Below are 57,671 nucleotides of genomic sequence, written 5' to 3' on the forward strand. Positions count from 1 at the left end.
TGCATTTGGCGGCATGTCAATAACTGCTGGATTGTGCAGCAAAATTATCATGACGCGAGAAGGACGATTGGGACTGAATGGACCAGAAGTAATCGAGCAGGAAGCAGGAATTCAGGAATTTGATTCGATGGACCGCCAGTTAATCTGGAATACAATCGGAGGCAAGCAGCGGGAAGCATCCCAATTCGCTGATTACCTCGTTGAGGACGATATCGAATTCATTCAGCAAACGATTCTGGAAGTCATCTCAAGTGGCAAAGACGAAATACCAAGAAGCGCACAGGTTGATAGATATCTTGCTTTTTTAGAAGCCGTTAACACAGCTGAAACACTGACACCGGAAAAAGCGCGAAATCTTTGGAATCTGTCAGATAGGGAGGATCAGGTGACAAACGTTCCACAACTCGTTGAAAAAAATGAGTTGAAAGGACAATTATCGAGAGGGCATAAGTGGTTTAGACAGTTGACAGCTGGAGCGGAGAACATCGGGGAAATACCTTCGTTGCTTTGTGCCGATTCGTTTATCGGAAATCGGGCTGCAAGGTTCCTGGCAATTGTACCTGATACAGCCAGCCGCTTTCCAAGAGCAAGAGCAGGGGAATTCGGGCTTGAACAAGGATGGATTTTGGCGAAGCATATCCGTGAAGCAATCGAAGAGGATCGGTTTAAAGAGAAAAGGGCAATTATCGCCATTGTCGATGTACCTAGCCAGGCGTATGGATATAAAGAAGAGCTTTTAGGAATCCATCAGGCATGTGCAGCAGCTGTTGATGCTTATGCAACAGCACGGTTGGCAGGACATCCCGTCATTGCATTCATTCCAGGAAAGGCAATCTCAGGTGCTTTCCTTTCTCATGGAATGCAGGCAAACAGGCTGATTGCCCTGGATGATGAAGGTGTGAATGTTCATGTAATGTCGAAGCAATCAGCAGCCCGGATAACGATGCGAACAATTGAAGAGCTTGAAGAAGCCACAAAAAAGGTGCCTGCAATGGCATATGACATCCGTTCCTTCGAAAAACTAGGTGCACTTTATCGTCTGTTGGAGGATGTAAATGCCGACCAGCCTGAAGAAAAAGATGTTACGAGAGTTTTCCGTGAAATAACTAATGCTATTGAGGATATAGAAAACAATCCGAGAGATCTAAGCTGCAGACTTTCTTCTGTTTTAGCCAGACACGGCGGAAGGGAAGCTTCCATATCGGTGAGAAAGAAGTTGTCTGAGCAATGGAACTAGAAACACATGACCTGCTGGAGATTCACCAGGCAGATGTAATTAGCCATACAGAGATTCCAGAATGGGCAGTCCATTCACTTGAAAATGCCCCGTATGTCGTGGTTCGCCGTATCCATGCGCCAGAAGGACAGGTGGCCATTGGGATAAGGGGCAGAAAAAGGAATGAAAGATTTGGCGCATTCTTACAGAAAAACCAAGTGATCCGGCATATAAAACCAGAACAGCTTACCGCAAAAAAACTATGGGTAAATAAACAGGCCTCGGTTTTTTCAGCTCTAGGCATGGCAGCAGATCTATTTCAAAGCTACGGGATTTCCTGGGGACCGGGGGGCAGCGTTGGATTCGAGCTTGCCAGCGGGATGGAAACTGTCACATCAAATAGTGACCTGGATATAATAATCCGAGCACCCCAGCATCTGCCGAAAGCAAATGCTGTCGCCATAGTTAAAGAGTTAGAAAGAATAACAGTAAGAGCCGATGTCCAGGTAGAAACACCAGCCGGCGGATTCTCTTTAACGGAATACGCAAGAGAATCCGGAACAATCCTATTAAAAACAAAAATAGGTCCAGTATTAACCAGAGACCCATGGAAATAGTGAAGCACGGGGACGTACCCTGTGCTTCCTTTTCCAGAGCTGGATTTATCATTTTAAATTTAAGAAAGTCGGCTTTCGCTTTACCTTTAATGAATGTATAGTGCAAATTCTTAATCAAGAAATCCTTTTATTTGATACCTAATTTTTAATATATAAAAAGGTGATGACGTGGCAGGGGAGTATTAATTCTATCTAAGGCACAAAAAAGAGCCTGCGCAATAACAGGCTCTTTTCATCATCTCTCACAAGCATAATTATCCTTATCCCTGTCCATCTTAGACTGATAAGCAGGATGTGTGGATGGGACGCCGTCTGGATAGACTTCTCTTAATTCTGTGCAGTTTGCAAAGTTTTCTGTCTGCCCGCTGCTTGCCGGGGCGGTTGTGCTAGATGCTGGTTTTGATGTGCTTGCAGCTGGTTTGCTGGTTGTGTTGTTTGCTGAACTGCTGGTTGATGTTGAATTTTGGGCTGTCGATTTTGGATCGAGATCGCCTTTTGTTGTTCCGTTTATGCCGTATGCCCATAGGCCGGTGCCTGCTTCGCGTGCTTCTCTGGCGAACTTGGCGAAGTAATCGCTGTATTTTACGTCAGGCGGGAAGGTGGATGGTTCGGCATACCCGTTCAGGACGAGATCCGCATTGAACATTTTTGCGCGGATTTCGCTTTCGTTCATATCATCAGTCGGGATGGCCAGCCAGATGATGCGCAGCTGTCGGCCGTATCTATCCGTATCGCTGACGTCTTTTTGCATCCAGATTTTCTTGCCGTCAAGCTTTGACGTTGTGTAATTGCTTGCTTCTTTTCCATACGTTTCTTTTCTTGTTGTGGATTCAGGTGTATTTACCCCGATGAAGCGGATTTTGCGGCCATCGGTTGTTTCAATTGTATCGCCATCGACGACACGGCCGACTGTGGCTGCTTCAAGGCCGAGGTTGGCTGCAAGTTTTTCCTGGGATGCTTTCGCTTCCGCTTCAGCTTTGGCTTTTGCTTCTTGTTCGGCTTTAGCCTTCGCTTCTGCATCTGCCTTAGCTTTTTCCTCAGCCTCTAATTTAGCCTTTTCTTCTTCTTGCGCTTTTTGCTCAGCTAATTCTTTCTCTTTCTTCTCTTTTTCGATCTGCTCATTCTTTATTTTTTCAGCATCTTTCTTTGCCTGCTGTTCGGTTTTTGCATCTTGGGCTGTATCTTCTGCTACATCCTCTGCAAAAATGCCGACTAGAACAAAGGTTGTGATGACTCCGGCGGTCAGGAACATCCATGGCTTCTCGGCATAGCGCTTGCCTTTATTTTTTTGATTGGAGAGCCACATGCCGGCACCAAAGATGGCGACGCCGATCAAAGCGATTGGAGCGACTATAGAAAGGAGCAGGAGCAATAACAGCACTGCGACCATAAGTATAATTTTGATGATTCTCAATTTCTTTCCCCCTTTAAGTATCCAGTAAATATTATACCAGTTTAATGGAAATGAGAGGGGAGAAAATTGAGATTTAGCCTATACACAGAATATTTATAACTTTTTCAAATCGTGAATGAAGCTGTTTTTGATTAACAAAAAAGCTGAAAATAGGTTATGAATTAACATATTTTCAGCTTTCCTTATTTACTTCACCTTCTGTTTCCGATCGGGCATTTGCGGAGGCTCTTCCATCCATCCGTTTTTAATCATGATTTTCCCGCCCTTATGAGCATACTCAAAAACATCCTTTGTAAAGATGGACATTTTCAGAGGAAGATCATTCCGTAAACTGAAAGCAGTTCCGAGTGAGTTGCTCCCAAGGGAAAAGCTGCAAAATAAACTTGTGCAGTACATCATCAGTTTGTCCGAAAAAGGAGCTACTGTGGATGCCGTTGCGTTTCCTCCTGCTGTTTGTGGGACAGGGAGGCCTTCCTGGATCATTATTTCACTTAATTCTTTTACAATGCCTTTCGCAAGCTCTGCACCTTCGTGAAAGAATTTCTTGACCTCTGCATCGCTGGCGCTTTGGGCAAAGCCCAGTATCATTTGCAATCCTGTAAGATTGGATTCAATTCCTTTATGAAGATGGGCCACTTCGACAGTATTTAATGTCCTCTTCTGGTTGAAGGGATTGATCGCCATTCCGCCTAAATAATCATTGCTTTTTACGAACTCCACTGATTTTGGCATTGGTGCAAAAGGTGTTCTGGCGAGGAGGCCCTTTTCAAGTAAATACTGTGTACACATCCTGAAATATTTCTGGGTAAGCGCAGTGAGGTCCGTAATGAGGATATTGATATCCTCTCGAAACGTCATCGTTAAATTCAGCGCATGCAACCCCATGCTGATTTCTTTTACTAAACGTACAAACATAATGTCAAAGCCGTTATCATACAGCTTTGGTACATCTTTATTTACATCCGCTGCTGTATATCCGACTGGAGTGACAGCGCCTTCCTGTTTAAAAATCTCCACAATTTTGCCTACGAACACTTCAAGTTCCTCATGCAAACTTGTCATGATTTCCTTAGCTGCTGCATCATCCGCTTTCTCGATGAAATATTCCAGCATTCGTAAGATCATGGTTTTTTCCTGATAGGTAAGCCACAGCGTTGCTAATTCGGAAGATGTGATGGAAACTTTTTCAGGCATTGTTAATCCTCCCTAATCTAATTACTGTTAGAGTGCGAAGAACATACAATTTTATTCCATTTTTTGAAGCACAGGGACGTACCTAGTGCTTCTTTATTTATTAGTTAGAATAGGCTGATTTTTTAAGTGAACGTCCAAGTCAGTAGGCAAAAATAAATAGAAACCAGGTCAAAAGACACAAATATGACATCGTCTCATTTTGTCTAAATATTCATACTTTTTACTCTATTAAAATGTTGCTAAGTTCATTTATCATTTATTTAGCGTCCCGAAGTGAATTGAAAAGGGGGGAACAAATCAAGGGGGCGACGACTTTGGCGAAAGGGGATACATATAAATGGTAAAAAGCTTAATGAAAATCTTGACTGCTGCTTTAATACTCACCCTTGCAATTGGCTCAACAACTTTTGCTGCACTTCAGCCTGGAGGGCCATCCACGAACGGCAATACAAACATTAACAGTACTCTCTCTTACACAGAAGTTGTCAAAATCCTTAAAGACATTGAAAGAACAAGCGATGGAAGGGTTGAGCTCTCTACTCTTGATCAGTATGGGAAGTCAGAACAGGGCAGAAGCATTTATGTCGCAAAAGTGGGGACAGGCCCTCAAAAAATCTGGATTCAGGCACAAATCCATGGAAACGAGAAACTGGTTACCGAAGCGGCGCTACAGCTTTTAAAGACTTATGCCAAAAGCGGAGAAAAGGATGTCCAACGGGTTCTCAAAGAGGCGACTCTTTATTTCATCCCGATGTACAATCCTGATGGAGCGGAAATGAACATCCGTCATACGAAGCTGGCTGGAAGCGGAAAATTGATTGACTTAAACCGGGATTGGACGCTTGAAGGTTTCCAGGCAAAAGAATCAAAAGTGGTCTATGCTTATTGGGCGGATCTTAAGCCTGATTTCGCAATCGACCTTCACCATCAGGGGCTGAAGCAAGTCTATGGAACGAACGAAGCCACTTCATTTTCTCTTGGAGTCTCCCTTTCTCCAGATGGGCCTACACTGCCTGGTACAGGATATAATACAATTACCAAGCAGATGATGGCTTATGTTTATGATGAGATGAAAGATTACGGCTATACACATATTGACCGTTACCAGGTAGGTGTTGATCGAGAAAAAGGTACAGGATACGATATCGATATCAAGGGCGGGGTTGTTTCAGCCATGATGATGGGGTTGAACTACAACAATCTGAACCCAGAGGGGCATAGCCATCCAGCTGTATTTTTTGAAACAAAAGGAAATACTTCTGATGGAAGCCTTGGGCAAAAATCAAATGGCTACCTGACAAAGCAGAATTACCTTGCTTTGAAATCGCTGGTCTACGGGTATGTCACCGGGGAAGTAGAAAAGGTGAATGAAGATGACTGGTATAATATCCCTTATTATCCTCTAGCGGGATACATGACTGATTATGCTGGAAATATTCCGGTTGGGTCAGGCTCCGGCTACTAATTTAAATTCAGAAGAGAGTATTCCCAATTTACTTGGGGACACTCTCTTTTTTTTGAGTTATCAAGAAAAGTAGTTGTTTTACTTATTTGCTAATGCATTGAAGCAATCCCGGACACCATAAAAAGTGAATTAAATCTTATTTAAAAGGAGGGGAAGATCAGGATGAAAAAGATGATCTTTATTTTCACTCTGATATTTTCTTTTATCCTATCGGGGAGCGCAATCGCCGCAAAAAAAGCCGACTATAGCATCAAGCTGCTTGAGTACGGAGGTATTGAAGGCTACCCTAAATCCGAATTGGTTTATGGAGCGCATAACCAAGGAACCACGTATCTGCCATTCTTTTTTATTTTAATTCAAAATAAGGAACACAATATTCTTTTTGACATCGGTTATCGAAATGATACAAAAGATGGCCAAAGGGATTGGTCCAAATTATTTGGAGGAACGAATATCGAAGCACCAGCCGAGGTATTGAAAAAGGTGAATTTAACTCCCAAAGACATTGATATCGTTATATTAAGCCATTTACATTTTGATCATGCCGGGAATATTGATCAGTTTCCAAATGCCCAATTTTATGTTCAGAAAGAGGAGCTAGATGGCTGGGTGTCGTCCTTATCGCTGCCTGAAAAGGTCCGTAATTGGGTTTGGGCTGCAACCGATATGAATCATATTAATGATTTGTTGGAAGTAGCTGCTCAAAACAGGCTGAAGCTGATCGAAGAGGACAATTTTGAAGTAGCAGAAGGTGTAAAGCTTCATAAAGCCAAAGGCCACACATTTGGGACGCAGGCCGTTACAGTTGAGACAAAGAAAGGAACGTTCGTACTTACCCAGGATGTTGTATACACATACGAAAATGCCCCCGACTATAAACCTCTGGGACTTGGAATCGATTATATTGAACAGCTCATGTCCATACATAAAGTAAATGAATTGGCCGGAGGAAATATAGACTGCATCATCCCGGGACATGACCTTGCCGTTTTTGATAAATACCCAACAGAGAAAGTTGGCAAGAACCGGATTGTGACGGTTGTTCAATAATAGATAAACGAAGATGCCGGTTACAACCGTATTCGGGATTTTCTTGCTGGTAGGGAGCGAAGCCGTTCAAATAGATTTCAGTAGAAATTTAAATACATTCTGTTATTAATTGATTAACAGCAGGCAGATCTGCAGGAGCCCAATTAAGTGAAAGCAGATTATCACGCTTCAGCCATATAAGCTTTGAATGCTCCCTTGCCACGGGATTTCCAGAAATAATTCGGCACTTAACTGACAGTAAATTAATTGTAATTGTTTCATACTCATGGGCATGATCATTGAAAATTTCATTATCTGGCTCGATGATGCATTGCAATTCCTCTTCAATTTCTCTTTGCAGTGCAGTAAAGAGATCTTCTCCTCTTTCAACCTTTCCTCCGGGTAACTCCCACAGGTTTGGCATAGTCATGTCAGGTGACCTCAGCGCACACAAAATTTCATTGTTTTCGTTTTCAATAATTGCGGCCACTACTGTGATCGGCTTTTTCATGTCGCTCCTCCAAAACAATATTCTAATGAGCCAATAATAACATCCAGATTTTATATTATCTATTTACTGCTGTTTTTGTCGTGGCCATAGCAGCGAAGAGTCAAAGAAGGTATGGTTCTTGAATGAGAGTATTGCAAAAATCAATTTGATAGAAACAGATCTTAAATTTGCTTTTCGTAATAAATCTGTTACGATTAAATCGTACACGATATAAATATACTGTGAATCAAATGAGGAGGCTGATTTAAATGAAAACAGTTTACGATTTTACCGTAAAGAAAACGAATGGCCAGGAACAATCTTTAAGGGATTTTGAAGGAAAACCATTGCTGATTGTCAATACTGCCAGTAAGTGCGGGTTGACACCTCAATTCAAAGGGCTTCAGGAGCTTTATGATCAATACCAGGAACAAGGCTTGGAGATTCTCGGCTTTCCATGCAGCCAGTTCAATAATCAGGAATTTGAAAATATTGATGAGACGACTGAATTTTGCCAGTTGAATTATGGTGTGTCTTTTCCCATGTATGCAAAAATTGATGTGAATGGTGCAAATGCTGATCCTCTGTTTGCTTTTTTAAAGGAGCAAAAGGGCGGAATTCTGACGAAGGATATTAAATGGAATTTCACGAAGTTTCTCGTGAATCAAAATGGTCAGGTCGTTAAACGCTATGCTCCAACGACCGAGCCTGAGAAAATTAAGGACGATCTCGCTGAACTTCTATAAGCATGGTAAAGGATGAGTCATTTGAACGATTTATTAACGCTCGAAAACCAGCTTTGTTTTGCCGTCTATGAAGCAGGAAGCCAGTTCAATAAGCTTTACACTAAGGCACTCGATTCCTTTGGGCTTACCTACCCGCAGTACCTGGTGCTGCTGGCACTATGGGAGAAGGATGGACTGTCTGCCAAGGAATTGGGTGAAAAATTAAACCTGGGGACAGGCACGTTAACTCCAATGATTAAAAGAATGGAAGCGAATAGCTGGGTAAGAAGGGAACGCTCCAGCTCTGACGAAAGAAAGGTCTGCATCTCCCTTCAATCAAAAGCCCTGGCTGAAAAAGAGGCCATCGTCCAAAAAATCGCCCATGAACTCAAGCTTTGCAACATCGAGTATGATGAGTACGAACAATTGATGAAACAGCTGCAAGTCCTGCGAGGGAAATTAAAAGCCTATAATCAATCGATATAGGAGCATGGGGACGTACCCTGTGCTTCTTTTTAGTTTAGGTTTTTGCAAAGTTTTAGAGTGAAGTGTGTTTCGAGCTTGAGCATATCGCAAGTTCTCTAAGTGTGACAGTAATTGAAACAATAATTATAATGCACACTATCGGAGGCTATAAGCTCTAAACCTTTTATCCTTTAAAAATTTTAGCCATTTTCCCGTTCTTATTAGATATAAATAAGAAGCACTAGAAACGTCCCTGTGCTTCAAGTAAGAAGGTAAATTCCAAAACTTTGGAGAATTAAATAATAAATCCTTGAATCACTATTGAAAGAGAGGAGGGATATAACTTGATCCAGAGACTTGGGAACGCACCTTATTTCCTCCTGGTTGCAGCAGCATTATTTTGGGGCGGGAATGCTGTGGCTGGTAAGTTTCTCGCTGACTCCCTTCCGCCGGTAACGATTTCCTTTACTCGATTGGGAATTGGGTTCCTAATCATGTCTCCGGTGATTATCAGGATTTTCAAGCGGGAGATGGCTGCGTTTCGGGAGCATTTCAAGCTGCTGCTGTTTCTGGCGGTGACCGGGGTAATTGGGTTTAATTTGTTGATCTACTGGGCGGTCCATTACACAACCGCAATCAATGCGTCATTGTTGAACAGCACCAGCCCTATATTCATTGTCCTTTTATCTGCATTCATTTTAAGAGAGAAAATGGAGCTGAGCTACCTGGTTTCGATGGCTATTTCCTTTATGGGTGTGCTCATCGTCATCACTCATGGTTCATTTGAAAGACTGATAGCTTTGCAGTTTAATATGGGCGACTTGATTATGGTTGTGGCTGTAATTTCTTGGGCTTTGTATTCGATTTTTATCAGAAAGATTTCCGGAAAGTTGTCTTCTATGACGATTTTTGGTTTTACTTTGGCGATTGGGTTTGCGGTGATGATACCTGCTGCTGCCATTGAGCTGGCGATTGTGCCGGTTGGGTTGCCATCGCTTTCTGACTGGACAGCTCTCGTTTACATCGGTATTTTTCCGTCGATATGCTCGTTTATTTTATGGAATCGTGCGGTTGCCTTGATTGGGCCATCCCGAGCTTCGATTTCTTTAAATCTTATTCCGGTGTTTGGAGCTGTGGCGGCTTATTTTGTGCTTGATGAAGTGATAACCATTGCCCAGATTATCGGGGGGTGTCTGGTGTTTATCGGGGTTTTTGTTACTTCCTTTTCAAAAAAGAAAGCGGTTCATTTAGCAAAAGAAGTATAATCATAGAGAAGATACATATTAGGGGGATATTATGATGTACCAAGAAGGATTTGTTAATGTAACAGGCGGAAAAGTCTATTACGAAATTTATAATAAGGATGCTGCCGGTACGCCGGTAATAATTTTACATGGCGGGCCTGGTTCTTCTACATATTCTCTGAAAGGCTTAAAAGTGCTAGGTGCAGATCGTCCAGTGGTTATGTACGATCAGCTTGGCTGCGGCAAGTCTGACCGGCCGACTGATCTTTCGCTCTGGAATATCGATCGCTTTGTTGAGGAGCTCGGCCAGGTGAGAGAAGCATTGAAGCTTGATGAGGCTCATATTCTTGGGCATTCATGGGGCACAACGCTTGCGGCTGCTTATATGCTGACAAAGCCAGCCGGGGTGAAGAGTGTGATTTTTTCAAGTCCATGCCTGAGTGCTCCTATGTGGGAGGAAGATCAGAAGCGTAATATCGCAAAGCTGCCGGTTGAAGTTCAGGAGGCGATTACCCGCTGTGAAGCAGAGGGCACTACGGATTCCCAGGAGTTCAAGGATGCGATTGCTGTATTCAATAAGGAGTTTGTGTTCCGCGGGGAGCCTGACATTGAATGGATGAAGGCCGGTGCCGGCATGAGGAATCCTGAAGTATACCAGACAATGTGGGGGCCGTCAGAGTTTACGGTGCTTGGGAATTTGAAGACGTTTGACTGCACTTCGCAGCTGAATGAGATCGAGTGTCCTACTCTGTATACATGCGGCCGTTATGATGAAGCGACTCCGGAATCGACTGAGTATTATAGCAGACAGACCCCAAATTCTGAGGTTCATGTGTTTGAGCATAGTGCTCATATGCCTTATATAGAGGAGCCGGAGGAGTATTTGCGGGTGACTGGGGATTTTTTGAAGAAGGTGGATATGAAGGGTTAATTTGTACAAATCTGCAATAGCTTTGCTGCGTTGTGCCTGAAGTGTGACTTTTGCTATACTAACTGCTCATGTCTTTATGATATTTTAGTTTTAACAAAGAGCATAAAGGAGTTTTTGAATATGAGCTGTGGCTGTTCACGTCTGGAAGATGGCAAAGCAATTGTTGATCATGTGAAAAGCAAGGGGAAAATGAATCAGCCTCCGAAGGTCGCGCATGAAATTGTATGTGAGTGCGGGGAAATGTTCATTCTGGAAAAGGTTGTAATGGACTGCCCGGAATGCGGTATGACCTACGGAGTGACACCTTGCAGTTCGGCAAATATAGATAAGGTTAAGGCTGCTGGGATTAAGTATGCTTAACATTTAGGATCTCTCTATTTGAGGGGTCCTTTTTTGCTGCCAGTTTCTTCATCTATCCGATTTTCAGCTTTTAATATGATACTATTTAAAGAGACTATTTCGGAGGAATTAAAAGATGAAAAACCATACATATTTTTATCAGTTTTTAGAGCCGATTTCCAGGGAACTGGCTTTGCTTGCGAAAGAATTGGAGAATAGTATTTTTTCAAGTCCGAGGACGATGCTGACCCACTCACGGGTGTTTGTTGAAAATATTCTCCAGCAGGTGATGCAGGCGGAGAAGATGGCTGAGGATCCACGCACCAATTTAAAAGAACGGCTGGATTTGCTGAATGACAATGGCTATCTCATTCCGGAAATTCGGGATGCGCTGCATTTGGTCAGGAGGCTGGGGAACCAGGCGGCACATGATTCGAGGATGTTCCGTTATTCTGAGGCGTTATTGTCATGGGAAGCTCTTTACAATATTGTCAGATGGTATGTAGAGGTGTATGGTCCGGTAGATGTCACGGTACCTGACTATCAGGATCCGTCTCCGCAGGTGGAAAAGGTTTTTGATATGTCGGAGCTGGAGGTCAGGCTGAGGGGTCTGGAGGAGCTGCTGCGCAATACGGGTCAAAAGCCTGCTGAGATGCCTGCAGCACAGGAGGCTGCCACAGCTGTTGCGCCGGTAGCCGAGGTCAAGGTTGAGGAGACTCCAGGGTTTACGCCAATAAGGACGATTACGTATAAGGGCAGGAAGCTTGATGTTCCTTATTTTTTGCGTGATGCTTTTCTTTTGCCTCAGCGCTTTGACAAGTCGGAAACCTTCTTGATCCGCCTGGGTGCTGAACAGGAGGGGCGGATCATGAGCGAGCTGCCAAATAATCTCGAAGGGCTGCATAAGCATGTGAAGCGGTACAGCGAAAAGAATGATGAGCAGCTTTTTAATGAGCTTCATACTTTTATCGAAGAGGAAAAAGCACGCCGGAACCTCACCCTTAAACGTCCCGGTGAACTGTTTTTCTTTTACAAGGCAAATCATCTGGTTGTGACGGAAGAGCTGTCACGAGTTCCATTGACGGCCGATGAGTTTACGGGCATTCCCGGTCTGCTGAGGCAATTGAATGAGGACCAGGTCGAAACAGTTGGCCAGCTGCCAAAGGAGCTTGTCATTCTTGCGAAATATGAGAAGGTTGGCGTCGGTACAGTCGAGAAGCTGTTCGAACAGCTCAAAGCGAAGGTTAAGGATCGAAAGGCTGAGGAAGACAATTCAAATGCCGACAGTGGACGTAAAAGCTACAAGAAGTGGGAATCCTTATATGTAAATGTGAAGCATGGCGGTCAGGTTGATGTGATTCAGGGAGAAAGCGTTCCGGCTATCTGGAAGGAAGCACTGAAGTGGATTGAGGGGCGACAGCTTCCACTGCATTCCCTCGTCAAAGAAGGAATCATTCTCGGTTCAACCGACAATGGAAAGCGTTTTGCGATTGCCTTGCAGTCAATTCATCCGGACCAGCGTCCATTTGCCCAGCTGCATACTTATCAATCCACAATTACGGGAGTTGTCTATTATTTAGAAACGAAAATTAACCCGAAATCCGGGCTGGAGACTCTGGAAAAAATCTTGACTCGGCTTGAGGTAGAGGTGGAGATCCCGCTTTTGATGGGTGAATAATTGAAGCACGGGGACGTTTCTCTTGCTCCCTTTTTGAATCGAGATGGAAGCACTGGGTACGTCCCTGTGCTTCCTTTTTTATATTTTCGGTGGGAATTGTGAATAATGTTTAAGGTGGTATTTAAAGGTAAATGGATGAGAAGGTGTAATTTTAGAATTCTTGTTTTCTTAATAGAAATTCTTGCTGCATGAGCAGTTTTAATACTACCCAATAGGGAAATGCAAAAGTATTGAATGGATGGGAGTGTGAATTTATTGGAAGAAGTTAATTTGCACGCAATATTTGAAACTGGGTTCTTTTTAGTACTGATTGCTGCAGGTATTACGGCGATTGCGAAGAAGGTGAAGCAGCCTTACCCGATAGCACTGGTAATCGTTGGTGCCTTAATTGGTCTATTGAACATACCATTGCTGGAACCTTTGAAAATGTTCATTACTGAAGGTGAAATATTCAACTTTGTCATCATTACTCTTTTCCTTCCTGCTCTGCTTGGTGAAGCGGCTCTTAAGCTTCCTTTTTCACACCTGAAGGAAAATAAAGAACCGATTCTTGCTCTGGCATTTGGAGGGACTTTGCTTTCTTTCTTGATCATAGGGTTTTCGGCACACTACTTTTTAGGGCTTTCGCTGCCGGCTGCTTTTGTGTTCGGTGCTTTGATGAGTGCAACTGACCCCGTAAGTGTGCTGTCTATTTTTAAGAGTGTAGGTGTGAAAAAGAGGCTGGCAGTTGTTATTGAAGGCGAAAGTTTATTCAATGATGGACTTGCTGTCGTTCTCTTCAAAATTTCAGCCTTTTCTTTGATCTCGTACATGGATGCTGGCTGGTCTGGTCTTGGCATGGGGATATGGGATTTCATCAGGGTCATTTCTCTTGGGCTGATTGTTGGAGGAGCGCTTGGATATGGGTTTTCTATTCTGACCAAGTATTTTGACGATTATCCTTTAGAGATTATTTTCAGTATTCTTTTGTTTTACGGCTCGTTCCTGATAGCAGAAAGCATGCATGCTTCTGGTGTAATTGCAGTAGTTGTCGCTGCCCTGGTCTTTGGTAATTATGGTGCGAAAATCGGAATGACTCCAACGACAAAACTGAACATCAATAATTTTTGGGATGTTGCTGCACTGATGGCCAACTCGATTGTGTTTTTAATGATCGGACTTGAAATCACCAGGATTGATATAAATGATAAATGGGGATTGATTATCCTTTCAATCATCATCGTGCTGATCGCCAGGAGTGCAGCTGTCTATGTTAGCATGTCATTTATAAGGGATTTCAGCATAAGGTGGAAACACATTCTAAACTGGGGCGGACTTAAGGGTTCACTTTCTATCGCACTGGTGTTGAGCCTTCCCAGGGATTTTACCGGCAGGGATGAACTCTTGATTTTGGGATTCAGTGTTGTCCTTTTTTCACTAGTAGTACAGGGTTTAACGATCAAACCTCTTATATCCTACTTGGGGATAAACAAAAAAGGGGAGGAATACGGAGAATTTGAGTTACTTCTTTCTAAAGCCCACAGATATGAACGGGCATTGCAAGAAATAAGTGATGCAAAAGGGAAGTTCTACCTCACAAAGACGGTTACGGATGAATATGTGGATAAATACCGGAGGAGGCTGGAAATCGTAATCGCTGAGCTGGAAGAATTGTACCGCAGAAATCCGGAACTGAAGAATAAACAGGTGGAGACATTGCGTAAGGTTGTTTTTTACGCCGAGCATGAAGCTGTCGACAAACTATTACAGGAAGATATCATCTCTTCAGAAACAGCCGAAACGGAACGCAAGGAACTTACAGAGTCGATTGTTAAACTATCTGCTGAGAAAGAAGGGTAACTGAAAAGTGCTGCCGTTAAGCTGGCGGCACTTTTTATTTTTATTTTTTATTGAAGGATTGAGCCTGTTAAATAAAGAATAATAACTTAGATTTATTAGGACAAGGCAGGGATATCGATGAAAATCAAACTGAAAACCGACGAGATTGCTGAGATAAGAAAATACAATGAATTCGATTTTATCCAAATAAATGAACTTAACGCAGCGGAGCAATGGAATAATCTTGTGGAAAAAGAACAAATCACTAAGGAAGCATGGAACAATTCAAACATTGCTTATGTAGCTGAAGTGAACGGCCAGATTATTGGATATATCAGAGGGCTTACGGACCAGGCTGTGACATTGTATATATGCGAACTATTAATACACAAGAATTATCGAGGCTTATGTATCGGAGAGACTCTCTTAAACTATGTACATTCCTTATATCCAACAACAAGAATAGAAATGCTTGCGAGCAGTACATCACATACTTACTATGAACAAAAAGGGTATCGGCCATTTTATGGATTTAGAAAGACGATTAATGAGTAGGGGGACAAACCTAAGGCTGCATGTTTGAACTTTGTGCAGCCCGATTTTTTATAAATGCGGAACTTATGTATTCGCTTCTTTTTCAACCAGTCGGCAATTCTTTATATCCAAAGACCAAAGCCCAGCATTCATCACAACTCCTGATTGGACTACTTCTACGCGTCGTTTGAAAACCGGACCATCTAACAAAAATGTATGATATTCTCCGTTTTCGCCCATTACACAAGCATTCCTCTCCTGGATGTCTTTAAAAAAACTCCAATCTAGCATTCTTCCTGTCCATGTTTGATCCAGATGCTTTTCAGATGCGCGGCAAATTGTTGCCGAAAAACCAAGAGATATGAACTCCTCCAGCAGCTGCAATGAATCTTTTGGTGAAATCCATACTGGGAAAACAGCCTTTAATCCCGCTTTACCTGCTACTTCTTCATTCCACTTTCGGTCCTCTTTGGAATATATGCTGCCGAACACGATTTCTTCAATACCCTGCTGTTCTTTTATACTGGTTAGGGCGTTAATCATAGAGTTTTCATACTCGCCTGCAGAGTCTACTAAGATTAATGGTAATCCAATTGCTTTCGCCTGGGCCTTTAAAATCTCCAATCTGATTCCATGCGCGTGATTCCGTTGATCTTTTTCCGATACCATGGAAATCAAGCATACAACATTCTTCATTTCCTTTAAAACGCGATACAAAGCGAGGCCACAATCCTTGCCGCCGCTCCAGCTAACTGCCACATTATTACCCAGATGCCTATTCAATGGATATCACAACCTTTTATTTGGTACTTTTTTATATTATAAAATTCTCCCTTATCGTAACAGATTGGAGGATGAATCAGTACCCACCTTTTATAAAAGCCAGAACAAAAAATATCCCTATCCAGTGAAGTTTGAATAGGGATATTCTCATCGGGCTGCATTAGCTTATTTTTCACCAAAGGAACTAACTGTTAACAATCCCGCCCAAAACAGCAGCCCCATACTCTTCTTAGAATACAGTATCCCAAGAAAAGAAGTACAAGGAAGCCAATGACAGCAAGAATATTAGCTACAGTTCCTGCAATTGCACCTAATCCAATACCTCCTAAAAACCCTGCAACTGCTCCAAGAATGGCAAGCAGGAAAAAGGCAAGGCCTACCAAGAAGCCAAGGAAAATATCAAACACGCTGCAGTTAGAAAAATTCAATCCCATAAAATTCACCGCCTATCAAAATGAATTTTTTCTCACTAGTATCGTATGCATTTGCTTGTCTGTTTGTTTATTTTAAGGAAAAAAGAGGCTAATGCTGAGAAAAGGAAATGATTGAAAATAAAACTTATGTGTAATCTGGTATCAGAAAGGGAAAATAACCACAGTGCTGATAAGAAGGAGGAATATTCAATGGCAAAAGTTTTAGCTGTATTATCAAGTGGACATAAAGATGAGAAGAATAATTACGAAACAGGCTGGTGGGGAGAGGAACTGTTTGCTCCCATGCTGCTTCTTGAGAAGGCGGGACACCAGGTAGAATTAGCCTCGCCGCAAGGGGGCAAGCCAGTGATTGACCAGATGAGTATTAGTGAGGATTATGATCCGGATGGTACTTATAAGAAGCTATATGAATCTGGTAAAGCTGATCACACAAAGAAGCTTTCAGATGTGGATCCGGCTGATTATGATACAGTGCTAATCGTCGGTGGGCACGGAGCGATGTACTACTTGGCAAAGGACGAGAACTTGCACGAAATTATGAATCGTATTTATGACCAGGGAGGGATTGTCGCTGCTGAATGTCATGGACCAGCTCCATTGGTTTTTGCGAAGAGACCGAATGGCGAGAGCTTTGTTGCAGGCAAGAAGGTTACCGGCTATCCCGATGTGATGGAGCCAGCAGGGTTACTCGATATCCTGCCGTTTAGCCTCGAACAGGAGCTGCGCAAAATCAGCGACTATGAAACGGGGGACCTCGAAAAAACTGGCCATGCCGTATGGGCAGATGAACAAATAGTAACCAGTAGAGACCCGTTCTCCTCTGAACTAATGGGAGAAGAGTTAGTGAAAGCATTTGAAAGAAAAGATAAATAAGTATGCTGAATGAGCACCTTTAGGGGTGCTTTTTTAGTGGTGAAACGAAAGATAACCTGGCGCGATTCAGTCATCTTCATGGGAGGGAACTTATAACAAAAAAAGGAATTTCGATTGAAATCCCTAAAATACATACGATGTAGATAATGATAAATCCTCATCAGTCATAAAATATTTGTTCGTTTTTTTCAGTGCTTCATTCAAGCTGTCAGATAAATGAGCAGATGAATATGCACAAACCGAAATCATTTGTTCATTAATAACAAAGTCATCCGACTGGAATTTAAAATCTTTTAATAACTTAGCATTATTTTCAGTCGAAACCCATTCTACCTGAGACCACGTACGGATCGATGAGTTGTCCTTTTTAAGCAGGGACAGATCCTTTTGGAAATGTTTAAGAATGGTATGTGTGTGATAGTCTCCATTTGAAAGATAGTAATCATAATTGTTGGCTAAATGAATAGCGGCTTGCTGTTCTATAGTAAAAAGACTTTTAATTTTTGTGATAATAGCAGGGAGATTTCTCATGCTGTCAATTATGAAGATTTGTTCGTTGTTATCTATTCCCGCTTGAATAAATGAACTTAAATGATCTAAATATGGTTCAACTTCCTGGAATCGATAGAAGATATGTCCTTCGGTTACATTTTTTAATTCCTTTTGAGTTACAGGTGCCATTGTTACACCTCCATATTCTATCTATTCTCCCTGATTTTGGTTTTTATCCTCCTTAAGCTTAACATTAACGCCGCATCAAGTATATGGAGGAATTTGACAGTCCCGCTTTAAGAGAGTCAAATGCACAAGGGGACGGATCTAGTGCTTCCATTTTCCTGAAAGAATACTTCGTTGAGAGTGATGTTATCGCCTGAATATAAGTTAACGATAGAAACGTTTCAGTACTAGGCGGAAGCGAAAGTGAACACCGTGCTTGCAGCGTATTGCAATACTTAAAAATGAATAGTGAAATCTCTTATAAAATGAATGGTGAGTACACCTGGTTGTGGGCGTGAAATTGTGGCATTATTGGGGTAGATGAAGTTATTGGAAGGGCCTCCGTTATTTAATATAACGGGGAAAATTAAGCATATGAATCGTCGGGCGTATATTGGAATCGCTGAGGGATAGAGTGAAGCACTGGGTACGTCCCCGTGCTTCTTAAAATTTTTTATACATAATGAAACGTTTTACATAGATGGTTTATCTAACATGGGAAGAGGGGAGGGGCACTGTTTGATTGATCAGAAAATGGTTCGCCGTGCGATTAAGGGTAACAAGAAGGCTTTTGAAGAGTTGTTGAACGTAGAAAAGGTGCGGCTTTATAAGATTGCTTATGTGTATATGAAGAATGAGGCTGATGCGCTGGAGGTTTTCCAGGAGACAGTTTACAAGGCACTTGTCTCGATTCAGGGGTTGAGGGAGGAACAGTATTTTTCCACCTGGCTGACGAGGATCCTTATTAATACTGCTATTGATGTGCTGAAAAAGAAGAAGCGGGTCATCCCGATGGATAAGGAGATTTTGGAAAGCAAGGCTGCACCTTATTTTCCTGCTGAACAGGATTCTGATTTGCTTCAGGCTGTTATGGAGCTGGATGAGAAATACAAGGAAGTCCTCATTTTACGATTTTACAAGGACTGCTCGGTAAAAGAGATTGCTTCCATCCTAAATTGTCCAGAAGGCACTGTTAAAACAAATATTCATCGAGGGGTTAATTTATTGAGAAACAAGTTGAAGGAGGATTGTGTCAATGAATAACCAATTCCCGGATTTGAAAAATGCGCTGGATAAAATTGAGGTGCCGGTAGATAAGCTTGATGCTATTATCGCAAGGACGGTTCATGGCACGCCTAAGAAAAAGACAATCAGGAGAAAGGTTCTTTACACGCTTGGAGCGGCTGCCGCCAGCTTTGGCCTTTTTATTGGCTCAGCGATGGTGTCACCTGCGATGGCAAAGGTCGCATCGACTATTCCGGTTGTCGGGACGTTTTTTAATGATGTTGGTGATGAAGGGTTAAGGATTGCCGGCCAGAAGGGGCTGACACAGTTTGTAGGGCAATCGGTAAAAGATAGCGGAATCACTTTTACAATAAATGAAGTTTTTTATGATGGAACAAGGCTGACAATCGGATATACCCAGGAATCCTTGATGCCGCTTGGAAGCCCTGAGCGTCCGACGATCAGGGTAAATGGAAAAGAAATCAACTTCGCCTCTGGGTACACGGGGAAATATGCCACTCCCCAAAAGTATGTTGGCTACATGGATCTTAATCCGACAGAAGAGCTGCCTGAAAACTTTGACTTAAAAATGAGGATTGATGCAGTCGGGTTGATTCCTGGTAAATGGGAATTCGCTTTTCCAGTGAAGCAATCAAGTAAAGTGACTGTCGTAAGGCCGAAGGAAACGATGAAAGTACCTGGTACAGAAATGAAAATCAGTTCCCTGAAAATCGGGCCTGCTGGAACTGATCTATCGGTAAAAGTTATATCTGATACGAAGGCGGGTGGCATTGACCCGTATCAATTGTTCTTCTACGTAATCGATGAAAAAGGAAATGTCCTCGATACAGTTAGCGGCCATGGTTCAGGGGAAACGGTCGGTGGTAAGGAAGTTGCCGATATTGATTTTCTTTACTCTCCATTAATGGAAGGGACAAATACTGTCAGGGTCATCCCTCATATTTTTCCAAGTAATGAACGAGGATACAAAGTTGTTTCGGCAGATTTGGATAATGTGAGTTTGCCATTCATCTTGGATCAGGGCGAATTCGGCAAGATTTTGATTAAAGTAATCGAGCAGAAGGGAGACAAAACGATTGTTGAATTCGAGGTCCAAAGCGATACGATTATTGACAATCATGCTTCCAGAAACCCGATTTACATCCAGGACAGCAATGGCAATAACCTGTTATCGAGGGAAAAGCCAATGGCAGAAAGAATTCACGGAAATACATTCAGGCAAGAATTTGAGACAGGGAAGAAGCAAGGTTTAAAGCTCGTGACATACGAATATCTCAAACCAATTCTCTTTGACGAATTCATCGTCAATCTAAAATAGTGGAAGCAGGGGGACGTTTCTCCTGCTTCCTTTTTCAATGGCTTTTTTCGCAAAGATTGTTGCATTCATCAATGTTGAATTTAGATTCTGTTGATTGCAGTGGAAGGCGCGCAGACTCCTTCGGGATGCAGCGGGACAGGTGAGACCCCGCAGGAGCGCAGCGACGAGGAGGCTCACCGCACGCCCCGAGGAAAGCGAAGCGCCTGGAGCGAAAATCAACAGCCTTTTATTACAATGCTTTTTTTAAAAACATATAGTTACCTTTAGAAAATGGGATTTTTCTTGCAAAAGTTTGTAGAAAAGCAACAAACTATTAGAAAAGAGACTTTATATTTGGATAATTAGATCCATTTAGCATATTAAAAGAAGCACATGGTACGTCCCCATGCTACACAAACTATTTTTCATAAATAGTTGATAATGAGATATCAGAATCTGTCATTATATATTTATGGTGTTTTTCTAGTGCTTCATTTAAGGTTGAGGTTAAATTATCTACGGAATATGCGCAAACTGAAAGGATGTTTTTCGATAATACCAAAACATCTGATTGCGATTCGAAATTCTTAAGCAACTGGGTATCGGGTTCAGTCGAAACCCATTCGACGTGGGCCCATGTGCGAATTGATAAATTTTGATTTTTAGAGTGGGAAAGATCTTTTTGGAAATGAGATTGAATGTTATGGGTGTTGAAGTCTCCATTTGAAAGGTAATAATCATAATTGTTCACTAAGCTGATGGAAGCATGCTGTTCAGCTGTAAATATATATTGAATCTTTTCGATGATCATAGGAAGGTTTCTCATACTGTCAATGATAAGAATGTGCTGGTTGCGCTCTAATCCAGCTTTAATAAATGACAGTAAATTATCTATATAAGATTCTGCCTTTTGGAATCGATAAAAGATATGACCTACATCTATATTCGTTAAGCTTTTTGGGTCCGCGGATACCATACGATACCTCCTTCTATAATCATAAAAATGCAATCCTGATTTCCTGAATTTGGTACCAGTCTTAAAAAGTTTAACATTAATGCAGGAGTAAAGTATATAGGGAGTTATGGGTGGTAAAGATTCATAGTTCCAAAACTCCATTTTTAAAAAACTTAGAAAATGATTATTATGGAAACTTATGTATCAGGCGATAGGTTTGTTTCATAGTTACTTTTTCTTTTAGCTAATGGAGAAGCTGCTTGAAGGCATCGAGAGATATACATAAAAGAAATCTGTAGGAGATGTGTATTTCTGCGGTATTGTCTTTTCTTTTGGTGGAAAGATATGGTTTGTGGAAATTATGTAGAAAATTATTAAAGGCTGACAGCAAGTGAGTGTTACTAACCGCTGGCCAGCCTTTTTGGAAGCAGGGGGACGTTTCTCCTGCTTCCTTTTTGGGTTTGTTTCTCGCATCTGTAAATGATCTTAATTACATGGAAGCACTGGGTACGTCCCCTTGCTTCACGCCCCTTACTTTCTATTTTCTTTTTTGTGCTTTGATTTTGTTCATTTCGAGTTCGGCTGCGTATTCTTCTTGCGATTTTCCTTGTTTGAAGCTTTCTGATTGGATTTTTCTAAATTTGTTATCGTTTTGGTTCGGCATGGATCCACCTCCTTTTGAACATAGATATTTTGGTACATAGTTAAGCTGAATATTCTTTAATGATGGATTTTCATACATTCATTGCAACAAACAGGGGTTAAAGAAGGATATTGTTAATTTTTGCTCGAATTTAGAAAAAAGCAGCAACTTCATTGGTAGGTATGAATATCGATCGTTCACTGAAAAGTGAGATATATTATATTTTGGAGGGGAAATGTTGAGGCAAAACTGGAGCAATATTTTAACGATAGCCATTCTTGTTTTAGCCCTTGGTATTATCCTTTTTTTCGTAATCACTCCTGTGATTGGAATGTTCTATGAAAAATATGAAGGATATGTTGCTTTTACCGAAAAAAAAGAGGGTCGTTACATTGCCCTCATTTTGAAAGAATATCCCCATAAAGATATTGTAGAATATCCGGATTCTGCACTAGATCAACTTGCGCAAAAACCAGCAAAGGATCATGGGACAAAAGGGAACTATTTTTCGATTAGTGGCACGGATTACAGGAAGGTAAAAAAAGGAGATAAAGTCATAATTACATATAAAAAACAGGCTGGACCTGATGTTTGGGGATACGCTATTAAAGCTGTTTCTGTAAATCTAATAGAGGAATAAAGGATATATGTATGGCTGAACTATTGAAGAATTTGAAATTAGCAGGTATCCATCACATAAAAAATGATCATGAAATCATCTTGGAAATATTAGAAGACAAGGTAACCAACACATCTGAAATTGATATAGCAATGAACCATCTTATAAATAATTTAAAACTGAGTAAACAAAAAAAAATAATCTTTCAGTGTCCTAAAACTCTACTGAACCAATTAACTTACACAAAAGAAAAAATGAAAACTATTGATGAAAGAGTGATCTTTACTAAGGTCTTCACACAACCAGTAAACGATTCATTGCCTGATTTTGAAATTTGGGCGCTGGAGAAATCGGACTCCATTTCTTTTTTATCTGAGGTAATGAACAGTAGTTTTACTGAGGCGAAGAGGTTTTTAACCAATATGAAAACGGAATTACCTTCCCAAGCAGATAAAATGTATACAGTATTAATAGTTAAAAATCAGCCTGCCGGGATAGTTTTTCCTCACATCGAACCAGAAACAGATCAAGAAGGGCGTATTTTTTGGATTGGAATGCACCCGGATTTTTTGCGGAAAGGGCTTGGTCAGAGCCTTCACTTAATAGGCCTGCATAGGTTACAAAGTGAATTCAATGCAAAATCGTACCTTGGTTCGACAAGCATCAATAATATAGCCATGAAAAAAATTATGCTGGAAAATGGCTGCGTTCAGAACCAAAGTAATCTTGTTTCATTGGAATATTGTTTATAGTTGAGCACTACCATTTGGTTACTTCGTTGATTCCTTGAATGCGGTATCTTGCCATTTTGATAGAAAAAAGTAGTGGTGGCTTTGCAGGTATTATTATGAATGCTTCACGTGTAATGTGAGCGTAGATCCGAAATGGATTTATGTTCTTTTTTTTACAGTGAAAAAGAAATAACTATCACATGAATAGTTGAAAGGAGAATACTTACACTATAGGTAAAACCACTGTTGGTAAATATAAGTAAAAAAACAGCATGTGTTTTAATCCATTTTTAAGAGGTAAAGTTGCCGTGTAAACTTTATTAAAGGAGGAAACTGTATGCCCAAGAATAAATTGTTAAGGATTTCAGGGTTAGGTTTAGCATCCCTCAGTCTTGTGTTTTCAGCTGGTGGTGTTTCAGCTGATGCCCACAGTCCCGGAGTTAAATTACAAGTAAATGCTGAAGGAAAAGCTGAAATTAAAGCAGAAAAGAAATTGGCCATAGTAGAAAAGAAAGTGAATGCAGTCAAAACGGAAATCGAAAATATTAAAGCTTCCCTAGGAGAAGCTCCGCTAACTGACGAAAAGGTAAAAAGGTATAAAGAATATTTAGAAGACATTAGTACGCTGCAAAATCGTCTGAATGGTACGGAGAAACATTTGGCTGCCATAACGAAGCATGGCGGAGCAGATGCTTCTGCTGAAGGAATAAAAGGATTGATTCAGGAAGTTAGGTCTACAGTGCTTGAGGTAAAAGAAACAATTGACGCACAGCTCGCCGAGACGATGTCGAGTTCAGGTGAAGTTCCTGAAGGACTTCAAGCAGCAGAGAGTCCAACCTATAAAATTGGCAGCAAGGCTGTGATTTTAGCAGATCATATGCCAGGCATGGAGGGAGCAGTTGCCACCATCGCAGGTGCTTTTGACACGACTGCCTATTCTGTAACTTATTATCCTACAACTGGCGGAGAGCCGGTGAAAGATCATAAATGGGTGATCCATGAAGAAATACAAAACGCAGGAGAAGCACCTCTTGCACCAGGAACTGAAGTTATCCTTGACGCGGACCATATGAAGGGGATGAAAGGTGCAAAGGCTGTTATCGAATCTGCAGTAGCTACTACCGTCTATATGCTGGACTTTACTACTACAGCAGGAGAGAAAGTGGAGAATCATAAATGGGTTGTTGAAAGTGAATTGTCACCAGTGAAGTAAAAATTAACTGAAAATGGTTCAAAAGCCAAATGTACACTTTCGGGTGTTGTTTGGCTTTTTTTAATGGACTTTGAATCTACTTTTAAAGGTATACAAAAGGCAGATTGATTTTTCCTTTTACATGTCCGAAATAAAAGGTTATCGTCCGGTAATTGGCGAAATATAGGGAGAAATGTTTTTATGTGGAAGTTGAGATAGTGGAAGCAAAGCATTTTGAAAGCAGTCAAAGCCGGGCGATGCAAATACCTGGAATGTTTGAGGTGAGGGCCCGATCAGGATTTGTGATGAGGTGGATAATGAAAGAACAAGTCAGAAAAGCATTTGATCAACTCGCACCAGTTTATGAAAAAACAGTTGATAAAACTAGTTTATACAATAGCGAATATGAGCGGCCTTCCATGATCAATAATTTGCCGCCTGACATCCAAGGCAGGAAGGCTCTTGATGCTGGCTGTGCGGCTGGATGGTATACGGAGCACCTTATTGATAAAGGTGCAGAGGTTGTAGCAGTTGATGCTAGCCCTGAGATGGTCAGCTCAGCAAAAAGAAGAGCAGGGAATAGAGCTGATATCTTCTGCATTGACTTAGAAAATGTATTGCCGTTTGAGGATCAATCGTTTGATTTAATTTTAAGTTCTCTTACTCTTCATTACCTTAGTAGCTGGGATAAAACCTTCAGTGAATTTCAAAGGATTTTAAAGCCTGATGGCACTTTCCTATTCTCGGTGCATCATCCCATTTCGGATATAAAATTATTGAAAGAACCACATTACTACGACACCGAACTGATCATAGACCAATGGACCAAAGATGGGGAGGTTTTTGAGGTGCCATTTTACAGAAGGCCGCTTCAGGATATCTTGAATCCTACCTTAAAGTACTTTTCCATAGAAAAAGTAATCGAACCCGAACCAACAGAAAACTTTAGGCTTCAATCACCAGAGGGTTATGAGAAGCTTAGGAGGAGTCCTCAATTTTTAATAGTAAAGGCTGTAATGAAGCAGGGGGCAGAGCAGATGTAAGTTTTCCAGGAACGGGATCACAAAATTTTTTAAATGAAGAGGATAACAATGTTAATTTTGGATCAGCAATTAAAATAAGGAATATGAAGGATTTAAGCACACATGAGGGGGGGTGTCTTCGTGTTTTTAGCCTGCTGGAGAAACTTCCTGTATATCCTTGAACATAAAATGAATGTTCTTATCGAGTGCTGGAAAATGGGGTTGTACATACAGTGGATTACCCATGATTTATCAAAGCTTTCACCTAAGGAATTTTTTCCTTATACGAGGAAGTTCTTCTTAAATGAAGAATTAAGTCATAAGGCAGAATTGCAATGGAAATATGCCTGGCTAAACAATCAGCATAAAAACAAACATCATTGGGAGCATTGGGTAGTTGACCCGAAAAAACAGCTGGCCTTGCCTATGCCGCGAAAATACTTGATGGAAATGGTTTGTGACTGGCGCTCTTTTTCAAGAAGGTGGGGAAGAAAGGTAAAGCCTTCGACATTGGATTTTACTGAAAAGGTAATCCTTCATCCTGAATCCAGGAGGGAACTGAAAATTATTTTGAAAAGCGTAAATGAAAAGCACCTTAATGCAAAGAAGGTGAAATGAAAAAAGTTGCAGAGAAAATTGAAGTGTATATGTTTAAGCTAAATTTATATAATCTTTGCTGATTGGAGTTTAATAAATGGATAATTGGTTGTTTGTATTCATCATTACTTTTATTGGAAGTTTTGTTCTGGTTTATGGCTTAGGTGCTGTGATTGGTGCCGAGAATATCGAATTTACTTATTTGCTGTTGTTCATACTTCAATTTAGTTTTACAACGACGATTTTATTTCAAATCCTGCATAAGTTGAAGATGATAGAAAAGAAGAAATGAAAAAAGAGGGAACTTAACATGGCTACGGATTATCGCTCAAATACATTGATACCGGATATGGTGAAAGCAGCAAAGAAATTATCGTCAGCTCATGGATTCAGTCACTATTGCTCTGATGAGGCTGGGAGATTGTTAGCTGTTCTAGCTGGGCAAGTAACGAAAGGGAAAATACTTGAAATCGGCACAGGCTATGGTGTCGGCAGCTCCTGGATTCTTTCTGCTATTGCTCCTTCAATTGAGCTGGTGTCGGTAGACCATTCAAAGGAAAAAATAGATTCAGTAACAAGCTTGATTATTCATCCTCAAGCGACATTTATTTGTGATGATTGGAAAGAGGTCCTGTCACAAGGCCCATTTCAATTTGTCTTTGCTGATGCGTCTGCTGCAAAAACTTCTGAAGCGGAGCTATTATTTCAAGCTATGGATCACGGTGGAATACTGTTTATGGATGATTTTACACCTGAAGAACATTTTCCGGAAGAATGGAAAGGGAAGCCGGACAAGGTTAGGGAATACTGGCTAAACCACGAGGACCTTTGCGCAACAGAGATTTATTTGACTCCTGCGGCAGCTGCCATTCTTGCTACAAAGAAACGGAGAAACATATGAACCAAAATGCAATTGTGTTAGTAGTAAGTGTCTCAATAATCAAGGATAATGAGATTTTGATGATTAAAGAGTGTAAACCAACCGCCATGAATAAGTGGAATTTCCCTTCAGGGAGAATTGAGCCTGGTGAAGATATACTCGTGGCAGCGTGCAGGGAAGCGAAAGAAGAGACAGGTTTTGAAGTTAGGCTGACTTATACAACAGGAGTATACAATTTCATAAGCAGTTCAAACGATCAGGTGATTTTATTTCATTTTATCGGTGAAATCACAGGAGGGGCGTTACAGCTGGAAGAACAAGAAATCATCGATAGCAAGTGGTACACCATAAATGAAATCAGCAAATTTGAAAACGAAGAATTGCGAGACCCATCTGTTTTGAGGCAAATATTTGAGTCCATTCAGAAAGAAAAGTTTCATCCAATACAAATCTTTCATGAGAAGTAAAGCACAGCACGCTTCTCATGCTCCAATTTGAAGCACGGGGACGGATCTCGTGCTTCCTTTTTATCTTGTTCTGGTTCCTGAATTTATATGGCAATAAAAAGAAGCAAAGGGTACGTCCCCCTGCTTCAGCCGAAGTTTATTTGTTGGTAGCGGCCTCGGATGATTTGGTAGAGGCCGTATAGGATGAGTCCGATGGCGACGATTGCTAATAGTACTTGGCCGTATGGCTGGCTTGCTAATTCTGTTAATGCGCCGCCAAGTCCTTTTGATTCATTTGGGTTCTGAGTGTATGCGGTGCGAATGAAAAAGAATCCGACCATACTTAGGACGATGCCTCGTGAAATAAGGCCGATTTTACCTGACAATCGTGCGATTTTGTGTTCCTTGTCATTCATCTCATAGGTTTTGAATTTAGCCATGAATTTCTCTTTTATGCCGCTATAAAGCTCGTAAATGCCATATCCAATAATAATTGCACCTATTAATCCTATAATCCATGTGCCGAATGGCTGTTCCATTAGCTTTGCTGATATCGTTTTTTCTGAGTTTTCTCCGCCGGCGGATCCGGTGTGGCTTGCCAATTTGATTGCCCCAAAGGCTAAATTCGAGTAAATTAGACCACTTATGAAAAAACCAGTTCTTTTTATGAGCCCTTTGGCATCAGAGCCTTCGTTTTCAGGATCCTTAATCGCTTTTATAAAATCCCATAGAATATAGCCAATCAAACCAATCCCTATGATCCATAAAGCCACTTCACCAAAGGGGATTTCGGCGATTGATTGGAGTGCTCCGGATGTACCAGTCATTTTGCCGCTTGGTCCGAAGGCAGCTAATGCGGCGAGTACCCCGATCATTCCGTATACAATCCCTTTGGCCCAATAACCTAATCGGGCAAAACGGCGCACCCATGGTTTTACTTCTCTCACTTTATTCTTTACATCTATCTGAGATAGGGAATTCATTTTCTGGTCACTTCCTCTGCAAATCTCTTACTATAAAATTCCCGATTTGCGAGAAAAGAAACAATTATTCTCTTTAAAAGTTCCTGCCAAATAATGTGCTGGTACGTTATGTGCATAGAAAATATGGTTGGTCAGGAGGAGGGTAACCGCTCTATTTTCATCCCTGGATGTTGGGTATAATAGTTTTTAATAGAGCACCTTGGATTATTGCCTTTTAAAAGAACGCTAATTGAAGATAAAATGAATAGGATGAAGAAAGGAAGGGTAGTGCCATGGATTTTGAAACAGTTATGCAGGAGCTTGAATCACTTGGCAAGGAACGAACGAAAAAAACATACATAAGTAACGGAGCCAAAGAACCGCTTTTTGGCGTGGCAACAGGAGCGATGAAGCCGCTCGCCAAGAAAATCAAGATCAACCAGCCTTTGGCCGAGCAGCTATATGCAACAGGGAATTATGATGCGATGTATTTTGCAGGGATCATTGCTGACCCTATGGCGATGAATGAGGATGATTTTGACCGGTGGATGGATGGGGCGTATTTTTTTATGCTGTCCGATTATGTGGTGGCTGTTACGCTATCAGAAACCGATATTGCGGAAAAGGTAGCGGATAAATGGATTGCAAGCGGAGAGGAACTGAGAATGTCTGCCGGATGGAGCTGTTACTGCTGGCTTCTTGGGAACCGGCCGGATAGCGAATTTGACAAAAGTAAAATTGCCAGGATGCTTGATCAGGTGGAAAATAGTATCCATGAAGCACCTAACCGAACGAAATCCGCAATGAATAATTTTATCTACACGGTCGCTGTTTCCTTTAAACCATTGCATGAAAAAGCGGTGGAAACCGCCAAGTCTGTAGGGGAAGTCGAAATGGTAAAAGACAATAAAAAAAGCAGCATCCTGCATGCATCAGTAAATATCCAAAAGGACGTAGATAAAGGGAGAATTGGTTTTAAGCGGAAGTATGTAAGGTGTTAGGGTAGATTGAACTAGCAAAGCTGAGATCATTCTATAAACATTTTAGATATTCGCACTCAATCTAAATATGAGTTAGAAAAATTCCGGCTGCATTCGCAGCCTTTTTTTGTTCAATTTTTGCTGTTACTATGGAATCATTAATTCGTAATAAAATTTATTATAAAATCAAAGATGAATGATATTGCCAAAAGGATCAAAGGCTTTTTAAGCAATTCGTCTTCAAACAACCTCTATTTTCAGTATAATTTTGCAATTCTGCCATTATGTGAAACTATTCACGTGAAAACATTCACATGATATAATGTAAGCGTAAACAATCCATTAACCCTATTGGGAGGAATCATGATGTTATCCGATTTAATTTTTGAATTCAAAAGCTGGTGGCTGGGTGCAACTTATCATGGTATGGAAATGGATGAATTTGAACGGCTTGAATCAAAACATACAAGAGTGCATCACGATGAAAATATTTATGAAGAAATTCGCGTGCATTAGTATACATTTTACTGGAGTCCTGCTTTGCAGGGCTTCTTTTTTTATGCTGGTTCTTAAAAAGGGTTCTCTCAGGCAATTGGCGAAATTTAATCATGGGTATTTAATAACGAAAGCGGGAGACGCATATGAGGACTTTTATATACATGGTCAGGCACGGGGATTCACCGAAAACAGGTGAGATTGATAGAGATAGAGGTTTAACAGAGAAAGGGAGAGAGGATGCGAAACGAATCACGAAACTTTTAAAAGAGGAGGACATTGACGTATTCGTGTCAAGTCCTTACGCCAGAGCCATTCTCACAATACAAGAGCTGGCTGATACCAGTGGAAAAGAAGTTTTGCTTTATGATGGCCTAAAAGAAAGAAAGTTCGCTGCAGGAGACATGCGGATCTCAGATGAAGAATTAAATCCTTTGCTGGAGCAGTCATTTAGTGATTATAAATATGCATGGCCAGGCGGTGAATCGAATCTGGAGTGCCAAAACAGGGCGATAAAAGTATTAAAGGGACTGTTAATGAAATATGAAGGCCAGAAAATAGCGCTTGGCACACATGGAGCAGTAATGACTTTAATGATGGCGTATTTTGACATTCAGTACAATCTGGAATTTTTACATAAGTTATCTAAACCTGATGTATACAAGATGAGCTTTGAAGGCGAGGAGTTAGTGGAGGTTAAAAGAGTTTGGGGAATACAATAGTTAATTTCCATACCCGAAACAGATTACGTGTAAATTAACTGATTAACACCTATACTATAGTAGAAATTTCGTTTGGGAGGGAATTAAATGTTGCAGATTGAAATGTGGACGGACTTTGCTTGACCATTCTGCTATATTGGCAAAAGGCGTCTGGAGGACGCTATTAAGCAGATTGACTATCCAGTAGAAGTCACATATCGGTGCTTTGAACTGGATCCAACATCGGGTAAGGATATTAAAGAAAATATGTACGAGGCATTATCAAAGAAATATGGCATGAGCATCGAACAGGCAAAGGCCAGCACGCAAAATATGGTGCAGATGGCGAAGGAGTCGGGGCTGGATTATCAGATGGATACTCTTATACTGACAAATACCTTCGATGCCCACCGATTGATGATGTATGCGAAAAAGCATGGCAAGATGCATGAAATGACAGAACGAATTTTACGTGCTTATTTTACAGAATCAAAACATATCGGTGATCATGAAACCTTGACAGAATTAGGTGTTGAGGTTGGCCTGGACCGTGATGGAGTTGCAAAAATGCTGGCAAGCGATGAAATGACAGAAGAGGTCCGTTTCGATGAGCAGACTGCACAGCAGTACCGGATCACCGGCGTACCATTTTTCTTGATCAATAAAAAATACGCACTTACAGGCGCGCAGCCTACTGAGGCATTCGTTCAAGCGTTGACAAAAGTAATAGCCGAGGACGGCATAACGATGTTAAACAACGACGATGGCGATATGTGCGATGAAGATGGATGCGAGATTCCTAAGAAATAAAACTATAAGAACCAGTCACCAGTTCACAAATGTGAGCTTGGTGACTGGTTCTTTTTATATTTAGCTTTAATTTGGTTTAATGTAAACTGAAATATATTTTGGTTGACATAAAATATAAGAAACTATTATTCTGAATCTATACAAAATTTTAAAAGCAGGAGGATTCAGATGAAAAAACGTTTAAGTACGCTAGATTTGACTCTGGCAGGAATGTTCGTTGCCTTGATGGCAGTAGGGGCAAACATTACTTCCTTTGTTCCGTTCATGGTAATCGGCGGAGTCCCGATTACTCTGCAAACCTTTTTTGCCATTCTGGCTGGAACGATTTTAGGCAGCAGGCTTGGTGCCTTATCGATGGGAGTGTATGCGTTTGTGGGCCTTGCAGGCGCGCCGGTTTTCGCCAAGTTTAGCGGCGGATTTGCCACATTGTTAAGCCCGACTTTTGGGTTCATTGTCTCTTTCATTTTCACAGCCTATTTTGCCGGCCTGATTATCGAAAAGAAGAAAACTCTGCCATTCTATATTTTTGCAGCATTAGTTGGCATGATCATCAACTATGTGTTTGGCACTAATTGGATGTATATGGCTTACAAGCTGTGGTTTACTGCACCAGAGGGTTTTACCTATAAGATTGCCTGGCTATGGATGGCCGTGCCATTGCCAAAGGATATCATCCTGGCCGTATTTGCCGGAATGATGGCACATCGCCTGCAGCATAAGGTGCTTTCCCGCAGCCAGTTCAAAAAAGTAAACCGTGCAGCATAAACGATGAGGAGGGGTACCATGGATTTCCGTAAATTGGCCCTGGATGTTTTGGAAGGATATGAATTGACAGACGCGGAGGCAATGAGCATACTACATTGTCCGGATGAAGAACTGCTCGAATTATTGAATGGTGCCTATAAAATAAGGCATCATTACTATGGAAACAAAGTGAAATTAAATATGATTATCAACACCAAATCTGGCTTATGCCCTGAAAATTGCGGCTATTGTGCCCAATCGAGCATTTCAACCGCTCCGATTGAGAAGTACAGAATGATGAGTAAAGAATCAATCCTTGAAGGAGCCGCACAAGCCGATCAGCTCAATGCAGGGACATATTGTATTGTCGCAAGCGGGAGAGGGCCAAGCAATAAAGAAGTGGATGAAGTTGTTTCAGCAGTAAAAGAAATCAAGGATTCCTATAATATGAAGGTTTGTGCCTGCCTTGGGCTGTTAAAGCCAGATCAGGCAACAAAGCTGAAGGAAGCTGGCGTGGATCGGTATAATCATAATATCAACACATCGGAAGGTCATCATGAATCCATAACGACATCCCATACATATCAGGATCGAGTCCAAACTGTCGAATTGATCAAAGAAGCAGGGATTTCACCATGCTCCGGTGTCATCATCGGCATGAAGGAGAGCACGGAAGATGTAGTCAAAATGGCCAGAAGCCTGAAAGCCTTAGAAGCTGATTCAATCCCAGTAAACTTCCTGCATGCAATCGACGGTACACCGCTGGCGGGTACAGATGAACTTAATCCTCGCTACTGCTTAAAGGTACTCTGCCTGATGCGCTTCATCAATCCTTCGAAGGAAATAAGGATTTCCGGAGGACGTGAAGTGAATCTGCGGAGTCTCCAGCCGCTTGGCCTGTACCCTGCCAACTCCATCTTTGTAGGAGATTATTTGACCACTGCAGGACAGGAAAGTACAGCTGATCATCAAATGCTAGAAGATCTCGGGTTCGAGATTGATTATGTTTCAGAAAAAGAAGTACTAGTGTAAAGGATGGAAGCATGGGGACGTTTCTCATGCTTCCTTTTTTGTTGGTTTTTTATTGGCGCTCTCGATTGAATTCATCGTAAAAAAAGAAGCAAAGGGTACGTCCCTTTGCTTAAACTTTCATGAAATTGTTATACCATTCTTCCCAGTCGAATCCGAGGGAGTAGCTTACGGATTTGGATTCGAGTTTTGAACAGTTTTGGGTGCAGCTGCCGCCGACGATGAATTTAAGGGTTGGGTTGGTTTTGAGGCTTGATTGGATCCATTTTTCCACTTTTTTCACCGGGGCGGGGTTGGTCATTGAAATTGCAACAACAGAGATGTCTTTTAGTTTGATTAAATCAGCCAATCCTTCAAGAGGTGTATTCGGACCCAAATAGATGACTTCGTTACCTTTTTTCTTTAAAAATAAACTGAAAATCATCAGTCCTATCTGATGATGCTCGCCTTCAGGACAGAATGCCAATACTTTTGGCAGTGCAGGGTTCACTGGGAGAATCCTCAAGAACTGTGTGCAGCGGTTAATGATGAACTGGGAAGAGAAATGCTCCTGTGCTACGCTGATGGAGCCATTCTCCCACTCATCGCCAACCTTATACAAAACCTTGACTAATATATGGTGAAACACCTCTTCATAATCATACAATGAAAAAGCAAGGTCAGCGATCTGGTTTGCCTTTGGCGTATCAAGGTTAATTAGAGCAAGGTATAACTTTTCTGTTAGCTCTTCATATTTATTACTTTCAGTGGCCGGTGCTGACAGGGAAGGAGCATCTTCCTGCAGGAGTCGGACTGCATCACTGATTTTCATATTCTTATCGTGGACTTGAGTCTTGATCCATTTAAGAGTATCTAAGTCCTTTTCGCTATATAAACGGTGCCCGCCCTCGGTCCTGGTAGGGATTACGACATGATATCGATTTTCCCAGGCCCTGATCGTAACAGCGGGGATATCCAAAAGTTTCGAAACTTGCTTGATGCTGTACAAAAGTAACACCTCCAATCTTTATTATAGATAAGTTATACAAAAATTACACAATAAAAATCGCTTTAAATAGGCATTTTAATTAAAAAACAAAAAATGTTTGCTTATATTGTATAAGTTTTGTATAATAAAACTCGAAAGGTTATACAAAAATTATACAATTGGTGGTGGAGTAATGAAAACTTTGAATCTGGTATCATTAGTATTGCTTATTGTCGGTGGTTTGAATTGGCTATTGGTTGGTTTGTTTGAATGGGATTTAGTCGGAGGACTCTTCGGAGGCATGGACAGCCCGATCGCAAAAGTGGTTTATATCCTAGTAGGGCTCGCAGCAATCTACAGCCTGACGCTTTTATCAAAAGTAAATAAATAGTGAAGCGGAAGCATGGGGACGTTTCTCATGCTTCTTTTTATTTTTTAAGAATCATAGATTCAACTAGAATCACGGGGACGTACCTTCTGCTTCCATGGAAGCAGAAGGTACGTCCCCGTGCTCCCAAGTTTACAATTTGAACAGTACATGCTGTGCTTTTTTTGACATTTTGTATAGTGCAATGGAAGTTTGAAGCCTGTAAAATAGACATAGATTTCTAATTATTCAGAATTTAGCTGAAAGGGGAGTTAAAAAGGATACATACCTGGTCACTCATCAAGATGGATGTCGTTTCTACGGGAATATTGTAAGCGCTTACAAAAAACGACAAAAACTAATAATAATTTATATAAAAGGGGGAACTGATCATGTCGGACACTGTAAAAATTGGGCTGATCCAGGCTTCGAATGATGTGGATGGCCGGGAGCCGGTTGAGGTTCACAAGGAGAAAGCAATCGAGAAGCATATCAAGCTTGTAAGGGAAGCCAAAGATAAAGGTGCCCAGATTATCTGCCTGCAGGAGATTTTCTATGGTCCTTATTTCTGCTCCGAGCAGAATCCGAAATGGTACGATGCCGCCGAGGAAATTCCAAACGGGCCGACGACTAAGCTATTCCAAGAGCTGGCAAAGGAATTGGGTGTCGTAATTGTCTTACCCATTTACGAAAGAGAAGGGATCGCCACCTACTATAATACTGCTGCAGTGATCGATGCGGATGGCTCTTATCTAGGAAAATACCGAAAGCAGCATATCCCGCATGTCGGTGTCGGCGACCAGGGCTGCGGTTTCTGGGAAAAATACTATTTTAAACCAGGAAACCTTGGATATCCGGTATTCGACACAGCCTACGCCAAAGTAGGGGTCTATATTTGCTATGACCGCCACTTCCCTGAGGGTGCAAGATTGCTAGGCTTGAAGGGTGCTGAGGTAGTTTTGAATCCTTCTGCGACAGTTGCCGGCTTGTCTGAATACTTGTGGAAGCTGGAGCAGCCTGCCCATGCGGTTGCAAATGGCTATTATGTGGGAGCGATTAACCGAGTGGGCACGGAAGGTCCATGGAATATGGGCGAGTTCTATGGCCAGTCGTACCTGGTCGATCCGCGCGGCAACTTTGTCGCGATGGGCAGCCGTGACCAGGATGAAGTCATCATCGGTGAAATGAATAAGAAATTGATCAGGGAAGTCCGTGATACATGGCAGTTCTATCGTGACCGCAGGCCGGAAACGTATGACGAAATGACGGCACTTTTACCATAACAATCAACACGGCAGGCAGGGCTTTACACAGGCAGGAGGTAAAGCCCTCTTTCTGTCCGATTTCAATAGAGGAGGTTGTTTAATTGACTGCGAAAATTTCATATGAAGATCTGCAGCTGAATTTTCAGGAAGTAGAACCAGCGTTGACAAACCGTGAAGCATTGGAGGAAGCGAATCGCTGTCTGTATTGCTATGACGCTCCTTGCATCCAGGCATGTCCGACTGGAATTGATATTCCAACGTTCATTAAAAAAATTGCCTCTGGAAACCTGAAAGGATCGGCGAAAACGATCATGACGGCAAATCCGGTCGGGGCTAGCTGTTCCCGCGTCTGTCCGACTGAGGAGCTGTGTGAAGGCGCCTGTGTCCTGAATCATTCCACAAAGCCCATCATGATTGGCAATCTGCAGCGCTATGCGACCGACTGGGCAATCAAGAATGACCAGGTGCTGTTCCAGGCAGGACAAAAGAATGGCAAGAGTGTTGCAATCGTCGGGGGCGGACCTGCTGGCTTGTCAGCAGCAAGAGAGCTTGCATTGCTGGGATACGACGTGACGATTTTTGAAGCAGAGGAAAAAGCAGGTGGATTAAACACCTATGGAATCGTATCATTCCGTTTGCCGCAGAATATTTCCTTCTGGGAAGTGAAGCAAGTCGAAAGCCTCGATGTAAAAATCCGCACGAATACGAGAGTCGGTGTCGATGTATCTGTTGAGGAGATCATGGAACAGCACGACATCGTCATTTTGGCAGTGGGTATGTCGAAGGTGCCTGAACTTGGAGTCAAGGGAGAAGAGTTGGATGGCGTCTATGATGCGATTGAGTTCGTAAAAGCGACAAAGACGAAACAGATTGATAATCAATTTTTAGGTAAAAAGGTCGTTGTCATCGGTGCAGGAAATACTGCGATTGATGGAGCAACCTGCTCGGTCCGCCTTGGTGCAGAAAACGTCAAAATCCTCTATCGCCGTACTGTCGACGAGATGACAGCCTACGATTTTGAATATGAATTTGCCAAGCAGGACGGTGTTGAGTTCCGTTGGCTAACAGCTCCAGTGGAAATTCTCGGAGATAAAGATGGAAAGGTGAACGGCATCAAATGTGTGAAGATGGTGTTAGGGGAGCCTGGGGAAGATGGAAGACGGCGCCCTGTTGCATTGGAAGGTTCTGAGTTTATTTTAGAAGTCGACGCGGTCATTAAAGCGATTGGCCAGTCGAGATATATTGACCTGCTGAATCAATTCGGGCTGGAGCATAACGGCGGTGTAGTAAAAATCGACCAGGATACGTATCAGACTTCGAATCAAAAAGTGTTCGCCTGTGGCGATGTTATTTTTGGCAAGGGACAGGGAGAAGCGATGGTTGTATCCGCGGCACAGCAAGGCAAGGATGCGGCCTATGCGATTCACCAGCTGCTTTCCAGACAGGTTCCAGAAACAGCCTAATAAACTAAGGGAGGTATGACAATGGCAGATTTAAGCATTAATTTAGCAGGAATAAAGTCACCGAATCCGTTTTGGTTAGCGTCTGCTCCTCCAACCAACACAGGCTACCAGGTCCAGCGCGCGTTTGAAGCCGGCTGGGGCGGTGCGGTTTGGAAGACGCTAGGAGATCCTATTTTGAATGTGTCTTCGCGATTTGCTGCGGTCAGCTTTAACGGCCAAAGAGTCGCTGGCTTCAATAATATCGAGTTGATTACAGACCGGCCGCTCGAGGTCAATTTGAAGGAAATTTATGAGACGAAAAAGAGGTTCCCGAATCATGCGATTATTGCATCTTTAATGGTCGAGCCCAAGCAGGAAAAATGGCATGAGATTGTCAAGCGCGTTGAGGATGTAGGTGTCGATGGACTGGAACTGAACTTCGGCTGTCCGCACGGGATGGCGGAACGCGGCATGGGTGCTGCATCCGGCCAGGTGCCAGAGCTTGTCATGAAGCAGACCTATTGGGTAAAAGAAGTTGCCAAAACACCGGTAATCGTCAAACTGACGCCGAATATCACGGATATTACCGTAACGGCAGAGGCCGCGGTAGAAGGCGGGGCAGATGCAATCAGCATGATCAATACAATCAACAGCCTTGCAGCTGTAGATATCGATACATGGGATACCGTTCCTCATGTTGGCGGCAAGGGGGCACATGGAGGATACTGCGGTCCGGCAGTTAAGCCGATTGCTCTCCATATGGTCGGGGAGTGTGCCCGAAATCCGCGAATCAATGTCCCTATCTCGGGCATCGGCGGGATCTCCAACTGGCAGAATGCGGTTGAGTTCATGCTGATGGGAGCCACAGGTGTGCAGATTTGTACAGCCGCGATGCATCATGGCTTCCGCATTGTCGAGGACATGATCGAGGGCTTGAACAATTATCTTGATGAAAAAGGAATTGCTTCCGCCATGGATCTGGTAGGCAAGTCTGTTCAAAAGTACTCTGACTGGGGCGACCTTGACCTCAATTATAAAGTCGTCGCTCGGATCAATAATGATACCTGCATCAACTGCAACAAGTGCCACATTGCCTGCGAGGACACTTCGCACCAATGTATCGACATGCTGAAGGATGCCAGTGGAAACAGCTATCTGAAAGTGCGCGAAGAAGATTGTGTCGGCTGTAACCTCTGCTCGATTGTCTGCCCGGTTGACGGCGCAATCGACATGGTCGAACTCAAGAGCGAGCTGCCGCCAATGACCTGGAACGAGCGCCAGGCAGCACTGGGTGTGCTGGCTTGCGGCGTGGATCCTGTTGTGAAGTAACTAATTTTAAAAAAACGATCTGAATAAGCTTGCGGTGTTGCAAATCTAGTTTTTGGAAAAGAAACTTGCCGAAATAGCTTTTTTAGTTCGGCAAATCCATGTTGCAGGGAAAAAAGGTAACTAACCTTGATTTTCCTTTATTAGAGGCTCAGTTAAAGCAAAATGTTGATTTTTTAAATGCTGTTGATTGTAGTGGAAGGCGCGTAGACTCCTTCGGGATTTAGCGGGCAGGTGAGACACCGCAGAATCGGAGCGACGAGGAGTCTCACCGCACGCCCCAAGAAGAATTTTCATAATTCTTCAGAGGAAAGCGAAGTGCCTGGAACGAAAATCAACAGCCTTGTTAAACAAAGCTACAAAAAAAGGTTACCAATAAAACAAAAATGGCAACCAAACGCAATCCATCATTCCCGAAGGAGGAGAACACATGAAAAAGGTAATAAAGAACGGAACAATCGTGACAGCAACGGATACGTACAAGGCAGATGTGCTGATTGAGAATGGCGTTATCAGCATGATCGGGGAGAACCTGCCGGCGCAGGGGGCAGAGCTTGTCGATGCTAAAGGGTGTTATGTGTTCCCGGGCGGAGTCGACCCGCATACCCATTTCGATATGCCGTTCGGCGGGACGGTTACCAGGGATGATTTTGAAACCGGGACGATTGCTGCGGCATTCGGCGGCACGACGACTGTCATCGATTTTTGCTTAACAAATAAGGGAATCCCTTTGAAAAATGCCATTGATACCTGGCATGCAAAGTCAAATGAGAAATCGGTCATCGACTATGGCTTCCACTTGATGATCGGGGAAATCAATGATGATGTCCTGGGCCAGCTTCCGTCTGTGATAAATGATGAAGGTATTACATCTTTTAAGGTTTTTATGGCTTATAAAAACGTTCTGCAGGCCGATGACGAGACACTTTTCAAGACGCTGATTGCTGCTAAGGATCTTGGAGCGCTCGTTATGGTCCATGCGGAAAACGGCGATGTAATCGAGTACCTGACAAAACAGGCACTGGCTCAAGGGAACACTGATCCGATTTATCATGCATTGACAAGGCCGGCGGAAATTGAAGGAGAAGCGACTGAGCGGGCTGCAACCTTCACAGGACTTGCGAATTCCCAGCTATATGTCGTACACGTATCCTGTGCTGATGCATCAAGAAAGATTGCAGAGGCGAGAGATAAAGGGATTGAAGTCTGGGGTGAAACATGCCCTCAGTATTTAGTGCTTGATCAATCATATCTCGAAAAACCTGATTTCGAAGGTGCAAAATATGTTTGGTCGCCGCCTCTTCGTGAAAAATGGAACCAGGATGTTTTATGGAATGCGCTAAAAACTGGGCAGCTGCAAACAGTGGGTTCGGACCAGTGTTCATTTGATTTTAAAGGCCAGAAGGAATTGGGCAGAGGCGATTTCTCGAAGATTCCAAATGGCGGGCCGATTGTTGAGGACCGTGTATCCATCATGTTCTCAGAGGGTGTCTTGAAGGGAAGGATTTCGCTCAATCAGTTTGTCGATGTCACTTCGACTCGTGCTGCGAAACTTTTCGGCCTGTATCCTAAAAAAGGGACGATCGCCGTGGGGGCGGATGCGGACATCGTGATTTTTGATCCAAAAGTGGAAAGAACGATTTCTGCTGAAACACACCATCTGGCTGTCGATTATAGCGCTTTCGAAGGAATGAAGGTCACAGGGGAACCCGTATCTGTTTTATCAAGGGGAGAGTTTGTCATCCGTGATAAAACATTCGTTGGGAAGCCAGGGGCGGGTCAGTACCTGAAGAGGGCGAAGTATGGAGAAACCAAAATCAACGAGAATAAATCGTTAACCTTCTAATCTAGCAGACACCCTGAAAAAATACATTTCAGAATTCGCAGTTGCCATCCTGTAAATGATCCATTCCAGGGACCGCAGTGAGGGAGCCAGCTCCCTTGCTGTTGGTCAGGTTATGATAGAATCATTGCTTCGGTCTTGGACTTTAATTTGAGGAGGTGACATCACGAGAGCAGCAAAAACGGTAAGTTAGCTTCTTATGTTTTTTGAATTCAGAAAATTTAGTATATTTATTGGGGGTGTCTGGATGAGCAAGAAAGGAAGTTATTTAAAATCACCTGACCTGATGCCAATCTCCCATAGTGACAGGAAAATCAGTGCGTTTGGTTTTTCTGTCATATGGATTGGGATGGCTGTTGTTTTGGCAGCTTTTGCGATTGGCGGTTCCGGAATTCAAACTCTGCCGCTTGGCTGGGTAATCGTGGCTACTCTGATTGGTTCTGTAGCAATCGGTATTTTCATGACAATTATAGGGGATATCGGCGTCGAACACGGCCTGTCTTTTCCAGTCTATATGAGGGCTCCGTTTGGGACGATAGGAACTCATATTCCGTCGCTGGTGCGAGGGATAACAGCATCTTGCTGGTTTGGCATTAACACTTATTTTGGTGCGACAGCCATCAATGGCATTTTAAATTTATTGTATGGATTTGATAATTGGTTTATTTGTTTCGTTTTTTTCGCAACAGTGCAGCTGGTGAATACCGCGCTTGGGATCAAGGCAGTTGAACGCTTTGCTGACCTGGCAGCTCCGGTTATCATTATCATCTCATGCTGGATGTATGTATCTCTTTCTGACAAGGCTATGGCTGAAGGGCGGGATATTTGGGCATGGGTGGAAAGCCCGGTTACTGGAGGAGCAGCATTCACTGCATTCATGGTTGTTGTCATGGCGAACATGGGATTCTGGGCAACGCTAGCAGCTGATATGCCTTCGCTATCACGCTTCTTCAAGGCTCCTAGCAATGAACGCAGCTGGTTTAAAAGAAATAAAGCCCAAATTGCCGGAAGCATTATTGCCATGCCTATTGTCAATACGTTCATGGTCATTATTGGAGCGGTTTCCTATGTGGCTGTTCTAAACTACGACCCAGTTGTAGGTTTGCAGCAGGCAGCGAGCGGTTTTATCCTGGGAGTGCTGTTACTGATGATCGTGCTTGCCCAATGGTCAACGAATACGTCAGCAAACGTCATCCCTGCAGCAACTATTTTCTCTAACGTTGGCGGCCCTAAGGTCCCATTCTGGGTCGGAGTCATAATGGCAGGTGTAGTCGGAATTGCCGTGCAGCCATGGAGCCTGTTTGGCATCATCATCCCTGCACTGCTTGTCATTGGCGGCATTCTCTCGGCTATCGTAGGGATTCTCTTTACTGATTATTATTTACTGAGAAAAAGAAGAGTTAATGTTCATGATCTTTATGAGGACCATGGCCAATTCCGTTATATGAACGGTTTCAATATGGCAGGACTGATCGCCTGGGTCATCGGCGGGGCGGCTGCTTATTATTTCCCTTCTTACTCGTTTATCGTAGGGTTTGGTGTGGGAGCAATTGTCTATTACTACCTTGCTAAATACTGGTGGTTCGTAAAATATAAACAGGCAGAAATTGAAGATCCAAGCGATGAGAAATACCTTGGCATTACTGTTGGACGTGACTGGGTTGTTGAAGAAGATACGGAAACGGTCATGGTCCCTGAGGCTGCAAACCCAATTAACACATAAAAAAGAAGGAGCGTGCAATCATTGTCAGAGTATCAGGATTTCTTACAGGAAAGGGACCGGCTTGATTATATGGTCCAGCAAGGTTACCAAATCAAAAATGTCGTCGAAAATCTGAGCGGCGCATTTGTAGAGTTTGAAAATGCGGAGGGTGAAAGTGAAACACTGCAAATCCTTACTCCAGATGCGCGTAAATATTTTTCAGTGATGCTGCTGAAGCAGCAAAAAACAGGGGCTTAAAAGGAAGGGGAGGGTTGAACAAATGGAGTATATCTTAAGATGCCGGGACAATGTTTTTCCTTGTGAAGTCACGATCGATGAGGACAATGGACGCTATATGATCAAAAAAGCGGACTCAAGCGGCGAGGTGTTCAACTCTTCAGCCGAGCTGGTCCATTGGATCTTGAATAACTGGGAAATTGATGATTTTTACGATCAAGCCCAGTTCGAGGAAATGCTGCGCGAGATCCAGGAATATCATATGGTTTAGGACCTATAAGACAGCTGACTTCGGTTGGCTGTTTTTTTATTGCCCCGACAATTAATTCATATTTTGCTTTTGCCAAAAGTACCATACAGTAAGGAGGGATTATCTTGAGTCTTAGCGTAAAAAAAATCCTCAGTTACGTATCGTACACTTTTGGGCTCCTGGTGCTTTTAATCATGATAAGCAGGGTGAATTCTTATTTTTCAACTATTGCACAAGAAACATACAGAATGGTTCCCTGGCATATCTATGCATTGCTAATGTATATACCAGTCGGTGTCTACCTCGGCCTGCCTAAACTATTCAATGAGTTAAAAAAATCGGGAAGATTGAGGGTGAACTTTTATAAAATTGCTTTTATTGCTTTCCCAATGATGTATCTCTCTTTCTACTGGTATTTCCCCTTTTCTTATCCCATTCCAGAATTCCTGGCCACTTCGAAATCCTTATTTAACTTTGGCAATATGATAGCAGGGTTTATTTTTATTGATAGTCTTAGAAAAGATTAATCTTTGTTTTGAAAAGGCAGGCAGCGATATTCATGGGGATAATGAATAGAGGGAAGGTGAAACGAAATTGTGGTTTCTGAATGTCTTACTGTCCTTTTTGGGTCTTGCTTAGTTCATCGATTGGTGACAGATAGGAACGATAATAACTTCATATACCGACCAATTCAAACGCTAAGCCAGGTGAGGATTCGAATTATACGTTGGGTGATACTAAATACACAAACAGTGGAGGTTAACTCTATTTTCGTGCGGCGCTTCGTTTAGTGTCGCGCTTTTTTTTATATTTCCTAATTTAAAATACCAATTCCAGTATTGCATAAAATTAACAAACACAGTAATATTTAGTGTAATATTACACTTTTTGAGGTGGTTTGGTGAGGTCTATAGGGGTAGGGAATATAAAAAAAATCTCTAGGAATCCAGTAATTCTAGGGTTAATTGTATTTATTTTTCTGATTGGTGTGCTTTTTAACATTCCGACTGAAAAAAGAAAATACGGTCTCTCGCAGAACAATATGGCAACAGATTACACTGGTCTGCTTCCCGAAAAAATTGCCGGGGTCGTGAAAGCTGGCGACAGAAAACAGCTGCAAAAAGTCGTGAAGGAAGCAAATGAGAAGGGACAGCAGATATCGATTGCGGGTCTGCAGCATTCTCAAGGAGGCCACACGTATTACAAGGACAGCGTTGTTTTGGATATGAAGACATTCAATAAAATAATAGAAATTGATGAAAAAAATAAAACAATTAAGGTTGAAAGCGGTGCGACATGGGAGGACGTTCAGGAAGCTGTCCAGCCATATGGTCTTGCTTTAAAGGTGACACAATCTCAATCAATTTTTACTATCGGAGGATCACTGTCGGTCAATGCCCATGGACGGGATATCCGCTTTGGTCCTATGGCAGGAACAGTAAAGGAAATGACTATCCTGATCCCGACAGGAGAAATAAAAACAGTGACACGGAATGACTCGGAAGATTGGATGAGGTATATGCTTGGAGGCTATGGTTTGTTTGGAGTAATTTTAGATGTGACACTGGAACTGACGGACAACGAAATATACAAAATCCATACGGAGCAGCTTGATGCGGATGAATATGAAGAGTATTTTGCCAATCTGCTGGCCAATGATGAAACCGCTATGCACTATGCTAGATTAAGTGTTGCCCCCAGGACTTTCTTGGAAGAAATGTATGTGATCGATTACAAGACTACTGGACAGCAGGATCAGCAAACTCCGTTAAAGCAAGAGCATGGAGCGCGGATCGGTAAGCTGGCAATGGACCTGGGGCGGCAAGGAGGGCGATTTGAGGATTTTTTCTGGGAAAATCAAAAAAGGCTTATCCATTCTCTGGATGGAGACAGGGTTACAAGAAACAACGTAATGCGCGGGAACTCAGACTTCATGGAGTTTACCAAACCTGGCCGTGTTGAGGTCCTGCAGGAGTTTTTCATTCCGGTCGGGCAGTACGAAGAATATATCAATGAGTTAAAAGGAATTCTTCCTGCTGATGATAAGAAAGAGGATTTCAAGATTCATAACATCACTGTTCGCTACGCTGCAAAGGATGAATATACAAGTTTGAATTATGCTGATGAAAGCATGTTAGGGCTTGTTGTTCTGCTGCAGCATGGTTTGAAAGAGGAAGAAATCAGCAATGCCGAGGGTGTTATCCGGAAATGGACAGATTTGACGCTGAAGCATGGAGGTGTCTATTATCTCCCTTACTACCACTATCAAACAAAAGAACAGTCCAGGAATGCCTATCCAGACTGGGAGACTTTCCAAGCAGAAAAGCTGAAACGAGATCCTAATGGTGTTTTTCAAAACATTTTTTATGACTATTATTTCAACGAGGGAGCCCCGGAATGAAGATGAAAAGCGAACGCTATATTCCTTTGGTCGTAACGGTTGGGCAGGTTGTCATTTTTCCCTATTATATTCTCTGGCTGAAGCAGGCCTCTCTTACATTTACCATGTTCACATGGCTGTTTGCGGGCTTTTCTTTTAGCGCCGCTTTTGGATATCGTGTTTACCAGACCAGAACGAAGCATGAGAATTCCTTTCTCCCGTTGCTATATATTGGGATGGGTCTGGTCTATGTATTCGCAGGATTGCTGGATATTCCCTTAGAGCAGCTTCCTTATTTTGCACTGATTTTCCAGGTTGCATTAGGTTTTTTACAGGGTTACCATCATGCCTGGCATATTGAGCAGAAGGCATTCCGATTGCATGCGATCCATCATTATCTGACCGTTGGGATCATTATGGTATGTCTATCTTTTGTGAAAATCGTTACGCCAATCATCTTCATTGCTGCTTTTGGTGTTGTTTTAATTATTTGTGGATTCTGGCTGTTGTTTCCGAGAACGGATGCCGATCCTGCAAAAATAGACCAAGGGAAAATGCCAAGGGAACTTTGATGTACTTTCCCTCAATATGACAGTTCCAACAGCTTTTTCTTAATAAAATTGTAAAATATTAGCAGTAGAATGGCAGCTGCCGGATATACAGGAATAGAGTAAATCAGCTTCCAGCCTGTATAAATCAAGGCATCATTTTTCACGCAAACCCATTCATAAAATAGGGAGAAAATTGTCCAGAACATAATATACCAGGCAGTTCTTTTACCAGTAATTTCAAATTTATCGTATACATACAGGAAGAGCAGCGATGCGCATGGATACATGAATAAATGAAATAATGCACCAGACATTTCGTATGTTGGATTATCGCCAAAATAATACATGCTAAATGGGGTTGCGATTAAGAAATAATCAATCGTTGAAACCAGGGCGATATTGTATATCCAAATGAGAAGGGTGATGACCAATGGAAAGTATTTTCGAATGGGCAAGAACAATAAAAATGCGGTCATTGAAGAAATCAGGAAGAACCATTCGTTCCAATCAAATGTGACATTCATTTCCTATCCGCTCCTCGAAAAAGAATTCTGCGGAAAATGTTCATAAAACCAATTAATAGTAACAGGCCGCCAAACCAGTTAGCTGGCGACCACCAGAATTGCCAATGGTAATGGACCAATACGCCTGAATAATGACTGAGCCATTCAATCCCAGTTAAAATTCCTACAAATATAACCATCAATTGAGCTATCTTGAACAGGCTATTCTTTGTTAAGTATTCATCTAAAAACAGTACCATGATCAGTGGAATCAAAGTCGTCCGGTTTAGAAAATGAGAAAATTCGAGTGAAGGTTTATCAGGAATGATAAGAGTTTTAAAATTCATAAAACACAATGCCGAGAAATTTTGTGTGAGATATGAAGCTAAAAACCAATAGGCCAAGATCTCAAGGATGTGAAGGTTTTTCTTTTTCTTGATGAAAAATAGCAGCCCTAATCCGTTCATTACAAGGTATATGAAGAAAACCATATCTTTTTCTCCTCAATTTTCGTCGTTTTAGTATTCCCAAATCTGTTTTTGATATGTTTTTTAGTCAAGCATGCAGAAAACGACAAATTCCTTAGCTTTTTTCTTTTATAGTGGTAGATAACATTATTGAAAAAGGAGATTTTGCTTTGAATTCATATCTCATGGTAAAAGACCTTTTAAGAAGAAAGCATTTTGAAAACATAGAAGTTGTTGCCGGCCATTCTGGTCTTAATAGGCTGGTAAAATGGGTCCATGTTGTCGATGTGACAAAAATCAGGAATCTGCTGAATGGGAATGAGCTGATTTTATCGACTGGTCTTGCCTGGCGGGATGATAAGGATTTATTCCTTTCTGTTGTCGAGCAGCTGATCGAATCGAATGCGGCTGCTTTGTGCATTGAGATTGGAACCTATACCTCGTTACTGCCGCAAGAAATCATCGATTTGGCTAATACGCATCATTTTCCGATCATTCTCTTTAAACAAGAAGTTCCTTTTGTGGAAATCACCCAGGATATCCATACTCTCCTTATCAACCATCAATATCAAATGATTTCAGAACTGGAAAGCTATTCACAGGCATTGAACAAGAAGCTTTTAACGATTGAAGATCATAATGAAATCCTCACTTTCATCCAACACTATTTAAAAATTCAAGTGATTACTGTATTCAGTAAAAATGAGATCCTCTTTATCCCAAAAGTGAATGAACAGGAAAGGGCAGAACTTTTAGCTTATATTGAAGAAAAACCTTTAGATCCGAACCTGGCAAGGATCCCGATTCAGCTGCTGGGGGACAACCATGCGGAACTGCTTATTTATTCGAAGGACAGGGAGTTGACAGATTTTGACCACCTAATCCTTGACCGGACGGCGACAGCATTAGCGCAATTTCTGCTTCGCAAGCATTATGTCGAGGAAAAAAGAAGAGCAGAGGAAACAGAATGGCTGACAAGCTGGCTCGAAGGAGAGTACAGTGAGGAAGCTGTTCATGAGTTTCTGGCCTATCATTCTCCATCAGTAAAACCAAAAGGTGCATTCATTTGTCTGTGCAGGCTGACACCATATGAGTCATACACTAATCTTGATATGACCTATTTCAAGCTATATTTCAGGACTGTCTTTAAGCAGCAGGGCTTCACGCTTTTTTCAATTGAGAAAAGAGATTCGCTGATCTTTATTTTTATCAATAAACGCAATTCTTCAACCTGGAAGCAGCGGATGAAGGAAGGCATCCAGAAGCTTGTCCAGAATGACTTGAAAATTGGCAAGCATAAGTCCAAGCCTTTGCTTGGGATTGGGAAATACGTCGAGGAATTGACGAATATTCCTTTGAGCTATCAAACTGCTGTGGAGACTCTTCGGATCCAGAATCGGACAGGGCAGCAATCTGAAAGCTGTTTTTATGATGACCTACATATTTTCCGGCTGATTTCCCATTTGAACCGTCATCTCGATTTGAATGAAATCGTTCAGGAATACCTGGAGCCTGTGATTCAGTATGATAAAAAATATAACGGGAAGCTGATGGAGACGCTGAAAACTTATCTGGCATGCAACGGTTCGAAGCAGGAAACGGCAAAACGGCTTTATGTAGTCAGGCAGACGCTCTATCATCGGATCGAAAAATTGGAGAAGCTGCTCGGGAATGATTTTATGAATCATGAAAAGCGGCTTGCAATCGAGTTCATGCTTCATTCCCATGAATTCCTCCAATCGTCCATTCAGGCCAGGCCCGCTGAACGAGAGACCTTATAAGATTCGGCACCATTCCCACCCAGGGGCATAGGATAATCTGATGAACCTGGGGAGGGAATGAAGAGATGTATAATTATCCTTATTACTATAATCAACCTTACTGTCGTTCAGGTGCTGGATATTACCAGCAGGACTACCAGCAGGCAGCTGAAGTAATTCTAGGCTGTCTAAAAGGCGAAGCAACAGACGCTGATTTTTATGGAAGGCTGGCTGAGCTGGCTCCTAATGATTACCATAAAAATACGATTCTTCATGCATTTGAAGCGAAAAAAGCCCAGTTGAAACAATTTACTGATTTATACGCGGCGATTACTGGCGTTCAGCCAGTGTATCAATATGATCGGGTGCATTTTGACTCATATCGTGATGGACTGAATAAAGCCTATGAAGCAGGACTTAGGGATGGAGAAATCTATCACCAGCAATACCTCTTCACACAAATGTCACCAGCTCGTGAAATGTTCTTTCGTGCCTTTACGGAAGAAGCCGAGCACCTGTCAAGATTCCATTTCTTAAGGCAGGACTCCAGGATAGAACTTAAGGATTACGGCGGCCAGCCATTAGTCCTCGACATCGAGGAAGCAACAACGCAGAATGAAACATTCAGGACGGCACTGTGGACTGGCGAACATTTTCAGGTCACATTGATGAGCATCGATGTAGGGGATGATATCGGACTTGAAGTCCATCCGAATACAGACCAGTTCCTCCGACTAGAGCAGGGACAGGGTCTCGTGCAAATGGGAGACAGTCCGGACCGGCTCGATTTCCAGGCACAGGCATCTGATGATTTTGCGATTATGGTACCAGCCGGTAAATGGCATAACATCACAAACACAGGCAATGAAAAAATGAAGCTATATGTCATCTACGCCCCGCCTGAGCATCCGTTTGGGACTGTACACCGCACCAAGGCAGATGCGATGGCAGCCGAAGAGCAAGAGGGCTGAGAATATTATGTGGAGAGCCGGAAAGGGATTTCGGCTCTTTTTTTATTTTTTCTTGGACGAGCCGGGATTATGAACATTCAATATTCTTTAGTGAAATCGAATTGAAAGCAGAGAGGATCTCAGGACAATTCAACCTGCAAAAGTGTAAAGGAATTGTTTTGAGAGGTAGTGCCAAGACAAAAATAAAAGCGAATTGTCTTGCGAGGCGGTGCCAAGACAATTCAATCGGCTAAAATTGAAACGAATTGTCTTGAGAGGTGGTGCCAAGACAATTCAATGTGCAAAAGTGAAAACGAATTGTCTTGGGAGGTAGTGCCAAGACAATTCAACTGGCAAAAATGGAAACGAATTGTCTTGCGAGGTAGTGCCAAGACAATTCAACGGGCAAAAATGAAAACGAATTGTCTTGGAGGGTGGTGCCAAGACAATTCAACGGGCAAAAATGGAAACGAATTGTCTTGCGAGGGGGTGCCAAGACAATTCAACGGGCAAAAATGGAAACGAATTTTCTTGGGAGGCGGTGCCAAGACAATTCAACGGGCAAAAATGAAAACGAATTATCTTGGGGGGTGGTGCCAAGACAATTCAACGGGCAAAAACGCAAACGAATTGTCTTGCGAGGCGGTGCCAAGACAATTCAACGGGCAAAAATGGAAACGAATTGTCTTGGGAGGCGGTGCCAAGACAATTCAGCGGGCAAAAATAGAAACGAATTGTCTTGGGAGGTAGTGCCAAGACAATTCAACGGGCAAAAATTGAAACGAATTGTCTTGGGAGGCGGTGCCAAGACAATTCAAAGGGCAAAAACGAAAACGAATTGTCTTGCGAGGCGGTGCCAAGACAATTCAATCGGAAAAAATTGAAACGAATTGTCTTGAGAGGCGGTGCCAAGACAATTCAACGGGCAAAAATGGAAACGAATTGCCTTGGGAGGTAGTGCCAAGACAATTCAGCAGGCAAAAATTGAAACGAATTGTCTTGGGGGGTGCCAAGACAACTCAACTGGGAAAAATGAAAAAGAGTTGTTATGAAAAAGATGAGTTGACAAATCTTTTTTCATTATGTGAAAAATGGCAGCTCAGTTATTTTACATTATGTCTAATGAAAGCTTGTTGAAAATGAAAGATAATTTTATCGAGGGAATTTTTTTAATTTTATGAAAAATAAAGGAGGCTTCGACACAATGACTGTAATCAAAAATGAAACAGCTGTCTTGAAGAATTATATCAATGGTGAATGGGTGGCTGCTGAGAGCACGGATTCTCTGGAAGTTCCTAATCCGGCGACTGGAGAAATGCTGGCCAGGGTTCCGATTTCCTCAAAGGCGGATGTGGAACTCGCTGTAAACGCCGCCAGGGAAGCTTTTAAGACGTGGAAGAACACTCCTGTCCCAAAGAGGGCCAGAATTCTATATAAATATCATCACCTGCTGACGGAAAACCATGAAAAGCTGGCGAAGCTGATCGTGCAGGAAAATGGAAAGGCGTATAAGGAGGCACATGGCGAGGTTCAGCGCGGCATAGAGTGCGTTGAGTTCGCGGCAGGCGCACCGACGCTGATGATGGGTGAAAGCCTTTCTAATATCGCTGAGGATATCGATTCTGAAATGTTCCGCTATCCGCTTGGTGTTGTCGGGGGCATTACTCCTTTCAACTTCCCGATGATGGTTCCGCTGTGGATGTTCCCGCTGGCGATTGCATGTGGCAATACCTTTGTGCTGAAGCCGTCTGAGCGGACTCCGCTTTTAGCAAATGAACTGGTTGAGCTGTTTTCCGAGGCGGGCGCTCCTAAAGGAGTATTGAACATTGTTCACGGAGCACATGATGTCGTAAATGGCCTGCTTGACCATGAGGATGTTAAAGCGATTTCGTTCGTAGGCTCACAGCCTGTTGCGAAATATGTGTATGAAAGAGCTGCTGCTAAAGGAAAGCGCGTCCAGGCGTTATCAGGGGCGAAAAACCACCACATTGTCATGCCTGATGCTGACATGGAGAAAGCCGTCTCTCATGTTATCAGCTCAGCGTATGGCAGCGCCGGCCAGCGTTGCATGGCCTGCAGCGCAGTAGTTGTAGTCGGTGATGGTGACAAGTTTGTTCAGGCATTAAAACAAAAGGCAGACGAGCTTGTGATTGGGAACGGGCTCGATGATGAGGTTCTGCTGACTCCGGTAATCAGGGATTCACATCGTGAAAAGGTGCTTGGCTATATCGAGAAAGGAGTCGAGGAAGGTGCAAGCCTGCTGCTCGATGGACGCAATCAGATGGATGAGTTCAAGGATGGAACCTTCCTTGGGCCAACGATTTTTGATCATGTAACACCGGAAATGACGATTGCGAAGGATGAGATTTTTGCGCCGGTATTAAGCTTGCTTAGAGCGGAGGATTTGGATGAAGCACTTGAATATCTTCGAAAATCCCGTTTTGGAAATGGTGCGACCATTTATTCAAAGGACGCAAAAGCCATTAGACAGTTTAGAGAAGAAGCAGATGCAGGAATGCTGGGAGTCAATGTTGGCGTACCGGCAACCATGGCTTTCTTCCCATTCTCCGGCTGGAAAGACTCCTTTTATGGAGATCTCCATGTAAATGGGAAGGATGGCGTTAATTTCTTTACTCGTAAAAAGATGATTACTTCCCGTTTTGATTATTAAGTTTTTCAAGAACAAAGTTTCCAAGACTTGGAGCTTAGGAGGAAGCTGGTATGACTAAAATTAAGCAGGGTGAAGATTTTCTCACGAAAGACAGGGATTATGTCTGGCATTCAATGAAACCATACAGTCCCGACAGTACGTTAATTGTAGAGAAGGCTGAAGGCTCATGGGTTACGGACCATAAAGGAAATCGTTTCCTCGATGCCATGGCCGGTCTTTGGTGCGTAAACGTGGGATATGGAAGGACGGAGCTTGCAGAGGCTGCTTATGAGCAGCTTAAGGAAATGGCTTACTTCCCATTAAGCCAGAGCCACGTACCAGCGATCAAGCTTGCGGAGAAATTGAATGAAATGCTCGGCGACGAGTATGTGATTTTCTTTTCCAATAGCGGATCTGAGGCGAATGAGACTGCATTCAAGCTTGTCAGGCAGTATCACCAGCAAAAAGGCGATGGCAGCCGCTATAAATTCATTTCCCGCTACCGAGGCTATCATGGGAATACTATGGGATCACTTGCTGCTACGGGCCAGGCGCAGCGCAAATTTAAATATGAGCCGCTGGCACCTGGGTTCCTGCATGTGCCGCCGCCTGACCTATATCGAGACAAGGATAAGGCAGATACGCCGGCAAATGAACTGCAGTCTGTCAAGGATATTGACCGTGTGATGACCTGGGAGCTGAGCGAGACCATTGCTGGTGTCATCATGGAGCCAATCATTACAGGAGGCGGTATTCTTGTGCCGCCGGATGAGTATATGAAAGGCGTAAAAGAGGTTTGTGAAAAGCATGGCGCCCTGCTGATCGTGGATGAAGTCATCTGTGGCTTCGGCCGGACAGGAAAGCCGTTCGGATTCATGAATTATGGCGTGAAGCCTGATGTGATCACGATGGCGAAAGGAATCACCAGTGCGTATTTGCCGCTGTCCGCAACTGCAGTGCGCAAGGATATCTATGAAGCTTTTAAAGGAACGGAGGAATATGATTATTTCCGCCATGTAAACACATTCGGCGGAAATCCGGCTGCATGCGCGCTTGCCCTGAAAAACCTTGAAATCATGGAAAAGGAACAGCTTTTTGACCGTTCCGCTGAGCTTGGGGAGTATCTGAAGCAAAGTCTGTCTTCACAGCTGGCTGACCATCCGCTAGTAGGCGATGTCCGTGGGAAGGGTTTGCTGATCGGCATTGAGCTTGTCAAGGATAAGGCAACAAAAGAGCCTCTAAGTGTAGACCTTGTGAACAAAGTGATTGCCGGCTGTAAGGGGAAAGGCCTGATTATCGGTAAAAATGGCGCGACGGTTGCGGGCTTTAACAATGTCCTGACGCTATCGCCACCATTGAACATCGAAATGGAGGATCTTGATTATATCATCAAGACCGTGACCGATGAGTTGAAGGCGATTCAATAGCTTAAAGAAACCTTTCTAAGAACACTCGTAATCCTCAGAAGTTAATAGGATTACGAGTGTTTTGCACAATGTCTGTTTTTTTTCAATATTTTACCAGAAAGGTAGATGGAGAATGAGAATAGGGGTGCCAAAAGAGGTAAAAAACAACGAGAATCGTGTCTCGCTGACACCTGCTGGAGTGATGCAGCTTGTTCAGCAGCATCATCAAGTAGTCGTGGAAAAGGGAGCAGGGCTTAACTCAGGATTTATTGATGAACTGTATATGGAGGCAGGTGCCCTGGTTGTTGAAAGTGCTGCAGAGGTGTGGCAAAGCGAAATGGTCATTAAAGTTAAGGAGCCCACTCCTGAAGAGTACAAGTATTTTTATGAGGGCTTGATTCTCTTTACTTATCTCCATCTTGCTGCCGACCGTGCTCTGACAGAGGCGTTGATTGAAAAAAAGGTTGTTGCGGTAGCCTATGAAACCGTGCAGCTTTCCAACCGGACATTGCCTTTACTGACACCGATGAGTGAAGTCGCAGGCCGGATGGCTACACAGATTGGCGCTTCCTTTTTGGAAAAATCACGCGGCGGAAAAGGTGTCCTGCTTGGCGGCGTACCTGGTGTGAGCAGGGGCAAAGTAACGATTATCGGCGGGGGAGTCGTTGGTACGAATGCAGCAAAGATTGCTGTTGGCCTTGGGGCGCAGGTTTCAATTCTGGATGTGAGTCCTGATCGCCTTCGGGAGCTCGATGATATTTTTGGAAGCAGTATTACGACATTGATGTCTAGTCCATATACGATTGCTGATACTGTGGCAGAATCGGACTTGGTGATTGGGGCTGTACTGATCCCTGGTGCGAAGGCTCCTAAACTGGTGACCCAGGAAATGGTCTGCTTGATGCAGGAAGGTTCGGTGATTGTTGATGTAGCGATTGACCAGGGCGGCATTTTTGAAACAGCTACGCATGTTACAACTCATGAGAATCCCACTTATGTAAAGCACGGCGTTGTTCATTACGCAGTTGGGAATATGCCTGGTGCGGTTCCTCGTACCTCGACGATCGCACTCACGAATGTTACGGTTCCATATATTTTGCAGATTGCGAATAAAGGATACGAGCGGGCGTTTGCGGAAAATGAGGCCTTACATAAGGGGCTGAATGTTGTTGATGGCAGGATTGTTTATGGGGAAGTTGCCAAGGCGCACCTGATGACGATGATTTAAGGTTTAAGTTAAATTTGTAATTTGGCCGTTTGGGAGACTTATAGATTAGTGGTAACTTCCAGAAGGTTTGTATCCTGTTCATTTGTTAAAAGGAGGGAAATTCATGACTCTGCAAACATTAACGATCAATAAACAGCGGCTGGAGCAGCGCATCAATGAACTGGCGGAGATCGGGAAAATTGGGGAAACTGGCGTTTGCCGCCTGGCTTTGTCTAAGGAGGACAGGCAGGGTGTTGAAAAGGTGAAATCCTGGATGGAAGAAGCCGGGCTATCGGCACGGATCGACCATTTTGGCAATTTGATTGGACGGTATGAGGGTGAGAATTCAGATGCCCCTATTCTAATGGTTGGGTCGCATATTGATTCTCAGCCATATGGCGGCCGCTTTGACGGGGTGATCGGGGTGCTTGGTGCGCTGGAGGTTGTCCAGACAATGAAGGAGCACCATCTCGTTCCGAAGATGCCAATTGAGGTCATTGCTTTTTGTGATGAAGAAGGCAGCCGTTTCAATAAGGGGCTATTTGGAGTCCGCGGTATTCTCGGCAAGCTTGAAGAAGGTGAGCTTGAGCGGACTGACAAGGATGGTGTGACTAGAAGAGAAGCATTGATCGAGTTTGGCTGTGACCCGTCGAAATTTCAGGAATGTGAATATCCAGAGGGGAGCATTGGGGCGTTTCTGGAAATGCATATCGAACAGGGGCCAGTTCTTGAGAAAAATAACTTGCCGGTCGGAATTGTCACTGGCATATCGGGGCCTTTGTGGCTGACGGTTGAACTAGAGGGATTTGCGGGACATGCCGGTTCGGTGCCGATGCCAATGAGGCAGGATGCGCTTGTCGGTGCGGCAAAGGTAATTGTGGCGCTGAATGAACTGGCAAGTGAGGACCCGGAAGCACCAACCGTCGGAACAGTCGGCAGCCTGAAGGTATTCCCGGATTCGCGCAATATCATTCCGGAGAAAGTTACCTTTACAGTTGACTTGCGGGACATCGATATTAACAGAAGACACCGGCTAGAAGAACGGCTTAAAGCAAGGATTGACAAAATCACTGCAGAGCATGGATTGACCTGCAAAATTTCGGAGGATACAAACAGCGAGCCGCGTTATTGCGCGCAGGACATCATGGCGGTAATGAGAGAGGAAAGCGAGAAAATCGGACTGGACACGATGGAGCTGATGAGCGGGCCATTCCACGACTCACTCGCCTTGTCCTATGTCTGTGACTACGGGATGATCTTCGTCCGCTGCAAAGACGGCATCAGCCATAACCCTGCAGAGTTTTCAACCATGGAAGATATCTCGCTTGGAACAGAGCTGCTGTACAAAACCGTCATAAGGATGGCAGAAAATGAATAACAAATCACTAGGACTTTAACAATTCACCCCTTTAAAGCGCCGGGGGTCTGACCCCCGGCGCTTTAAAGGGATAAAGGAGATGGGATGGTGTGACGAAGAGGCAGTTTAATTCGCTTTATATTCTGGTTTGTGTGATTCCGTTTTTGCTGCTGGTGTTTCCGTTTTTTGAGATTGGGAACCGCGCGACGCCGATTGTTTTGGGTTTGCCGTTTTCGTTTTTCTGGGTGATTCTCTGGATTTTAGTGACGTTTATTGCTTTGGTCATTTTATACCGTTATGATCCAGATCAGGATGAGGAGGAGGATGTTTAATGCCGGGTTGGCAAATTGCTCTTATTATGATGATTTTGTACCTGGTCATTGCCTTGGTAGTGGGTGTCATGGCAGGCAGGGGAAGGGACAGCGGTTCTCTAGATGAATTTGCGGTAGCAGGCGGGAAGCTTGGATTGTTTGTCATGTGGTTCCTAATGGGCGGCGCGGTTTTCAGTGCATTCTCCTTCCTGGGAGCGCCAGGCTGGGCATATTCTAAAGGCGCACCAGCGTTATACATTATCACTTACACGGCTTTTGCTATTTTACCATGGTATATTATCGGCCCAAAAATCGGGAAGATTGGAAAAAAGCATCGTTTATACACAGTTGCCGGTTTCTTGAAAGGCCGATTTAATAGTCCTGCTCTGGCTGTATTGGTGGGATTGATTGCTTTATTTGCCTCTATCCAATATCTCGCGACGCAAATGTCTGGGATGGCGATTATTTTTAACATCATGACTGAAGGCCGGATTCCTTTCTGGCTTGGTGCACTTGTTTCTTATGGAATCGTTGTTGTATACGTTGCAACTGGCGGTCTTCGAGCAGCTGCCTGGTCTGACGTGTTCCAGGGATTGCTGATGATCATCATTTCCTGGGTAGTTGGATTAACGATTGTCTACCAGCTCCATGGCGGAACAGGGGAAATGTTCGCGACTATGGCCCGGGAAACTCCTGAGTTCCTGCAAATTGGAAAAGAAGGATCTTCCATGGGGACTGTTGCCTATACAACAACTATTCTCGTATCGGTCATCGGGTTCTTGATGTGGCCGCATTTATTTTCTAAATCCTATGCTTCTAACTCTCGTACGATTAAAAAGACAGTTCTCGCTTACCCGATTTTTGCGTTATTCCTCGTTCCGCTGTTGTTAGTTGGTTTCGCTGCGAAAGGTGTTGTTGATTCAGGTCAGTTACAAAGTCCTGATCAAGTGCTCCCTTTTCTGATTACGACTGTCATGAATCTCCCTGGCTGGCTGTATGGCCTGGTTGGAGCAGGGGCTTTGGCGGCTGCAATGTCAACTGCGGATGCAATTACACATAGCGCCTCACTGGAAGTGACTGATGGGGTGGTAAAATCGATCTGGAAAAACCTTTCCGATAAAAAGACCCTATTAATTATGCGTGTTGGAGTCTTCGTAATCGGTGCATTGGCCTATTACATTACTGTTTTTGGCGGACAAGGCTTGATTGCTTTGCTTTTAGGCGCATATGGATCAATTGTCCAATTTGCCCCAGGCGTCTACAGTGCGCTCTTTTGGAGACGTGCTACGACACGGGGGGTTATTTCCGGTCTGGTTATCGGAACACTGGTGAACTATTACTTCCAGCTCGTTGCGACATCTACTCCATATGAAATCCATGCTGGTATCCTTGGGTTGATTTCTAACATTGTCATAATGGTAACAGTCAGCTATCTGACTAAGCCGCAAGCAGAAGAAGATGTCAATCGTTATGTTGATGTAGCTTAATGCATTTATGATAAATCGTCAGGCTGCTCGTTTCTGCCGTCTGGCGGTTTTTTTGTAAAAGGCTGTGTTAAAGCTGAATGTTGATTGTTAACCCTGTTGATTGTAGTGGAAGGCGCGAAGACTCCTTCGGGATGAAGCAGGTAGGTAA

General features: G+C 42.9%; 61 protein-coding genes (2 of these 61 running past the window's edge). 49 read left to right on the forward strand and 12 right to left on the reverse strand.

Annotated features, from left to right (window positions below):
- A protein-coding gene (locus tag AC3EBE_RS07285) for a biotin-independent malonate decarboxylase subunit beta (protein ID WP_488594499.1) crosses the window boundary here: on the forward strand, nt 1-1,237 show its 3' portion. The gene continues 461 nt to the left of window position 1, outside the view; 1,237 of the gene's 1,698 nt are visible here — the last part of the coding sequence; its start codon lies beyond the left edge, outside the window; the stop codon is at nt 1,235-1,237.
- Complete coding sequence (locus AC3EBE_RS07290) at nt 1,228-1,833, forward strand: malonate decarboxylase holo-ACP synthase (protein ID WP_488594354.1); 606 nt, start codon at nt 1,228-1,230, stop codon at nt 1,831-1,833. The genes AC3EBE_RS07285 and AC3EBE_RS07290 overlap by 10 nt, the downstream gene beginning before the upstream one ends.
- Before the next feature lie 235 nt (nt 1,834-2,068).
- Here the strand turns inward: AC3EBE_RS07290 and AC3EBE_RS07295 are convergent, their stop codons facing one another.
- A complete protein-coding gene (locus AC3EBE_RS07295; RefSeq protein WP_488594355.1) occupies nt 2,069-3,247 on the reverse strand; it encodes a thermonuclease family protein in 1,179 nt (392 codons plus the stop codon).
- Between the two features lie 186 nt (nt 3,248-3,433).
- Complete coding sequence (locus AC3EBE_RS07300) at nt 3,434-4,441, reverse strand: DUF3231 family protein (protein WP_488594356.1); 1,008 nt, start codon at nt 4,439-4,441, stop codon at nt 3,434-3,436.
- Between the two features lie 337 nt (nt 4,442-4,778).
- On the opposite strand from AC3EBE_RS07300, the gene AC3EBE_RS07305 reads away from it, so the two are divergent.
- Nucleotides 4,779-5,906, forward strand: a complete 1,128-nt coding sequence (locus AC3EBE_RS07305; protein WP_488594357.1) for a M14 family zinc carboxypeptidase — start codon at nt 4,779-4,781, stop codon at nt 5,904-5,906.
- Between the two features lie 162 nt (nt 5,907-6,068).
- Nucleotides 6,069-6,956, forward strand: a complete 888-nt coding sequence (locus tag AC3EBE_RS07310; RefSeq protein ID WP_488594358.1) for an N-acyl homoserine lactonase family protein — start codon at nt 6,069-6,071, stop codon at nt 6,954-6,956.
- Between the two features lie 88 nt (nt 6,957-7,044).
- Here AC3EBE_RS07310 and AC3EBE_RS07315 read toward each other — a convergent pair whose 3' ends face one another.
- Nucleotides 7,045-7,446 carry a (deoxy)nucleoside triphosphate pyrophosphohydrolase gene (locus tag AC3EBE_RS07315; protein WP_488594359.1) on the reverse strand — a complete coding sequence of 134 codons (402 nt, stop codon included), beginning with the start codon at nt 7,444-7,446 and terminating at the stop codon, nt 7,045-7,047.
- A gap of 248 nt (nt 7,447-7,694) precedes the next feature.
- On the opposite strand from AC3EBE_RS07315, the gene AC3EBE_RS07320 reads away from it, so the two are divergent.
- The 8 genes from AC3EBE_RS07320 (at nt 7,695) to AC3EBE_RS07355 (ending at nt 15,180) form a co-directional block, all read left to right on the forward strand.
- On the forward strand, nt 7,695-8,171 hold the full coding sequence (locus AC3EBE_RS07320) for a glutathione peroxidase (protein ID WP_488594360.1): 477 nt from the start codon (nt 7,695-7,697) through the stop codon (nt 8,169-8,171).
- A 21-nt stretch (nt 8,172-8,192) separates the two neighbouring features.
- Nucleotides 8,193-8,636 (forward strand): MarR family winged helix-turn-helix transcriptional regulator, encoded by a 444-nt coding sequence (locus AC3EBE_RS07325; protein ID WP_488594361.1) that lies wholly within the window; start codon nt 8,193-8,195, stop codon nt 8,634-8,636.
- A 323-nt stretch (nt 8,637-8,959) separates the two neighbouring features.
- Nucleotides 8,960-9,880 (forward strand): DMT family transporter, encoded by a 921-nt coding sequence (locus AC3EBE_RS07330; protein WP_488594362.1) that lies wholly within the window; start codon nt 8,960-8,962, stop codon nt 9,878-9,880.
- Between the two features lie 31 nt (nt 9,881-9,911).
- A complete protein-coding gene (locus tag AC3EBE_RS07335) occupies nt 9,912-10,790 on the forward strand; it encodes a proline iminopeptidase-family hydrolase (protein WP_488594363.1) in 879 nt (292 codons plus the stop codon).
- A 120-nt stretch (nt 10,791-10,910) separates the two neighbouring features.
- Nucleotides 10,911-11,150, forward strand: a complete 240-nt coding sequence (locus AC3EBE_RS07340) for a hypothetical protein (protein ID WP_488594364.1) — start codon at nt 10,911-10,913, stop codon at nt 11,148-11,150.
- A 115-nt stretch (nt 11,151-11,265) separates the two neighbouring features.
- Entirely contained in the window at nt 11,266-12,807 is a 1,542-nt protein-coding gene (locus AC3EBE_RS07345) for a DUF4145 domain-containing protein (protein ID WP_488594365.1), read from the forward strand.
- A gap of 255 nt (nt 12,808-13,062) precedes the next feature.
- Nucleotides 13,063-14,646 (forward strand): cation:proton antiporter, encoded by a 1,584-nt coding sequence (locus AC3EBE_RS07350; protein WP_488594366.1) that lies wholly within the window; start codon nt 13,063-13,065, stop codon nt 14,644-14,646.
- A 117-nt stretch (nt 14,647-14,763) separates the two neighbouring features.
- Nucleotides 14,764-15,180 (forward strand): GNAT family N-acetyltransferase, encoded by a 417-nt coding sequence (locus AC3EBE_RS07355; protein ID WP_488594367.1) that lies wholly within the window; start codon nt 14,764-14,766, stop codon nt 15,178-15,180.
- 63 nt (nt 15,181-15,243) lie between these two features.
- On the opposite strand, the gene AC3EBE_RS07360 is transcribed toward AC3EBE_RS07355, so the two are convergent.
- Both AC3EBE_RS07360 and AC3EBE_RS07365 read right to left on the reverse strand, forming a co-directional pair.
- The gene (locus AC3EBE_RS07360; RefSeq protein ID WP_488594368.1) at nt 15,244-15,942 is read right to left on the reverse strand and encodes a Dph6-related ATP pyrophosphatase; all 699 of its coding nucleotides are present in this window, start codon (nt 15,940-15,942) and stop codon (nt 15,244-15,246) included.
- A gap of 191 nt (nt 15,943-16,133) precedes the next feature.
- On the reverse strand, nt 16,134-16,376 hold the full coding sequence (locus tag AC3EBE_RS07365; protein ID WP_488594369.1) for an ABC transporter: 243 nt from the start codon (nt 16,374-16,376) through the stop codon (nt 16,134-16,136).
- 189 nt (nt 16,377-16,565) lie between these two features.
- On the opposite strand from AC3EBE_RS07365, the gene AC3EBE_RS07370 reads away from it, so the two are divergent.
- A complete protein-coding gene (locus AC3EBE_RS07370) occupies nt 16,566-17,249 on the forward strand; it encodes a type 1 glutamine amidotransferase domain-containing protein (RefSeq protein WP_488594370.1) in 684 nt (227 codons plus the stop codon).
- A 123-nt stretch (nt 17,250-17,372) separates the two neighbouring features.
- On the opposite strand, the gene AC3EBE_RS07375 is transcribed toward AC3EBE_RS07370, so the two are convergent.
- Nucleotides 17,373-17,930: an MEDS domain-containing protein gene (locus tag AC3EBE_RS07375; protein ID WP_488594371.1), complete on the reverse strand. Its 558-nt coding sequence runs from the start codon at nt 17,928-17,930 to the stop codon at nt 17,373-17,375.
- A 558-nt stretch (nt 17,931-18,488) separates the two neighbouring features.
- Here AC3EBE_RS07375 and AC3EBE_RS07380 point away from each other — a divergent pair.
- Complete coding sequence (locus AC3EBE_RS07380) at nt 18,489-19,010, forward strand: sigma-70 family RNA polymerase sigma factor (RefSeq protein ID WP_488594500.1); 522 nt, start codon at nt 18,489-18,491, stop codon at nt 19,008-19,010.
- Nucleotides 19,003-20,310 carry a DUF4179 domain-containing protein gene (locus AC3EBE_RS07385; RefSeq protein WP_488594372.1) on the forward strand — a complete coding sequence of 436 codons (1,308 nt, stop codon included), beginning with the start codon at nt 19,003-19,005 and terminating at the stop codon, nt 20,308-20,310. Before AC3EBE_RS07380 ends, AC3EBE_RS07385 begins: the two co-directional genes overlap by 8 nt.
- A 397-nt stretch (nt 20,311-20,707) precedes the next feature.
- On the opposite strand, the gene AC3EBE_RS07390 is transcribed toward AC3EBE_RS07385, so the two are convergent.
- Together AC3EBE_RS07390 and AC3EBE_RS07395 are read right to left on the reverse strand one after the other, a co-directional pair.
- On the reverse strand, nt 20,708-21,265 hold the full coding sequence (locus AC3EBE_RS07390; protein ID WP_488594373.1) for an MEDS domain-containing protein: 558 nt from the start codon (nt 21,263-21,265) through the stop codon (nt 20,708-20,710).
- 517 nt (nt 21,266-21,782) lie between these two features.
- Entirely contained in the window at nt 21,783-21,908 is a 126-nt protein-coding gene (locus AC3EBE_RS07395; protein WP_488594374.1) for a hypothetical protein, read from the reverse strand.
- A gap of 214 nt (nt 21,909-22,122) precedes the next feature.
- On the opposite strand from AC3EBE_RS07395, the gene AC3EBE_RS07400 reads away from it, so the two are divergent.
- From AC3EBE_RS07400 to AC3EBE_RS07435, 8 genes are all read left to right on the forward strand, one after another.
- The gene (locus tag AC3EBE_RS07400; RefSeq protein ID WP_488594375.1) at nt 22,123-22,527 is read left to right on the forward strand and encodes a hypothetical protein; all 405 of its coding nucleotides are present in this window, start codon (nt 22,123-22,125) and stop codon (nt 22,525-22,527) included.
- Nucleotides 22,528-22,538: 11 nt separating this feature from the next.
- A complete protein-coding gene (locus AC3EBE_RS07405; protein WP_488594376.1) occupies nt 22,539-23,258 on the forward strand; it encodes a GNAT family N-acetyltransferase in 720 nt (239 codons plus the stop codon).
- Nucleotides 23,259-23,874: 616 nt separating this feature from the next.
- Nucleotides 23,875-24,450 (forward strand): YdhK family protein, encoded by a 576-nt coding sequence (locus AC3EBE_RS07410; protein WP_488594501.1) that lies wholly within the window; start codon nt 23,875-23,877, stop codon nt 24,448-24,450.
- A 182-nt stretch (nt 24,451-24,632) separates the two neighbouring features.
- Nucleotides 24,633-25,472 carry a class I SAM-dependent methyltransferase gene (locus tag AC3EBE_RS07415; RefSeq protein WP_488594377.1) on the forward strand — a complete coding sequence of 280 codons (840 nt, stop codon included), beginning with the start codon at nt 24,633-24,635 and terminating at the stop codon, nt 25,470-25,472.
- A 120-nt stretch (nt 25,473-25,592) separates the two neighbouring features.
- Entirely contained in the window at nt 25,593-26,069 is a 477-nt protein-coding gene (locus AC3EBE_RS07420; RefSeq protein ID WP_488594378.1) for a DUF5662 family protein, read from the forward strand.
- A gap of 76 nt (nt 26,070-26,145) precedes the next feature.
- Nucleotides 26,146-26,340 (forward strand): hypothetical protein, encoded by a 195-nt coding sequence (locus tag AC3EBE_RS07425; protein WP_488594379.1) that lies wholly within the window; start codon nt 26,146-26,148, stop codon nt 26,338-26,340.
- A gap of 18 nt (nt 26,341-26,358) precedes the next feature.
- A complete protein-coding gene (locus tag AC3EBE_RS07430) occupies nt 26,359-26,949 on the forward strand; it encodes an O-methyltransferase (RefSeq protein ID WP_488594380.1) in 591 nt (196 codons plus the stop codon).
- Entirely contained in the window at nt 26,946-27,395 is a 450-nt protein-coding gene (locus tag AC3EBE_RS07435; protein ID WP_488594381.1) for an NUDIX hydrolase, read from the forward strand. The genes AC3EBE_RS07430 and AC3EBE_RS07435 overlap by 4 nt, the downstream gene beginning before the upstream one ends.
- 125 nt (nt 27,396-27,520) lie before the next feature.
- Here the strand turns inward: AC3EBE_RS07435 and AC3EBE_RS07440 are convergent, their stop codons facing one another.
- Nucleotides 27,521-28,357: a DUF1206 domain-containing protein gene (locus AC3EBE_RS07440; RefSeq protein ID WP_488594382.1), complete on the reverse strand. Its 837-nt coding sequence runs from the start codon at nt 28,355-28,357 to the stop codon at nt 27,521-27,523.
- 272 nt (nt 28,358-28,629) lie between these two features.
- Between AC3EBE_RS07440 and AC3EBE_RS07445 the strand changes: the two genes are divergently transcribed.
- From AC3EBE_RS07445 to bioB, 6 genes are all read left to right on the forward strand, one after another.
- Nucleotides 28,630-29,337 (forward strand): DNA alkylation repair protein, encoded by a 708-nt coding sequence (locus AC3EBE_RS07445; protein WP_488594383.1) that lies wholly within the window; start codon nt 28,630-28,632, stop codon nt 29,335-29,337.
- Nucleotides 29,338-29,679: 342 nt separating this feature from the next.
- Complete coding sequence (locus tag AC3EBE_RS07450; RefSeq protein WP_488594384.1) at nt 29,680-29,832, forward strand: hypothetical protein; 153 nt, start codon at nt 29,680-29,682, stop codon at nt 29,830-29,832.
- Between the two features lie 125 nt (nt 29,833-29,957).
- On the forward strand, nt 29,958-30,533 hold the full coding sequence (locus tag AC3EBE_RS07455) for a histidine phosphatase family protein (protein ID WP_488594385.1): 576 nt from the start codon (nt 29,958-29,960) through the stop codon (nt 30,531-30,533).
- Nucleotides 30,534-30,668: 135 nt separating this feature from the next.
- A complete protein-coding gene (locus tag AC3EBE_RS07460) occupies nt 30,669-31,322 on the forward strand; it encodes a DsbA family oxidoreductase (RefSeq protein WP_488594502.1) in 654 nt (217 codons plus the stop codon).
- Nucleotides 31,323-31,490: 168 nt separating this feature from the next.
- Entirely contained in the window at nt 31,491-32,087 is a 597-nt protein-coding gene (locus tag AC3EBE_RS07465; protein WP_488594386.1) for a biotin transporter BioY, read from the forward strand.
- Between the two features lie 18 nt (nt 32,088-32,105).
- A complete protein-coding gene (bioB, locus tag AC3EBE_RS07470) occupies nt 32,106-33,098 on the forward strand; it encodes a biotin synthase BioB (RefSeq protein ID WP_488594387.1) in 993 nt (330 codons plus the stop codon).
- A gap of 109 nt (nt 33,099-33,207) precedes the next feature.
- Here bioB and AC3EBE_RS07475 read toward each other — a convergent pair whose 3' ends face one another.
- Entirely contained in the window at nt 33,208-34,083 is an 876-nt protein-coding gene (locus tag AC3EBE_RS07475; protein WP_488594388.1) for a MerR family transcriptional regulator, read from the reverse strand.
- A 172-nt stretch (nt 34,084-34,255) separates the two neighbouring features.
- Here AC3EBE_RS07475 and AC3EBE_RS07480 point away from each other — a divergent pair, with 172 nt between their 5' ends.
- The 10 genes from AC3EBE_RS07480 (at nt 34,256) to AC3EBE_RS07525 (ending at nt 45,446) form a co-directional block, all read left to right on the forward strand.
- Nucleotides 34,256-34,453, forward strand: coding sequence for a DUF378 domain-containing protein (locus tag AC3EBE_RS07480; RefSeq protein WP_423410506.1), 198 nt, complete (start codon nt 34,256-34,258; stop codon nt 34,451-34,453).
- A 368-nt stretch (nt 34,454-34,821) separates the two neighbouring features.
- Nucleotides 34,822-35,712 (forward strand): nitrilase-related carbon-nitrogen hydrolase, encoded by an 891-nt coding sequence (locus tag AC3EBE_RS07485; RefSeq protein ID WP_488594389.1) that lies wholly within the window; start codon nt 34,822-34,824, stop codon nt 35,710-35,712.
- Nucleotides 35,713-35,795: 83 nt separating this feature from the next.
- Entirely contained in the window at nt 35,796-37,157 is a 1,362-nt protein-coding gene (locus AC3EBE_RS07490) for an NAD(P)-dependent oxidoreductase (RefSeq protein WP_488594390.1), read from the forward strand.
- 21 nt (nt 37,158-37,178) lie between these two features.
- On the forward strand, nt 37,179-38,465 hold the full coding sequence (gene preA / locus AC3EBE_RS07495) for an NAD-dependent dihydropyrimidine dehydrogenase subunit PreA (RefSeq protein ID WP_488594391.1): 1,287 nt from the start codon (nt 37,179-37,181) through the stop codon (nt 38,463-38,465).
- Between the two features lie 427 nt (nt 38,466-38,892).
- Entirely contained in the window at nt 38,893-40,308 is a 1,416-nt protein-coding gene (hydA, locus tag AC3EBE_RS07500; protein ID WP_488594392.1) for a dihydropyrimidinase, read from the forward strand.
- A 244-nt stretch (nt 40,309-40,552) separates the two neighbouring features.
- Nucleotides 40,553-42,028 (forward strand): NCS1 family transporter, encoded by a 1,476-nt coding sequence (locus AC3EBE_RS07505; protein WP_488594393.1) that lies wholly within the window; start codon nt 40,553-40,555, stop codon nt 42,026-42,028.
- A 12-nt stretch (nt 42,029-42,040) separates the two neighbouring features.
- Nucleotides 42,041-42,265: a hypothetical protein gene (locus AC3EBE_RS07510; protein ID WP_488594394.1), complete on the forward strand. Its 225-nt coding sequence runs from the start codon at nt 42,041-42,043 to the stop codon at nt 42,263-42,265.
- A gap of 22 nt (nt 42,266-42,287) precedes the next feature.
- Complete coding sequence (locus AC3EBE_RS07515) at nt 42,288-42,515, forward strand: hypothetical protein (RefSeq protein ID WP_488594395.1); 228 nt, start codon at nt 42,288-42,290, stop codon at nt 42,513-42,515.
- A gap of 1,021 nt (nt 42,516-43,536) precedes the next feature.
- Nucleotides 43,537-44,895, forward strand: a complete 1,359-nt coding sequence (locus tag AC3EBE_RS07520; RefSeq protein WP_488594396.1) for an FAD-binding oxidoreductase — start codon at nt 43,537-43,539, stop codon at nt 44,893-44,895.
- Nucleotides 44,892-45,446, forward strand: a complete 555-nt coding sequence (locus AC3EBE_RS07525) for a hypothetical protein (protein ID WP_488594397.1) — start codon at nt 44,892-44,894, stop codon at nt 45,444-45,446. The genes AC3EBE_RS07520 and AC3EBE_RS07525 overlap by 4 nt, the downstream gene beginning before the upstream one ends.
- A gap of 11 nt (nt 45,447-45,457) precedes the next feature.
- On the opposite strand, the gene AC3EBE_RS07530 is transcribed toward AC3EBE_RS07525, so the two are convergent.
- Together AC3EBE_RS07530 and AC3EBE_RS07535 are read right to left on the reverse strand one after the other, a co-directional pair.
- Nucleotides 45,458-45,949, reverse strand: coding sequence for a hypothetical protein (locus AC3EBE_RS07530; RefSeq protein WP_488594398.1), 492 nt, complete (start codon nt 45,947-45,949; stop codon nt 45,458-45,460).
- Nucleotides 45,946-46,419, reverse strand: coding sequence for a hypothetical protein (locus AC3EBE_RS07535; RefSeq protein WP_488594399.1), 474 nt, complete (start codon nt 46,417-46,419; stop codon nt 45,946-45,948). The genes AC3EBE_RS07530 and AC3EBE_RS07535 overlap by 4 nt, the downstream gene beginning before the upstream one ends.
- Nucleotides 46,420-46,580: 161 nt before the next feature.
- On the opposite strand from AC3EBE_RS07535, the gene AC3EBE_RS07540 reads away from it, so the two are divergent.
- The 10 genes from AC3EBE_RS07540 to AC3EBE_RS07585 all read left to right on the forward strand — a co-directional run.
- Entirely contained in the window at nt 46,581-48,176 is a 1,596-nt protein-coding gene (locus tag AC3EBE_RS07540) for a PucR family transcriptional regulator (protein WP_488594503.1), read from the forward strand.
- Between the two features lie 65 nt (nt 48,177-48,241).
- Nucleotides 48,242-49,126: a cupin domain-containing protein gene (locus AC3EBE_RS07545; protein WP_488594400.1), complete on the forward strand. Its 885-nt coding sequence runs from the start codon at nt 48,242-48,244 to the stop codon at nt 49,124-49,126.
- A gap of 780 nt (nt 49,127-49,906) precedes the next feature.
- Nucleotides 49,907-50,242, forward strand: coding sequence for a hypothetical protein (locus AC3EBE_RS07550; protein ID WP_488594401.1), 336 nt, complete (start codon nt 49,907-49,909; stop codon nt 50,240-50,242).
- A gap of 67 nt (nt 50,243-50,309) precedes the next feature.
- Entirely contained in the window at nt 50,310-51,776 is a 1,467-nt protein-coding gene (locus AC3EBE_RS07555) for a CoA-acylating methylmalonate-semialdehyde dehydrogenase (RefSeq protein WP_488594402.1), read from the forward strand.
- 50 nt (nt 51,777-51,826) lie between these two features.
- On the forward strand, nt 51,827-53,182 hold the full coding sequence (locus tag AC3EBE_RS07560; protein ID WP_488594403.1) for an aminotransferase: 1,356 nt from the start codon (nt 51,827-51,829) through the stop codon (nt 53,180-53,182).
- A gap of 112 nt (nt 53,183-53,294) precedes the next feature.
- A complete protein-coding gene (ald, locus tag AC3EBE_RS07565) occupies nt 53,295-54,389 on the forward strand; it encodes an alanine dehydrogenase (RefSeq protein WP_488594404.1) in 1,095 nt (364 codons plus the stop codon).
- A 103-nt stretch (nt 54,390-54,492) separates the two neighbouring features.
- The gene (locus AC3EBE_RS07570) at nt 54,493-55,746 is read left to right on the forward strand and encodes a M20 family metallo-hydrolase (RefSeq protein WP_488594405.1); all 1,254 of its coding nucleotides are present in this window, start codon (nt 54,493-54,495) and stop codon (nt 55,744-55,746) included.
- Between the two features lie 89 nt (nt 55,747-55,835).
- On the forward strand, nt 55,836-56,057 hold the full coding sequence (locus AC3EBE_RS07575) for a DUF3311 domain-containing protein (protein WP_488594406.1): 222 nt from the start codon (nt 55,836-55,838) through the stop codon (nt 56,055-56,057).
- Nucleotides 56,057-57,523, forward strand: a complete 1,467-nt coding sequence (locus tag AC3EBE_RS07580) for a sodium:solute symporter family protein (protein WP_488594407.1) — start codon at nt 56,057-56,059, stop codon at nt 57,521-57,523. Before AC3EBE_RS07575 ends, AC3EBE_RS07580 begins: the two co-directional genes overlap by 1 nt.
- A gap of 131 nt (nt 57,524-57,654) precedes the next feature.
- Nucleotides 57,655-57,671, forward strand: partial view of a hypothetical protein gene (locus AC3EBE_RS07585; protein WP_488594408.1) — the beginning only. 142 nt of this gene lie beyond the right edge of the window; 17 of the gene's 159 nt are visible here — the first part of the coding sequence; it begins with the start codon at nt 57,655-57,657; the stop codon falls past the right edge of the window.

The organism is Mesobacillus sp. (assembly GCF_057785455.1).

Coding starts and splice junctions, on each gene's coding strand:
- AC3EBE_RS07290 (WP_488594354.1), top strand. CDS start 1,228: ATGGAACTAGAAACACATGACCTGCTGGAGATTCACCAGGCAGATGTA.
- AC3EBE_RS07300 (WP_488594356.1), bottom strand. CDS start 4,441: ATGCCTGAAAAAGTTTCCATCACATCTTCCGAATTAGCAACGCTGTGG.
- AC3EBE_RS07305 (WP_488594357.1), top strand. CDS start 4,779: ATGGTAAAAAGCTTAATGAAAATCTTGACTGCTGCTTTAATACTCACC.
- AC3EBE_RS07310 (WP_488594358.1), top strand. CDS start 6,069: ATGAAAAAGATGATCTTTATTTTCACTCTGATATTTTCTTTTATCCTA.
- AC3EBE_RS07315 (WP_488594359.1), bottom strand. CDS start 7,446: ATGAAAAAGCCGATCACAGTAGTGGCCGCAATTATTGAAAACGAAAAC.
- AC3EBE_RS07320 (WP_488594360.1), top strand. CDS start 7,695: ATGAAAACAGTTTACGATTTTACCGTAAAGAAAACGAATGGCCAGGAA.
- AC3EBE_RS07335 (WP_488594363.1), top strand. CDS start 9,912: ATGATGTACCAAGAAGGATTTGTTAATGTAACAGGCGGAAAAGTCTAT.
- AC3EBE_RS07340 (WP_488594364.1), top strand. CDS start 10,911: ATGAGCTGTGGCTGTTCACGTCTGGAAGATGGCAAAGCAATTGTTGAT.
- AC3EBE_RS07345 (WP_488594365.1), top strand. CDS start 11,266: ATGAAAAACCATACATATTTTTATCAGTTTTTAGAGCCGATTTCCAGG.
- AC3EBE_RS07355 (WP_488594367.1), top strand. CDS start 14,764: ATGAAAATCAAACTGAAAACCGACGAGATTGCTGAGATAAGAAAATAC.
- AC3EBE_RS07365 (WP_488594369.1), bottom strand. CDS start 16,376: ATGGGATTGAATTTTTCTAACTGCAGCGTGTTTGATATTTTCCTTGGC.
- AC3EBE_RS07370 (WP_488594370.1), top strand. CDS start 16,566: ATGGCAAAAGTTTTAGCTGTATTATCAAGTGGACATAAAGATGAGAAG.
- AC3EBE_RS07375 (WP_488594371.1), bottom strand. CDS start 17,930: ATGGCACCTGTAACTCAAAAGGAATTAAAAAATGTAACCGAAGGACAT.
- AC3EBE_RS07385 (WP_488594372.1), top strand. CDS start 19,003: ATGAATAACCAATTCCCGGATTTGAAAAATGCGCTGGATAAAATTGAG.
- AC3EBE_RS07390 (WP_488594373.1), bottom strand. CDS start 21,265: ATGGTATCCGCGGACCCAAAAAGCTTAACGAATATAGATGTAGGTCAT.
- AC3EBE_RS07395 (WP_488594374.1), bottom strand. CDS start 21,908: ATGCCGAACCAAAACGATAACAAATTTAGAAAAATCCAATCAGAAAGC.
- AC3EBE_RS07400 (WP_488594375.1), top strand. CDS start 22,123: ATGTTGAGGCAAAACTGGAGCAATATTTTAACGATAGCCATTCTTGTT.
- AC3EBE_RS07405 (WP_488594376.1), top strand. CDS start 22,539: ATGGCTGAACTATTGAAGAATTTGAAATTAGCAGGTATCCATCACATA.
- AC3EBE_RS07425 (WP_488594379.1), top strand. CDS start 26,146: ATGGATAATTGGTTGTTTGTATTCATCATTACTTTTATTGGAAGTTTT.
- AC3EBE_RS07430 (WP_488594380.1), top strand. CDS start 26,359: ATGGCTACGGATTATCGCTCAAATACATTGATACCGGATATGGTGAAA.
- AC3EBE_RS07435 (WP_488594381.1), top strand. CDS start 26,946: ATGAACCAAAATGCAATTGTGTTAGTAGTAAGTGTCTCAATAATCAAG.
- AC3EBE_RS07440 (WP_488594382.1), bottom strand. CDS start 28,357: ATGAATTCCCTATCTCAGATAGATGTAAAGAATAAAGTGAGAGAAGTA.
- AC3EBE_RS07445 (WP_488594383.1), top strand. CDS start 28,630: ATGGATTTTGAAACAGTTATGCAGGAGCTTGAATCACTTGGCAAGGAA.
- AC3EBE_RS07450 (WP_488594384.1), top strand. CDS start 29,680: ATGATGTTATCCGATTTAATTTTTGAATTCAAAAGCTGGTGGCTGGGT.
- AC3EBE_RS07455 (WP_488594385.1), top strand. CDS start 29,958: ATGAGGACTTTTATATACATGGTCAGGCACGGGGATTCACCGAAAACA.
- AC3EBE_RS07465 (WP_488594386.1), top strand. CDS start 31,491: ATGAAAAAACGTTTAAGTACGCTAGATTTGACTCTGGCAGGAATGTTC.
- bioB (WP_488594387.1), top strand. CDS start 32,106: ATGGATTTCCGTAAATTGGCCCTGGATGTTTTGGAAGGATATGAATTG.
- AC3EBE_RS07480 (WP_423410506.1), top strand. CDS start 34,256: ATGAAAACTTTGAATCTGGTATCATTAGTATTGCTTATTGTCGGTGGT.
- AC3EBE_RS07485 (WP_488594389.1), top strand. CDS start 34,822: ATGTCGGACACTGTAAAAATTGGGCTGATCCAGGCTTCGAATGATGTG.
- preA (WP_488594391.1), top strand. CDS start 37,179: ATGGCAGATTTAAGCATTAATTTAGCAGGAATAAAGTCACCGAATCCG.
- hydA (WP_488594392.1), top strand. CDS start 38,893: ATGAAAAAGGTAATAAAGAACGGAACAATCGTGACAGCAACGGATACG.
- AC3EBE_RS07505 (WP_488594393.1), top strand. CDS start 40,553: ATGAGCAAGAAAGGAAGTTATTTAAAATCACCTGACCTGATGCCAATC.
- AC3EBE_RS07515 (WP_488594395.1), top strand. CDS start 42,288: ATGGAGTATATCTTAAGATGCCGGGACAATGTTTTTCCTTGTGAAGTC.
- AC3EBE_RS07520 (WP_488594396.1), top strand. CDS start 43,537: ATGGCAACAGATTACACTGGTCTGCTTCCCGAAAAAATTGCCGGGGTC.
- AC3EBE_RS07525 (WP_488594397.1), top strand. CDS start 44,892: ATGAAGATGAAAAGCGAACGCTATATTCCTTTGGTCGTAACGGTTGGG.
- AC3EBE_RS07530 (WP_488594398.1), bottom strand. CDS start 45,949: ATGAATGTCACATTTGATTGGAACGAATGGTTCTTCCTGATTTCTTCA.
- AC3EBE_RS07535 (WP_488594399.1), bottom strand. CDS start 46,419: ATGGTTTTCTTCATATACCTTGTAATGAACGGATTAGGGCTGCTATTT.
- AC3EBE_RS07540 (WP_488594503.1), top strand. CDS start 46,581: ATGGTAAAAGACCTTTTAAGAAGAAAGCATTTTGAAAACATAGAAGTT.
- AC3EBE_RS07545 (WP_488594400.1), top strand. CDS start 48,242: ATGTATAATTATCCTTATTACTATAATCAACCTTACTGTCGTTCAGGT.
- AC3EBE_RS07555 (WP_488594402.1), top strand. CDS start 50,310: ATGACTGTAATCAAAAATGAAACAGCTGTCTTGAAGAATTATATCAAT.
- AC3EBE_RS07560 (WP_488594403.1), top strand. CDS start 51,827: ATGACTAAAATTAAGCAGGGTGAAGATTTTCTCACGAAAGACAGGGAT.
- ald (WP_488594404.1), top strand. CDS start 53,295: ATGAGAATAGGGGTGCCAAAAGAGGTAAAAAACAACGAGAATCGTGTC.
- AC3EBE_RS07570 (WP_488594405.1), top strand. CDS start 54,493: ATGACTCTGCAAACATTAACGATCAATAAACAGCGGCTGGAGCAGCGC.
- AC3EBE_RS07580 (WP_488594407.1), top strand. CDS start 56,057: ATGCCGGGTTGGCAAATTGCTCTTATTATGATGATTTTGTACCTGGTC.